The 55,993-nt window shown below is 62.5% G+C and carries 52 protein-coding genes, 3 tRNA genes, 1 rRNA gene and 1 pseudogene (1 of these 57 cut by a window edge); 42 read left to right on the top strand and 15 right to left on the bottom strand.

The annotated features are described in order from the left end of the window. The 5 genes from ilvN to OKW35_RS03535 form a co-directional block, all read left to right on the top strand. Window positions 1-216 carry the end of an acetolactate synthase small subunit gene (gene ilvN / locus OKW35_RS03555; protein ID WP_018420000.1) on the top strand. Its footprint begins 276 nt before the window's first position, so the window shows 216 of its 492 coding nt (coding positions 277-492); its start codon lies beyond the left edge, outside the window; the stop codon is at window positions 214-216. Window positions 217-322: 106 nt separating this feature from the next. Next, window positions 323-1,339: a ketol-acid reductoisomerase gene (ilvC, locus tag OKW35_RS03550; protein ID WP_008920617.1), complete on the top strand. Its 1,017-nt coding sequence runs from the start codon at window positions 323-325 to the stop codon at window positions 1,337-1,339. A 132-nt stretch (window positions 1,340-1,471) separates the two neighbouring features. Then, the gene (locus OKW35_RS03545) at window positions 1,472-2,110 is read left to right on the top strand and encodes a phosphatidylserine decarboxylase (protein WP_184059342.1); all 639 of its coding nucleotides are present in this window, start codon (window positions 1,472-1,474) and stop codon (window positions 2,108-2,110) included. A gap of 24 nt (window positions 2,111-2,134) precedes the next feature. After that, window positions 2,135-3,007 (top strand): CDP-diacylglycerol--serine O-phosphatidyltransferase, encoded by an 873-nt coding sequence (gene pssA / locus OKW35_RS03540; RefSeq protein ID WP_018420002.1) that lies wholly within the window; start codon window positions 2,135-2,137, stop codon window positions 3,005-3,007. A gap of 368 nt (window positions 3,008-3,375) precedes the next feature. Beyond that, window positions 3,376-4,923, top strand: coding sequence for a 2-isopropylmalate synthase (locus OKW35_RS03535; RefSeq protein WP_184010172.1), 1,548 nt, complete (start codon window positions 3,376-3,378; stop codon window positions 4,921-4,923). 126 nt (window positions 4,924-5,049) lie between these two features. On the opposite strand, the gene OKW35_RS03530 is transcribed toward OKW35_RS03535, so the two are convergent. The 3 genes from OKW35_RS03530 to OKW35_RS03520 all read right to left on the bottom strand — a co-directional run bounded on the left by OKW35_RS03530 (window position 5,050) and on the right by OKW35_RS03520 (window position 8,135). Continuing rightward, on the bottom strand, window positions 5,050-6,612 hold the full coding sequence (locus tag OKW35_RS03530) for a SulP family inorganic anion transporter (RefSeq protein WP_429551255.1): 1,563 nt from the start codon (window positions 6,610-6,612) through the stop codon (window positions 5,050-5,052). A gap of 109 nt (window positions 6,613-6,721) precedes the next feature. Further along, window positions 6,722-7,357, bottom strand: a complete 636-nt coding sequence (locus OKW35_RS03525) for a carbonic anhydrase (RefSeq protein ID WP_018420005.1) — start codon at window positions 7,355-7,357, stop codon at window positions 6,722-6,724. 226 nt (window positions 7,358-7,583) lie between these two features. After that, complete coding sequence (locus OKW35_RS03520; RefSeq protein ID WP_184059334.1) at window positions 7,584-8,135, bottom strand: hypothetical protein; 552 nt, start codon at window positions 8,133-8,135, stop codon at window positions 7,584-7,586. Between the two features lie 187 nt (window positions 8,136-8,322). Here OKW35_RS03520 and OKW35_RS03515 point away from each other — a divergent pair, with 187 nt between their 5' ends. The 30 genes and pseudogenes from OKW35_RS03515 to OKW35_RS03370 all read left to right on the top strand — a co-directional run bounded on the left by OKW35_RS03515 (window position 8,323) and on the right by OKW35_RS03370 (window position 36,762). Continuing rightward, on the top strand, window positions 8,323-9,747 hold the full coding sequence (locus OKW35_RS03515) for a branched-chain amino acid ABC transporter substrate-binding protein (protein ID WP_429551254.1): 1,425 nt from the start codon (window positions 8,323-8,325) through the stop codon (window positions 9,745-9,747). A gap of 204 nt (window positions 9,748-9,951) precedes the next feature. Further along, window positions 9,952-10,224 carry a 30S ribosomal protein S15 gene (gene rpsO, locus OKW35_RS03510; RefSeq protein WP_008920609.1) on the top strand — a complete coding sequence of 91 codons (273 nt, stop codon included), beginning with the start codon at window positions 9,952-9,954 and terminating at the stop codon, window positions 10,222-10,224. Between the two features lie 351 nt (window positions 10,225-10,575). Beyond that, window positions 10,576-12,711, top strand: coding sequence for a polyribonucleotide nucleotidyltransferase (gene pnp / locus OKW35_RS03505; RefSeq protein ID WP_429356883.1), 2,136 nt, complete (start codon window positions 10,576-10,578; stop codon window positions 12,709-12,711). A gap of 150 nt (window positions 12,712-12,861) precedes the next feature. Then, a complete protein-coding gene (locus OKW35_RS03500) occupies window positions 12,862-13,878 on the top strand; it encodes an NAD(P)H-quinone oxidoreductase (RefSeq protein WP_429551253.1) in 1,017 nt (338 codons plus the stop codon). Window positions 13,879-14,043: 165 nt separating this feature from the next. Then, window positions 14,044-14,820, top strand: coding sequence for a triose-phosphate isomerase (tpiA, locus tag OKW35_RS03495; protein ID WP_184059330.1), 777 nt, complete (start codon window positions 14,044-14,046; stop codon window positions 14,818-14,820). 82 nt (window positions 14,821-14,902) lie between these two features. Next, complete coding sequence (gene secG / locus OKW35_RS03490) at window positions 14,903-15,280, top strand: preprotein translocase subunit SecG (RefSeq protein ID WP_184059328.1); 378 nt, start codon at window positions 14,903-14,905, stop codon at window positions 15,278-15,280. Between the two features lie 112 nt (window positions 15,281-15,392). Continuing rightward, window positions 15,393-15,477 (top strand) — tRNA-Leu (locus tag OKW35_RS03485). Window positions 15,478-15,635: 158 nt separating this feature from the next. Next, window positions 15,636-15,995: an NADH-quinone oxidoreductase subunit A gene (locus OKW35_RS03480; protein WP_184059326.1), complete on the top strand. Its 360-nt coding sequence runs from the start codon at window positions 15,636-15,638 to the stop codon at window positions 15,993-15,995. Window positions 15,996-16,057: 62 nt separating this feature from the next. Next, window positions 16,058-16,537 (top strand): NuoB/complex I 20 kDa subunit family protein, encoded by a 480-nt coding sequence (locus OKW35_RS03475; RefSeq protein WP_006052903.1) that lies wholly within the window; start codon window positions 16,058-16,060, stop codon window positions 16,535-16,537. A 20-nt stretch (window positions 16,538-16,557) separates the two neighbouring features. Next, window positions 16,558-17,160, top strand: coding sequence for an NADH-quinone oxidoreductase subunit C (locus OKW35_RS03470; RefSeq protein ID WP_090803764.1), 603 nt, complete (start codon window positions 16,558-16,560; stop codon window positions 17,158-17,160). 9 nt (window positions 17,161-17,169) lie between these two features. Beyond that, a complete protein-coding gene (locus OKW35_RS03465) occupies window positions 17,170-18,423 on the top strand; it encodes an NADH-quinone oxidoreductase subunit D (RefSeq protein ID WP_184059324.1) in 1,254 nt (417 codons plus the stop codon). Between the two features lie 133 nt (window positions 18,424-18,556). Next, window positions 18,557-19,042 (top strand): NADH-quinone oxidoreductase subunit NuoE, encoded by a 486-nt coding sequence (gene nuoE, locus OKW35_RS03460; RefSeq protein WP_184059322.1) that lies wholly within the window; start codon window positions 18,557-18,559, stop codon window positions 19,040-19,042. Further along, on the top strand, window positions 19,039-20,367 hold the full coding sequence (gene nuoF, locus OKW35_RS03455; RefSeq protein WP_090803768.1) for an NADH-quinone oxidoreductase subunit NuoF: 1,329 nt from the start codon (window positions 19,039-19,041) through the stop codon (window positions 20,365-20,367). The genes nuoE and nuoF overlap by 4 nt, the downstream gene beginning before the upstream one ends. 128 nt (window positions 20,368-20,495) lie before the next feature. After that, a complete protein-coding gene (nuoG, locus tag OKW35_RS03450; protein ID WP_429406814.1) occupies window positions 20,496-22,829 on the top strand; it encodes an NADH-quinone oxidoreductase subunit NuoG in 2,334 nt (777 codons plus the stop codon). Beyond that, entirely contained in the window at window positions 22,830-23,894 is a 1,065-nt protein-coding gene (gene nuoH / locus OKW35_RS03445; protein WP_184059318.1) for an NADH-quinone oxidoreductase subunit NuoH, read from the top strand. 15 nt (window positions 23,895-23,909) lie between these two features. After that, the gene (gene nuoI / locus OKW35_RS03440) at window positions 23,910-24,398 is read left to right on the top strand and encodes an NADH-quinone oxidoreductase subunit NuoI (RefSeq protein ID WP_090803773.1); all 489 of its coding nucleotides are present in this window, start codon (window positions 23,910-23,912) and stop codon (window positions 24,396-24,398) included. Window positions 24,399-24,588: 190 nt separating this feature from the next. Beyond that, complete coding sequence (locus OKW35_RS03435) at window positions 24,589-25,281, top strand: NADH-quinone oxidoreductase subunit J (RefSeq protein ID WP_090803774.1); 693 nt, start codon at window positions 24,589-24,591, stop codon at window positions 25,279-25,281. Window positions 25,282-25,301: 20 nt separating this feature from the next. Further along, window positions 25,302-25,607 (top strand): NADH-quinone oxidoreductase subunit NuoK, encoded by a 306-nt coding sequence (gene nuoK, locus OKW35_RS03430; protein WP_187610965.1) that lies wholly within the window; start codon window positions 25,302-25,304, stop codon window positions 25,605-25,607. A 17-nt stretch (window positions 25,608-25,624) separates the two neighbouring features. Beyond that, a pseudogene (gene nuoL / locus OKW35_RS03425) lies at window positions 25,625-27,677 on the top strand (NADH-quinone oxidoreductase subunit L). A 14-nt stretch (window positions 27,678-27,691) separates the two neighbouring features. Then, window positions 27,692-29,182 carry an NADH-quinone oxidoreductase subunit M gene (locus OKW35_RS03420; protein ID WP_429551252.1) on the top strand — a complete coding sequence of 497 codons (1,491 nt, stop codon included), beginning with the start codon at window positions 27,692-27,694 and terminating at the stop codon, window positions 29,180-29,182. Between the two features lie 24 nt (window positions 29,183-29,206). Then, on the top strand, window positions 29,207-30,679 hold the full coding sequence (gene nuoN / locus OKW35_RS03415; protein WP_184028613.1) for an NADH-quinone oxidoreductase subunit NuoN: 1,473 nt from the start codon (window positions 29,207-29,209) through the stop codon (window positions 30,677-30,679). Beyond that, a complete protein-coding gene (locus OKW35_RS03410) occupies window positions 30,679-30,975 on the top strand; it encodes a DUF2818 family protein (RefSeq protein ID WP_018420024.1) in 297 nt (98 codons plus the stop codon). The genes nuoN and OKW35_RS03410 overlap by 1 nt, the downstream gene beginning before the upstream one ends. A gap of 45 nt (window positions 30,976-31,020) precedes the next feature. Beyond that, window positions 31,021-31,611, top strand: coding sequence for an NUDIX domain-containing protein (locus tag OKW35_RS03405; RefSeq protein WP_090803782.1), 591 nt, complete (start codon window positions 31,021-31,023; stop codon window positions 31,609-31,611). Window positions 31,612-31,916: 305 nt separating this feature from the next. Further along, entirely contained in the window at window positions 31,917-32,162 is a 246-nt protein-coding gene (locus tag OKW35_RS03400) for a hypothetical protein (RefSeq protein WP_090805657.1), read from the top strand. Window positions 32,163-32,247: 85 nt separating this feature from the next. Next, window positions 32,248-32,772, top strand: coding sequence for a helix-turn-helix transcriptional regulator (locus tag OKW35_RS03395; RefSeq protein ID WP_090803783.1), 525 nt, complete (start codon window positions 32,248-32,250; stop codon window positions 32,770-32,772). A gap of 216 nt (window positions 32,773-32,988) precedes the next feature. After that, window positions 32,989-33,414: a DUF1178 family protein gene (locus OKW35_RS03390; RefSeq protein WP_429491494.1), complete on the top strand. Its 426-nt coding sequence runs from the start codon at window positions 32,989-32,991 to the stop codon at window positions 33,412-33,414. 48 nt (window positions 33,415-33,462) lie between these two features. Beyond that, window positions 33,463-34,659 carry an acyl-CoA dehydrogenase family protein gene (locus tag OKW35_RS03385; protein ID WP_090803787.1) on the top strand — a complete coding sequence of 399 codons (1,197 nt, stop codon included), beginning with the start codon at window positions 33,463-33,465 and terminating at the stop codon, window positions 34,657-34,659. 10 nt (window positions 34,660-34,669) lie between these two features. Further along, window positions 34,670-35,797 carry an acyl-CoA dehydrogenase family protein gene (locus tag OKW35_RS03380; RefSeq protein WP_429551251.1) on the top strand — a complete coding sequence of 376 codons (1,128 nt, stop codon included), beginning with the start codon at window positions 34,670-34,672 and terminating at the stop codon, window positions 35,795-35,797. 33 nt (window positions 35,798-35,830) lie between these two features. Next, window positions 35,831-36,289 carry a MaoC family dehydratase gene (locus tag OKW35_RS03375; RefSeq protein ID WP_090803790.1) on the top strand — a complete coding sequence of 153 codons (459 nt, stop codon included), beginning with the start codon at window positions 35,831-35,833 and terminating at the stop codon, window positions 36,287-36,289. Then, window positions 36,286-36,762: a MaoC family dehydratase gene (locus tag OKW35_RS03370; protein ID WP_090803792.1), complete on the top strand. Its 477-nt coding sequence runs from the start codon at window positions 36,286-36,288 to the stop codon at window positions 36,760-36,762. Before OKW35_RS03375 ends, OKW35_RS03370 begins: the two co-directional genes overlap by 4 nt. A gap of 98 nt (window positions 36,763-36,860) precedes the next feature. On the opposite strand, the gene OKW35_RS03365 is transcribed toward OKW35_RS03370, so the two are convergent. From OKW35_RS03365 to OKW35_RS03340, 6 genes are all read right to left on the bottom strand, one after another. Then, window positions 36,861-37,562 carry a glutathione binding-like protein gene (locus OKW35_RS03365; RefSeq protein ID WP_429452056.1) on the bottom strand — a complete coding sequence of 234 codons (702 nt, stop codon included), beginning with the start codon at window positions 37,560-37,562 and terminating at the stop codon, window positions 36,861-36,863. A 127-nt stretch (window positions 37,563-37,689) separates the two neighbouring features. Next, window positions 37,690-38,949, bottom strand: a complete 1,260-nt coding sequence (locus tag OKW35_RS03360; protein WP_429406804.1) for an acyl-CoA dehydrogenase family protein — start codon at window positions 38,947-38,949, stop codon at window positions 37,690-37,692. A 57-nt stretch (window positions 38,950-39,006) separates the two neighbouring features. Next, complete coding sequence (locus OKW35_RS03355) at window positions 39,007-40,113, bottom strand: phosphotransferase (RefSeq protein ID WP_429551250.1); 1,107 nt, start codon at window positions 40,111-40,113, stop codon at window positions 39,007-39,009. Between the two features lie 20 nt (window positions 40,114-40,133). Beyond that, the gene (locus tag OKW35_RS03350) at window positions 40,134-40,850 is read right to left on the bottom strand and encodes a histidine phosphatase family protein (RefSeq protein WP_184059297.1); all 717 of its coding nucleotides are present in this window, start codon (window positions 40,848-40,850) and stop codon (window positions 40,134-40,136) included. Window positions 40,851-40,871: 21 nt separating this feature from the next. Then, on the bottom strand, window positions 40,872-41,660 hold the full coding sequence (locus OKW35_RS03345; RefSeq protein ID WP_090803799.1) for an oxepin-CoA hydrolase, alternative type: 789 nt from the start codon (window positions 41,658-41,660) through the stop codon (window positions 40,872-40,874). Further along, window positions 41,657-43,213, bottom strand: coding sequence for a 3-hydroxyacyl-CoA dehydrogenase (locus tag OKW35_RS03340; RefSeq protein WP_429551249.1), 1,557 nt, complete (start codon window positions 43,211-43,213; stop codon window positions 41,657-41,659). The genes OKW35_RS03345 and OKW35_RS03340 overlap by 4 nt, the downstream gene beginning before the upstream one ends. Window positions 43,214-43,340: 127 nt before the next feature. Here OKW35_RS03340 and OKW35_RS03335 point away from each other — a divergent pair, with 127 nt between their 5' ends. Continuing rightward, window positions 43,341-43,988, top strand: coding sequence for a glutathione S-transferase (locus tag OKW35_RS03335; protein ID WP_429491502.1), 648 nt, complete (start codon window positions 43,341-43,343; stop codon window positions 43,986-43,988). Window positions 43,989-44,097: 109 nt separating this feature from the next. On the opposite strand, the gene OKW35_RS03330 is transcribed toward OKW35_RS03335, so the two are convergent. Together OKW35_RS03330 and OKW35_RS03325 are read right to left on the bottom strand one after the other, a co-directional pair. Next, entirely contained in the window at window positions 44,098-45,270 is a 1,173-nt protein-coding gene (locus OKW35_RS03330) for a pyridoxal phosphate-dependent aminotransferase (protein WP_429551248.1), read from the bottom strand. A 186-nt stretch (window positions 45,271-45,456) separates the two neighbouring features. After that, window positions 45,457-45,963 (bottom strand): putative toxin-antitoxin system toxin component, PIN family, encoded by a 507-nt coding sequence (locus OKW35_RS03325; protein WP_429551247.1) that lies wholly within the window; start codon window positions 45,961-45,963, stop codon window positions 45,457-45,459. A 57-nt stretch (window positions 45,964-46,020) separates the two neighbouring features. Here OKW35_RS03325 and yaaA point away from each other — a divergent pair, with 57 nt between their 5' ends. Both yaaA and OKW35_RS03315 read left to right on the top strand, forming a co-directional pair. Further along, window positions 46,021-46,803, top strand: a complete 783-nt coding sequence (yaaA, locus tag OKW35_RS03320; protein ID WP_184059287.1) for a peroxide stress protein YaaA — start codon at window positions 46,021-46,023, stop codon at window positions 46,801-46,803. A gap of 51 nt (window positions 46,804-46,854) precedes the next feature. Then, window positions 46,855-48,021, top strand: a complete 1,167-nt coding sequence (locus OKW35_RS03315; RefSeq protein ID WP_429491504.1) for a M14 family metallopeptidase — start codon at window positions 46,855-46,857, stop codon at window positions 48,019-48,021. Between the two features lie 111 nt (window positions 48,022-48,132). Here the strand turns inward: OKW35_RS03315 and OKW35_RS03310 are convergent, their stop codons facing one another. The 4 genes from OKW35_RS03310 to OKW35_RS03295 form a co-directional block, all read right to left on the bottom strand. Further along, on the bottom strand, window positions 48,133-48,750 hold the full coding sequence (locus OKW35_RS03310; protein WP_429551246.1) for a BspC domain-containing protein: 618 nt from the start codon (window positions 48,748-48,750) through the stop codon (window positions 48,133-48,135). Between the two features lie 174 nt (window positions 48,751-48,924). Further along, a complete protein-coding gene (locus tag OKW35_RS03305; RefSeq protein WP_184028785.1) occupies window positions 48,925-49,599 on the bottom strand; it encodes an energy-coupling factor ABC transporter permease in 675 nt (224 codons plus the stop codon). Between the two features lie 120 nt (window positions 49,600-49,719). Beyond that, window positions 49,720-50,601, bottom strand: coding sequence for a LuxR C-terminal-related transcriptional regulator (locus OKW35_RS03300; RefSeq protein ID WP_429551245.1), 882 nt, complete (start codon window positions 50,599-50,601; stop codon window positions 49,720-49,722). 213 nt (window positions 50,602-50,814) lie between these two features. After that, entirely contained in the window at window positions 50,815-52,029 is a 1,215-nt protein-coding gene (locus OKW35_RS03295; RefSeq protein ID WP_184028728.1) for a DUF2863 family protein, read from the bottom strand. A 272-nt stretch (window positions 52,030-52,301) separates the two neighbouring features. Between OKW35_RS03295 and OKW35_RS03290 the strand changes: the two genes are divergently transcribed. The 4 genes from OKW35_RS03290 to OKW35_RS03275 all read left to right on the top strand — a co-directional run bounded on the left by OKW35_RS03290 (window position 52,302) and on the right by OKW35_RS03275 (window position 55,700). Further along, window positions 52,302-53,417 (top strand): AI-2E family transporter, encoded by a 1,116-nt coding sequence (locus OKW35_RS03290; protein WP_090803817.1) that lies wholly within the window; start codon window positions 52,302-52,304, stop codon window positions 53,415-53,417. Window positions 53,418-53,886: 469 nt separating this feature from the next. Beyond that, window positions 53,887-55,419: ribosomal RNA gene (locus OKW35_RS03285) — 16S ribosomal RNA — on the top strand. Window positions 55,420-55,494: 75 nt separating this feature from the next. Continuing rightward, a tRNA-Ile gene (locus OKW35_RS03280) sits at window positions 55,495-55,571 on the top strand. Between the two features lie 53 nt (window positions 55,572-55,624). After that, window positions 55,625-55,700, top strand: a tRNA-Ala gene (locus OKW35_RS03275). Window positions 55,701-55,993 lie beyond the last annotated feature (293 nt).

Genomic DNA, 55,993 nt, shown 5'->3' with positions numbered 1-55,993 from the left:
GCGGTCGGCAAGGAACGTGAGGAGATGAAGCGGATGGCGGACATTTTCCGCGGCCGCATCATCGACGTCACCGAAAAGACCTACACGATCGAATTGACGGGGGCGAGCGACAAGCTCGACGCCTTCATCGAGGGGCTCGATTCCACGGCGATTCTCGAGACGGTCCGCACGGGCAGCTCGGGCATCGGTCGCGGCGAGCGCATTCTGAAGGTCTGACGTCGCGTTTCGCAAGGCCGGGCAACGCGGTATCGCCCGGCTGGCAATAACAACATTCGCAATACCTGAATTTCTCTGAATCATCGAATCTAGCCAAGGAACCGACATGAAAGTTTTCTACGACAAGGACGCCGATCTCTCCCTCATCAAGGGCAAGCAGGTCACCATCATCGGCTATGGCTCGCAAGGCCATGCGCACGCGCTGAACCTGAAGGAAAGCGGCGTGAACATCACGGTCGGTCTGCGCAAGGGCGGCGCATCGTGGAGCAAGGCTGAAAACGCCGGCCTGCAAGTCAAGGAAGTCGCGGAAGCGGTGAAGGGCGCGGACGTCGTCATGATGCTGCTGCCGGACGAGCAGATCGCCGACGTGTACGCGAAGGAAGTCCACGCGAACATCAAGCAGGGCGCAGCGCTCGCGTTCGCGCACGGCTTCAACGTTCACTACGGCCAGGTGATCCCGCGTGCCGACCTCGACGTCATCATGATCGCGCCGAAGGCGCCGGGCCACACGGTTCGCGGCACCTACTCCCAAGGTGGCGGCGTGCCGCATCTGATCGCGGTTGCGCAGGACAAGTCGGGCGCGGCGCGCGACATCGCGCTGTCGTACGCAGCGGCTAACGGCGGCGGCCGGGCCGGCATCATCGAAACGAACTTCCGCGAAGAAACCGAAACCGACCTGTTCGGCGAGCAGGCTGTGCTGTGCGGCGGTACCGTCGACCTGATCAAGGCCGGCTTCGAAACGCTGGTCGAAGCGGGTTACGCGCCGGAAATGGCGTACTTCGAGTGCCTGCACGAACTGAAGCTGATCGTCGACCTGATCTACGAAGGCGGCATCGCGAACATGAACTACTCGATCTCGAACAACGCCGAGTACGGCGAGTACGTGACGGGGCCGCGCATCGTGACCGCTGAAACGAAGAAGGCGATGAAGGCCGTGCTGACCGACATCCAGACCGGCGAATACGCGAAGAGCTTCATCATCGAGAACAAGGCTGGCGCACCGACGCTGCAATCGCGTCGCCGTCTGACGGCCGAGCACCAGATCGAGCAGGTTGGCTCGAAGCTGCGCGCGATGATGCCGTGGATCGCGAAGAACAAGCTCGTCGACCAGTCGAAGAACTAAGCGTCTCGATATAACGAGGTCCGGCGCGGTGCTTCGGCGCGGCGGCCGGAACAGTCAAAAAGCCGTCCAAGGGTGCTGAACCCTGGGCGGCTTTTGCTATCCTACGGTTTTACAAAAACACAGAAGCCATCCATGAATTACCCTCATCCGATCATCGCGCGAGAAGGCTGGCCGTTCATCGCCATCGCGGCCGTCGTTGCTTTACTGGTTCACGCCTTCGGGGGGTTCGGCTTTGCGTGGCTCTTCTGGCTGATCCTGATCTTCATCGTGCAGTTTTTCCGCGACCCGGCGCGTCCGATTCCGACGCAGGCCAACGCGGTGCTGTGTCCTGCCGACGGTCGTATCGTCGCGGTAGAAACCGCGCATGATCCTTATGCGAATCGCGAAGCGCTGAAGATCAGCGTGTTCATGAACGTGTTCAACGTGCACTCGCAGCGCTCGCCCGTCGACGGTGCGATCTCGAAAGTCGAATACTTTCCTGGCGCCTATCTGAACGCGGCGGTCGATAAAGCCTCGCTCGAAAACGAGCGCAACGCGGTCGTGATCGAAATGGCCGGCGGCCAGACGGTCACGTCGGTGCAGATTGCCGGGCTGATCGCGCGGCGGATTCTTTGCTACGTCCGTGCAGGCGAGCCGCTGACCCGCGGCCAGCGTTACGGATTCATCCGCTTCGGTTCGCGCGTCGACGTGTATTTGCCGGTGGGCAGCCGTCCGCGCGTGTCGATCGGCGAGAAGGTGTCGGCGTCGTCCACGATCCTCGCCGAGCTGTAAAGCGGCATACAGGAGGTTGTCCGAATGGCCGCATTCAAACCGCGTCGACCCCGCAGCAGTGGACCGCTGCCGCGGCCGTTTCGTCGCAACAAGCCGCCGGTGGTCACGGAGTCGCCGGTCGCCGACAGCCGGCGCGCGCAGCGTCAGCAGTTCCTCAGAAAACGCGGCATCTACCTGCTGCCGAACGCATTCACCACGGCCGCGCTGTTCTGCGGCTTCTTCGCCGTCGTGCAGGCGATGAACGTGCGCTTCGAGATCGCCGCGATCGCGATCTTCGTCGCGATGGTGCTCGATGGCATGGACGGTCGCGTCGCGCGCATGACGCATACGCAAAGCGCGTTCGGCGAGCAGTTCGACAGCCTGTCGGACATGGTGTCGTTCGGTGTTGCGCCCGCGCTCGTGATGTACGAGTGGATCCTGAAGGACCTCGGCCGGTGGGGCTGGCTCGCGGCGTTCGTCTATTGTTCCGGCGCGGCGCTACGGCTCGCGCGTTTCAACACGAATATCGGCGTGGTCGACAAGCGTTTTTTCCAGGGCATGCCGAGCCCGGCCGCGGCGGCACTGATCGCCGGTTTCGTGTGGCTCGCCACCGACAACCGCGTGCCGCTGAAGCTCGTCTGGCTGCCGTGGGTCGCCTTCGTGCTGACCATCTACGCGGGCGTGACGATGGTGTCGAACGCGCCGTTCTATAGCGGCAAGGCGCTCGACGTACGGCATCGCGTGCCGTTCGGCGTGATCCTGCTGGTGGTGGTCGCCTTCGTGCTCGTGTCGTCCGATCCGCCGTTGATGCTGTTCGGTCTGTTCGTGCTGTACGGTCTGTCCGGCTACGTGTTCTGGGCGTATCAGGCGGTGCGCGGCCGGGCCAATCCGGCGCGTTCGATGTCGCACGACCGTTGAGGATTTGAACCGCGCTGCATCGCAGCGACGTACGAAAAACGGCAGCCTGCAGGCTGCCGTTTTTCGTTGGTTAGTGCCGTTACGCGGTCGCTTCGGACAGCGCCGCAGGCCGCCCCGGCGCGCATTGCGCGGTGGCTGGAATGCCGCTATAGTCGTCGGATCAGTGCGTGGGCGTGGCCGATTTTGCCGGGTCGGCGAGGCCGTTCGCTGCGCCGCGCCATCATGCTTCGTTCACGCCCTTATGCGTTTTTGCGTTCCGTCCGCACCGGCCGCGATCATCGTGATCGCCCTACCTTGCCAGCGGCGGCGCTCATCGTCCCATTCCAAAACCAAGTCTCACATCTGAACGACTCCCGAGGAGGCCCGACATGTCCGACAAACTGATCATTTTCGACACCACGCTGCGTGACGGCGAGCAATCGCCCGGCGCGTCGATGACGAAGGAAGAGAAGATCCGCATCGCCAGGCAACTCGAACGGATGAAAGTCGACGTGATCGAAGCGGGCTTCGCGGCCAGCTCGAACGGCGACTTCGACGCGATCCATACGATCGCCGGCCTCGTGAAGGACAGCACGATCTGCTCGCTTGCGCGCGCGAACGACAAGGACATACAGAAGGCCGCCGACGCACTGAAGCCGGCCGATCATTTCCGCATCCACACGTTCATCGCAACGTCGCCACTGCACATGGAGAAGAAGCTGCGGATGACGCCCGAGCAGGTATTCGAGCAGGCCAAGCTTGCGGTGCGTTTCGCGCGCAAGTTCACCGACGACGTCGAATTCTCGCCGGAAGACGGCAGCCGCTCGGATTTGGACTTCCTGTGCCGTGTGCTGGAAGCGGTGATCGCCGAAGGCGCGACCACGATCAACATCGCGGACACCGTCGGCTACGGCGTGCCGGAACTCTATGGCCAACTCGTGAAGACGCTGCGCGAGCGCATTCCCAACTCGCACAAGGCGGTGTTCTCCGTGCATTGCCACAATGACCTCGGCATGGCGGTCGCGAATTCGCTCGCCGGCGTGCAGATTGGCGGCGCGCGCCAGGTCGAATGCACGATCAACGGGCTCGGCGAGCGCGCGGGCAATACGTCGCTCGAAGAAATCGTAATGGCGGTGAAGACCCGCAAGGATTACTTCGGACTCGACGTCGGCCTCGACACGACTCAGATCGTGCCGGCCTCGAAGCTCGTGTCGCAGATCACTGGCTTCGTCGTGCAGCCGAACAAGGCCGTGGTCGGCGCGAACGCTTTCGCGCACGCGTCGGGCATCCATCAGGATGGCGTGCTGAAGGCGCGCGATACTTACGAAATCATGCGCGCGGAAGACGTGGGTTGGGCCGCGAACAAGATCGTGCTCGGCAAGCTGTCGGGCCGCAATGCGTTCAAACAGCGTCTGCAGGAGCTTGGCATCGCGCTCGACAGCGAAGCCGAACTGAACACCGCGTTCGCGCGCTTCAAGGAACTCGCCGATCGCAAGGCGGAGATCTTCGACGAAGACATCATCGCCATCGTCAACGAGGAATCGGCGGAAGCGCACGAGAAGGAGCACTACAAGTTTCTCTCGATGTCGCAGCATTCCGAAACCGGCGAGCAGCCGCACGCGAAGGTCGTGTTCTCGGTAGAGGGTAAAGAGATCACCGGCGAAGCGCGCGGCAACGGACCGGTCGACGCCACCCTCAACGCGATCGAAACGGAAGTGGGCAGCGGCTCCGAACTGCTGCTGTACTCGGTCAACGCGATCACGACCGGCACGCAGGCGCAGGGCGAAGTGACCGTGCGCTTGTCGAAGAGCGGGCGCATCGTCAACGGCACGGGCACTGATCCGGATATCGTCGCGGCATCCGCGAAGGCATATTTTTCGGCGCTCAACAAGCTGTATTCGAATGCGGACAAGGTGAATCCGCAGCGCTCGGAGTAGCGCGAGCATGGCGCGCCGGTAGTGCGCGATCGCTTGTGTGGATCGGAGGAGAAGCCCCGTGGTGCTCGGCACACGGGGCTTTTTTCTGCCGTCATCGCGCAGCTGCGGCGGCGCGATATGACGAAACTACTCCGCCGTCGTGCGCCGCAGCGACCAGCCGCGCGTTGCGCGGGCCTGCTCGCGGACTTGAAATCTGACGTCGACGGTAATCCCACGGCGAGGCGCATCGGCGACGAACCCGTCCAGCAGTTCGCGCACGTCGTGATCGACGAAATCGGCGCGTGTCGCATCGACGATAACGGTGGCGCCATCCGGAATCTGCTGCAGATAGTGCTTGAGCGGCACCTTACCGAGAAACGACACGTCCTTGCGAAACGACAGCAGGTAGTGATCGCCATGCTGCGCGAGCACGATCGGGCCGCGCAGGTTTGCGTACAGCGCAAACAGCATGCTGCACAGGATGCCGAGCACGATACCGATCAGTAGATCGGTGACGAGCACACCGACGACTGTGACGATAAATGGTGCGAACGGCGCGAATCCCTGCCGCGCGAGCCCGGCGAACAACGACGGCTTGGCGAGTTTGAACCCGGTGAAGATCAGGATCGCGGCAAGGCAGGCGAGCGGGATCAGGTTGATCACGCTCGTGAGCGCGAACACGCTGACGAGAAGCAACACGCCGTGAACGATCGCCGAGAGTCGGCTTTTTGCACCGGCATGGACGTTCGCGGAGCTACGCACGATCACCGCGGTGATCGGCAGGCCGCCGATCGCACCCGCGATCAGATTGCCCACGCCCTGCGCCTTCAGCTCGCGATCGGGAGGCGCGCGGCGGCGCTCCGGATCGATCTGTTCGACCGCTTCGAGGCTCAGTAGCGTTTCGAGACTTGCGAGGATGGCGATCGTGATCGCAACGCGCCATATGTCGGGATTGACGAGCTGGGCGAACCGTGGGCCGAAGTCGGCCGACGCGAGCACGGCCTGCAGTGCCGCGAACGATTCCAGCGACGGCAACGCGACCCGCCCTTCGGCGGGCGGTGCCAACGATGGCGCGACGAGATTGAGGGCGAGCGTCGCGCCGATGCCGAGCAGCACCACCGCGAGCGGCGCGGGCATGATGCGCACGACGGCGAAGCGGCGCAGCGCGCGCGTTTCCCAGCCGGCGAGGATCGCGAGCGACAGCAGTGTGATCAGCACGGCGGTCGGTGAGATTGGGCCGAGCGGCGTTGCGACCGCCGCCGCCGAGTGGACGGAGTCGGCGGTGCCGGACAGCCCCAGCGCAACGGGGAGCTGCTTGAGGATCAACAGCACGCCGATGGCCGCGAGCATCCCCTTGATCACCGGCGACGGCACGTAGGCGGCGAACCGGCCGGCCTTGAGCATGCCGAAGCCGAACTGGATGACGCCCGACAGCAGTACGGCCAGCAGGAAAGCGGAAAAGCCGCCAAGCCGTGCGATGCCGTCGACGACGATCACGACGAGGCCCGCGGCCGGGCCGCTCACGCTCAGACGCGAGCCGCTCAGCGCGGCAACCACCAGCCCGCCAATGATGCCGGACACCAGTCCGGCAAACGGGTCGACGCCCGATGCGTGAGCAATGCCGAGGCAAAGCGGCAGGGCCACCAGAAAAACGGCCGTTCCGGCGAGCAAGTCGCTCTGGAGCGCGGAGAAAGAGGTTTGATTATCCATGGTGTCGAAGAGCGAGAGGTGGGACGATGGGCGACGAACAGGTATGGCCCGATGACGATTCCGCTGTCGGCTCCGTCCGCGGTTCGAATGGGACGGGCGACGCACTTCGCTAGGCCGCGCTGTGCGCCGCGGTCGTGCAGGTCATCGCGTCGTCGGCGGTATAGCCGGAGGTGAGAACCTTGATGCGCCCGTCGTCGAGCGCAAAGATCCAGCCGTGCACGAGCGGCGCCGGCTCAGCCTCGTGCACGATCGGGCTCGCCCGTAGCTGCCGCACCTGTTCGAGCACGTTCAGCTCGGCGAGGCGATTGACGCGATCCGGCTCGGTCGCCGCGCCGTCCAGCTCCGAGTGATGCGTTTTGGCGAGCGCGCAGAGCGGCGCGATACGGCGGTTCACATGGGGCAGCGCGGGGTCCGGCGGCAGCAGCGCGGCGCGCACGCCGCCGCAGCCATAGTGGCCGCAGACGATCACATGACCGACCTTGAGCACCCGCACCGCGTATTCAAGGACGCTCGCGACGTTGTCGTCGCCGGGATGAAACAGGTTGGCGATGTTGCGATGGACGAACAGATCGCCGGGCTCGCAATGCGTGATCGTTTCGGCGGGCACGCGGCTGTCCGCGCAGCCGATCCAAAGAATGTGTGGATTCTGTCCGCGCATCAGGTCGCGAAAAAATGCCGGATTACGCGTCGCGGTTTCATGGGCCCACGCGACGTTGGCGACCAGCAGGTGTTTGGGTCGGTTCATCGTAGCAACTCCGTATGAGAGGCAATTGACCTGGCACCGGACCGAAACCGCGTCTGCACGTGATTGCGAGCCGGTGCCCGAACGGCGTTTACAATAACCTTTCTTTCGCAAAATTGTGGACGTAAACAGGATAAAATTCTGTTTTATGCTTAAACAATAAAAAAGCCGCCTATCGAAGGCGGCTTTTTTGAGATTTGGTGCTTCTTCCGAAGAGGGTGCTCAGTGCTCAGAACAGGTTGCGGCGGTCGGGGTCGTGCAGCGGGTCGGGGGTCTTCTGCGTGAGGCGCAAGATGCCCTGGTCATCGAAGTAGAAGTTGTACATCATGTACCAGACGTTGTCTTCGAGATAGCGATAGGTCCAGACTTCGCGCCTCATCAGCGGGAAGTACGACGTTTCGACCGGGCGGCCGAAGTTCACCAGCACGTCGCCGCGTGTCCATTTGCCGATCTCGGCGCGGTAGAACTCGTTGGGTTGCAGCACCTGGCGCATGTTGATGATCTTGCCGGCTGCGTTGATGTCGGCGGCGGTGGTGGTTTCGCCCATCGGTTGGGTCGGCCACATCAGACGCTTGCCGCCGTCGGGCAGATCATAGGTTTCGCGCGGCGGACCGAGACGCGCGATGACCGTCGATGCGTCCGCTCCCTGTTGATACTGCTGCCACGGCTGGGCGCAGCCGGCGAGCGCGAGCACGCTCAGGCAAACGAGCGCGGCGCGGCGCAGACTGGCGCCGGCCGGGGCTGTGATAGCAGCCGCCGTGGGGTGGTGGCGGTTCGGCATGTATTCCTCCGATGGCGTTTGAATAGCGGTTCTTATCATCGAAACGCACTATTTTGACACGCGCTGTGGCGAAAGAACGGCGTTGCTTGAACGTGCGTCGCCACCAAACAGTAACGGATGCGCCGGCTTGCCTATTCCGTGCGCGTCATCCTATGATCCGCGCTTCGAAGATTCAGAGCGGACGACCATGACGGCGATGTGGCGAGGGGCGGCGGCGGTTGCGCTGACGGCGATTTCGATGGCAGTGGCGGGAGTTGGCGTGGCTGAGGCGGCGAATCCGGCCTCGACGGGCGCGAGTCAGGCGTCCGCGCAGGGGACCGTTCCGCCCACCGGCAAGCCGGGGAGCCGCGCGGCCACGCTGGCGGCAAGCCCGGCCGGTAATCACGCAAGCAAGTCCGCCAGCCTGCCGGCCGGCAAACTCACCGGCACGCCAATCCAGCTCGCGCTGATCGAAGGCATGTCCGGCCCGTTCGCGAACGCGGGCGCGGCAGTCGAGCGCAATCTGCGTTTCGGTGTCGAGCAGGTCAACACGCACGGCGGCGTGGAACTCGCGGACGGCGCGCATCCGTTCGAACTCGTCGTGCTCGACAGCAAGGGCAGCACGGAGGAAGCGCTGACGCAATTGCGCGCGGCCGCGGATCGCCATATCGGCTACATCCTGCAGGGCAATAGCTCGGCGGTCGCCGCGGCGCTGATCGGCGCGATCGAGAAGCAGCACAGCCGCGAGCCGGACAACCGCGAACTGTTCCTCAACTACTCCGCCGACGACCCCGCGCTCACCAACGCGGACTGCAGCTTCTGGCACTTCCGCTTCGACGCGCACGCCGGCATGCGGATGGCCGCGCTCGCCGAGGTGATCGAGCGCGACAAGGCGGTGAAAAAGGTGTACCTGCTGAACCAGGATTACAGCTTCGGACACGACGTGAGCAGCCTCGCGCGTTCGACGCTCGCGGCGAAGCGTCCCGACATCGCGGTGGTCGGCGACGAATTTCACCCGATCGGCCGCGTGAAGGATTTCGCGCCGTACATCGCGAAGATCCGCGCGAGCGGCGCGGACGCCGTGATCACCGGCAACTGGGGCAACGACCTGACGCTGCTCGTGAAGGCGGCGCGCGAGCAGGGCCTCGACACGAAGTTCTACACGTTCTACGGCAACAGCCTCGGCGCGCCGGCCGCGCTTGGCGACGCAGGCGTGGGTCACGTGATCGCGGTGGCCGAGTGGCATCCGAATGTCGGTGGCGCGGCCTCCGACGCGTGGTACGCGGCGTTCCGCGCGCGCTTTCCGGCCGCCCAGGACGACTATCCGGTGCTGCGCATGCCACTGATGATCGAAACGCTCGCCGCCGCGATGAGCCGCGCCGGCAGCGCCGCTCCGACGGCGGTCGCGAAAGCGCTCGAGGGCATCCGCTTCGACAACGGTATTCACGCATCGTGGATGCGCGCCGATGACCATCAGCTGATCCAGCCCCTCTACGTGATGCAGATGGACAAAGCCGGCACACCCGGCGTGCATTTCGATAACGAAGGGTCGGGCTATGGCTTTCGCACGGTGCTGGCGATACCAGCCGAACGCACCCTATTGCCGACGGTCTGCCGGATGCGGCGCCCCTGAGCGCCCGCGAGCGACACTCAATCCGCCTTGCCGGCCCGGGGTTCGCGGCCGGAATCGGCTGTGCTACAATACGCGTCCCGTTGTTGGGCTGGGTTCTGATTCAGTTAATTCAGCCACGAACGGGACTCAGTAAATTGTGAAACGGGTATCCCACGGCACGGCCTTTCTTCCGTGACCGCCTGTCCAGTTATCAAGGAAATTGACATGTCCGCAGTTGAAGCAAGCAAGAAGTCCGAAGTCGTCGCGCAATTCGCACGCGCAGCCAACGACACCGGCTCCCCCGAAGTTCAGGTCGCGCTGCTCACGACCCGTATCAACGAACTGACCTCCCACTTCAAGGAGCACACGAAGGATCACCACAGCCGCCGCGGTCTGCTGCGCATGGTGAGCCGCCGTCGCAAGTTGCTCGACTACCTGAAGGGTAAGGACGCGGATCGTTACCGCAGCCTGATCGAGAAGCTGGGTCTGCGTAAGTAATCGGCCAGTCGTTCAGCAAGATGCCTGTGTCAGTTTCGCTGATACAGGCATTTTGTTTTTGCGCGGCGCGCTTCGTGTAACGCGCACCGCCTGTGATCCGCGGCGTATGCCGGTTCGCGCGGCGTCTACGGGCAAGCGCAGTAGCAGTAGCAGTAGCAGAACAGCAGTAGAAGAAGCAGTAACAGGAAACAAGGCCGGGCTTCAGGGCGGAGTTTTGTGTCATTCCAGCGGTTCGCGCGCAGTCGCAGCACGTGGCTCTCTGGAATGGCATAGCACGACTCTTCCCATGCGGCGCCGGCCTGGCGTTGCCGCGCCGCTCCGGTCCGCGCGGCATTACGATGAGGAAAAGCAATGACTATGTTCAATAAGATCGTCAAAGAGTTTAAGTGGGGGCAGCACAACGTTCGCCTCGAAACCGGTGAAATCGCTCGCCAGGCGGGCGGCGCGGTGATCGTCGACGTCGAAGATACCGTGGTGCTCGCCACCGTGGTCGGCGCGAAGACCGCGAAGCCGGGCCAGGACTTCTTCCCCCTCACCGTCGATTACATCGAAAAGACTTACGCCGCCGGCAAGATCCCGGGTGGCTTCTTCCGTCGCGAAGGCCGTCCGTCGGAAGGCGAGACGCTGATCTCGCGCCTGATCGACCGTCCGCTGCGTCCGCTCTTCCCGGAAGGCTTCTACAACGAAGTGCAGGTCGTGATTCACGTGCTGTCGCTGAATCCGGAAATCCCCGCCGACATCCCTGCGCTGATCGGCGCCTCGGCGGCGCTCGCGGTGTCCGGTCTGCCGTTCAACGGCCCGGTCGGCGCGGCGCGCGTGGCCTACATCAACAACGAATACGTGCTGAACCCGACGCGTCCGCAGATGAAGGAATCGGCACTCGACCTCGTCGTCGCCGGCACGGAACGCGCGGTGCTGATGGTCGAATCGGAAGCGCAGCAATTGAGCGAAGAAGTGATGCTCGGCGCCGTCGTGTTCGGTCATGAACAGATGCAGACCGCGATCGACGCGATCCACGAACTCGTCCGCGAAGGCGGCAAGCCCGAGTGGGACTGGCAGCCGGCCGCGAAGAACGAAGCGCTGATCGCACGCGTGACCGAATTTGCGCAAGCCGAACTGCTCGCCGCGTACCAGATCCGCGACAAGCAGGCTCGCTCGACCAAGCTGAAGGAAGTCTACGCGGCGACCTCGGCGAAGCTCGAGGAAGAAGCGGCGGCAGCGGGCACCGTGGCGGCCGACAAGGCGTCGGTCGGCAACGTGCTGTTCGACATCGAAGCGAAGATCGTCCGTACGCAGATCCTGAACGGCGAGCCGCGTATCGACGGCCGCGACACGCGCACCGTGCGCCCGATCGAAATCCGCACCGGCGTGCTGCCGCGTACCCACGGCTCGGCGCTGTTCACGCGCGGCGAGACGCAGGCGATGGTGGTCGCGACGCTCGGCACGAAGGGCGACGAGCAAAACATCGACGCGCTCGAAGGCGAGTACCGCGAACGCTTCATGCTCCACTACAACATGCCTCCGTTCGCGACGGGCGAAACGGGCCGCGTCGGTTCGCCGAAGCGCCGTGAAATCGGTCACGGCCGTCTCGCCAAGCGCGCGCTCGTCGCGTGCCTGCCGAGCGCCGACGAGTTCGGCTACTCGATCCGCGTCGTGTCGGAAATCACCGAGTCGAACGGATCGTCGTCGATGGCTTCGGTGTGCGGCGGTTGCCTCGCGCTGATGGACGCCGGCGTGCCGATGAAGGCGCACGTCGCCGGTATCGCGATGGGCCTGATCCTCGAAGGTAATCGCTTCGCGGTGCTGACCGACATTCTCGGCGACGAAGATCACCTCGGCGACATGGACTTCAAGGTCGCGGGTACGGAACAAGGCGTGACCGCGCTGCAGATGGACATCAAGATTCAGGGCATCACGAAGGAAATCATGCAGGTCGCGCTCGCGCAGGCGAAGGAAGGCCGCATGCACATCCTCGGCAAGATGACCTCGGCCGTGGCCGGCGCGAACACCCAACTGTCGGAGTTCGCACCGCGCATGATCACGATCAAGATCAACCCGGAAAAGATTCGCGACGTGATCGGCAAGGGCGGCTCGGTGATCCGCGCGCTCACCGAAGAAACCGGCACGACGATCGACATTTCGGATGACGGCGTCGTCACGATCGCGAGCACGAACAGCGAAGGCATGGCCGAAGCGAAGCGTCGTATCGAAGCGATCACGATGGAAGTCGAAGTGGGCCAGGTGTACGAAGGCACCGTGCTCAAGCTGCTCGACTTCGGCGCGATCGTGAACATCCTGCCGGGTAAGGATGGTCTGCTGCATATCTCCGAGATCGCGAACGAGCGCATCAAGGACATCAACGACTATCTGAAGGATGGCCAGCAGGTGAAGGTCAAGGTCATCCAGACGGACGAGAAGGGTCGTGTGCGTCTGTCGGCGAAGGCATTGCTGAACGACGCGCCGCAAGGCGAGCCGACGCCGCAGTAAGGCGGTAGCGGACAAACGGCCGGCCGTGTCATGCGCGCCGGCCGTTTTTCATGCAGGATGGATTGCGTTGCGCATTCGAATCGCAGCGGTGCGCTACGGCAGACGGCAGCAACGGGTAGGTAACGCAATCCAATCTTGGAGTTGACGCAGATGAAAGCGATCGAAATCACTGAATTCGGTGCGCCGGAAGTCCTCAAGCTGGCGGAGCGTCCGACGCCGCAGCTCAAGGCTGGCGAGGTGCTGATCAAGGTGGCGGCATCCGGCATCAATCGTCCGGACGTGTTTCAGCGCAAGGGCGGCTATGCGCCGCCGCCGGGAGCGTCGGATCTGCCGGGGCTGGAGGTGGCGGGCGAGATCGTCGGCGGCACGATCGACGCGAAGAGCAACCCGTTTGGTCTGAAGATCGGCGATCGCGTGTGCGCGCTGCTCGCGGGCGGCGGCTACGCGGAATATGCGGCCGCGCCGCTGCTGCAATGCCTGCCGGTGCCGACGGGGTTGTCGGATATCGAAGCGGCTTCGCTGCCCGAGACTTTTTTCACGGTGTGGAGCAACGTCTTCAATCGCGCGCAGCTCGGCCAGGGCGAGGGCGGTGCGAATGAAACGCTGCTCGTGCAGGGTGGTTCGAGCGGCATCGGCGTGACGGCGATCCAGATTGCGCACGCGCTCGGCTTCCGTGTGTTCGCGACCGCGGGCTCGGACGAAAAGTGTCGCGCGTGCGAAGCGCTCGGCGCCGAACGCGCGATCAACTACAGGACTGAAGATTTCGTCGAAGTCATCAAGTCGCTGACCAACGATCGTGGCGTCGACGTGATCCTCGACATGGTGGCAGGCAGCTACGTGCCGCGCGAATTGTCGGCTCTCGCCGACGGTGGCCGTATCGTACTAATTGCGCTGCTCGGCGGCGCGAAGGCGGAGCTGAACCTGAACGAAGTGTTGCGTCGCCGTCTGACGGTGACCGGTTCGACGCTGCGACCACGGCCGATCGAGTTCAAGGCGCAGATCGCCGCGCAACTGAAGGAGCGCGTGTGGCCGCATCTCGAAGCTGGGCGCATCAAGCCGGTCGTGCATCGCGTGTTTCCGGCCGCCCAGGCTGCCGACGCGCATGCGCTGATGGAAAGCGGCACGCACGTCGGCAAGATCGTGTTGACGTGGGGTCAGGAGGCTTGACGTCATCGGTTTGACCCGATCCACCCCACGCAGTAAAATTGCGCGTTTTGCGCGCGCCGGATCAATCCGACGGGCGGGCCGCGAGCGCAGGAACGAACTGCAGCGAGGCGCGAGCGAAGTCCGCCGGCAGCAGGCCGGACTGGCAAGACAGGACAATACGAGACGATGTCGAATCAACAACGAGCCAAACTGGTAGTCGGTAACTGGAAGATGCATGGGCGGCTCGCCGCGAACGCCGCGTTGCTGCAGGCAGTGGCACAGGGCGCCAGTGAATTGCCGGCCGACGTGCGCGTCGGTGTGTGCGTGCCGAGCCTCTATCTCGGGCAGACTCAGTCGCTGCTCGAAGGCAGCCCGGTCGTGTGGGGCGTGCAGGACGTGTCCGCGTTCACGCATGGCGCCTATACCGGCGAAGTGGCTGCGCCGATGGTGACGGACTTCGGCGCCACGTTTGCGATCGTCGGGCACTCGGAGCGCCGCGCGTATCACCGCGAAAGCGCCGAACTGGTCGCGGTGAAAGCGCAGCGTGTGCTCGAGGCGGGTTTGACGCCGATCGTGTGCGTCGGCGAAACGCTCGAAGAACGCGAAGCGGATTGCACCGAGCAGGTCGTCGGCGGTCAGCTCGACGAGGTGCTCGCGAAGCTGTCGGCTCAGGAAGCGGCTCGCCTCGTCGTCGCGTATGAGCCGGTGTGGGCAATTGGCACCGGCAAGAGCGCATCGGCGGCACAGGCGCAGGCCGTGCATGGGTTCCTGCGCGCACGTCTCGCGGCCAAGGGTGCGGCGGACGTGCCGTTGCTATACGGCGGCAGCGTTAAGCCGGACAACGCGGAAGAACTGTTCCGTCAGCTCGATATCGACGGCGGCCTGATCGGCGGCGCGTCGTTGAAAGATCAGGATTTCCTGGCGATCTGCAAGGCGGCCGCTGCGACCAGCGTAGCTGGTTAAGCTGGGCGTCTCGGCGAGGATGACTCCATTTCGCGCAACACACAGTGTGCGGCGCGGTTAAATAAAGACTCAGGTGAGTGTGATGCTGTATTTGAAAACATTGATTATCGTCGTTCAGTTGTTGTCGGCGTTCGGGGTCATCGGACTTGTGTTGCTGCAGCACGGCAAAGGTGCCGATATGGGCGCGGCTTTCGGCAGCGGCGCGTCGGGTAGCCTGTTCGGTGCGACGGGTTCGGCGAACTTCCTGTCGCGTACCACGGCAGTGCTCGCAGCGCTGTTCTTTGCCACGACACTGGCACTCACTTACCTTGGTGCGTATCACGTGAAGCCGTCGGCAGGCGTGCTGGGCGCGGCAGCTACTGCGCCGGTCGCGGCTTCGGCGCCGGCTGCGGGCTCGGCCCCGGTGGCGGCAGCGCCGGCTTCGCCTGCGTCGGTTCCGGCGACGGGCGTGCCGAAATAAATTTTCGGCGGACGTGGTCTTGTGCGTTGAACAATCTGCTTAAGCAAGTTACAATTCAAGTCTTGAAGCGATTCGCGGGTTTTGCAAGTTGTTTTCCCGGATTGCATATAGTGCCGACGTGGTGAAATTGGTAGACACGCTATCTTGAGGGGGTAGTGGCGAAAGCTGTGCGAGTTCGAGTCTCGCCGTCGGCACCAAATGTTATCTAAATGCCAGCCGTTTGCTTCGCTTCGGCTGGCATTTTCACTTCTGGCGTATCGCTGTACAGCTTACGTCATGCGCGTTGAGGAAGTGATTTCGCGTCAGGGGTGCTATGCTCCTGACGGCACTCAGAACCAACCGATTGAGGATTGTCTTGAACCTCGCAGCCTATTTCCCCGTTTTGCTGTTCCTTATTGTGGGCACCGGTTTAGGCGTAGCACTGGTCAGTATTGGCAAGCTCCTCGGTCCCAACAAGCCCGACACCGAGAAAAACGCACCGTACGAGTGCGGCTTCGAAGCATTCGAAGATGCGCGCATGAAATTCGACGTGCGCTACTACCTCGTCGCCATTCTCTTCATCATTTTCGACCTTGAGACCGCATTCCTGTTCCCGTGGGGCGTGGCGTTGCGTGACATCGGCTGGACTGGGTTCACGGCAATGATGATTTTCCTGCTCGAGTTCCTGCTTGGCTTTGCCTACATCTGGAAGAAGGGCGGCCTCGACTGGGAATGATGGATTAATCGCCGGTTTGCGTGGGTGGCCAGGCTTGCCGCCCCGTCTGGAGTGGAAAGCAAATGAGTATCGAAGGGGTCTTGAAGGAAGGGTTTGTCACCACTACGGCGGACAAACTGATCAACTGGACGCGCACCGGCTCGCTGTGGCCGATGACGTTCGGTCTTGCGTGCTGCGCGGTCGAGATGATGCATGCGGGCGCTGCCCGTTATGATCTCGACCGTTTCGGCGTGGTGTTTCGTCCGAGTCCGCGTCAGTCGGACGTGATGATCGTCGCCGGCACGCTGTGCAACAAGATGGCGCCCGCTCTGCGCAAGGTTTACGACCAGATGGCGGAGCCGCGGTGGGTGATCTCGATGGGCTCATGCGCGAACGGCGGTGGCTATTACCACTACTCGTACTCGGTGGTGCGCGGCTGCGACCGGATCGTCCCGGTCGATGTGTACGTGCCGGGTTGTCCGCCCACGGCGGAAGCGCTGGTATACGGCGTGATCCAGCTGCAAGCCAAGATTCGCCGCACTAACACCATCGCCCGTCAATAAGGCCAACGCCTCCCCACAATATGGCAAGCAAACTCGAGACCCTGAAAGCGAACCTCGAGGCGGCCTTTGGCGGCCTCCTGTTGAGCGTGACCGAGTCGGTCGGTGAATTGACGATCGTCGTCAAGGCCGGCGACTATCTCAACGTGGCAAAGCGTCTGCGCGACGATCGCTCGCTCGGATTCGAGCAGTGTGTCGACCTGTGCGGCGTCGATTATCAGACCTATGCCGAAGGCGCTTACGACGGCCCGCGTTTTGCGGCAGTGCTGCATCTGCTGTCGGTACAAAATAACTGGCGTCTGCGGCTGCGCGTGTTCGCGCCGGACGACGACATGCCGATCCTGCCGTCCGTCGTCGATATCTGGAATTCGGTCAACTGGTACGAGCGCGAAGCGTTCGACCTGTACGGCATCGTCTTCGAAGGCCACCCGGACCTGCGCCGCATTCTGACCGACTACGGTTTCATCGGTCATCCGTTCCGCAAGGATTTCCCGGTCTCCGGCTACGTCGAGATGCGTTACGACCCGGAAGAGAAGCGCGTCGTTTATCAGCCGGTGACGATCGAGCCGCGGGAAATCACGCCGCGCGTGATCCGCGAGGATCGCTATGGCGGTCTGAAACACTAAGAGAACGTCATGGCAGAGATCAAGAACTACACGCTCAACTTTGGTCCGCAGCACCCGGCAGCGCACGGTGTGTTGCGTCTCGTGCTCGAACTCGACGGCGAAGTGATCCAACGCGCCGATCCGCACATCGGTCTGCTGCATCGCGCGACTGAAAAGCTCGCCGAAAGCAAGACGTTCATCCAGTCGGTGCCGTACATGGACCGTCTCGACTACGTGTCGATGATGGCCAACGAGCACGGCTACGTGCTCGCCATTGAAAAGCTGCTCGGCATCGACGTGCCGCTGCGCGCGCAATACATTCGTGTGCTGTTCGACGAAGTCACGCGCGTGTTGAATCACCTGATGTGGATTGGCTCGCACGCGCTCGACGTCGGTGCGATGGCGGTGTTCCTGTATGCGTTCCGCGAGCGCGAAGACCTGATGGACGTGTACGAGGCGGTGTCGGGCGCGCGCATGCACGCGGCCTACTATCGCCCGGGCGGCGTCTATCGCGATCTGCCTGACGCAATGCCGCAATACAAGGCGTCGAAGATTCGCAATGCGAAGGCGTTGTCGAAGATGAACGAAAACCGTCAGGGTTCGCTGCTCGACTTCATCGACGACTTCTTTATGCGCTTCCCGAAGTGTGTCGACGAATACGAAACGCTGCTCACCGACAACCGGATCTGGAAGCAGCGTCTGGTTGGTATCGGCGTGGTCAGCCCGGAGCGCGCGCTGCAGCTCGGCATGACCGGCGCGATGCTGCGTGGCTCGGGGATCGAGTGGGATCTGCGCAAGAAGCAGCCGTATGAGGTTTATGACAAGCTCGACTTCGACATTCCGGTCGGCGTGAATGGCGACTGCTATGACCGCTATCTGGTGCGCGTCGAAGAAATGCGCCAGTCCACGCGTATCGCGAAACAGTGCATTGAGTGGCTGCGCAAAAATCCGGGCCCGGTAATGACGGACAATCACAAGGTTGCGCCGCCGTCGCGCGTCGGCATGAAGTCGAACATGGAAGATCTGATCCACCACTTCAAGCTGTTCACCGAAGGCTTCCATGTGCCCGAAGGCGAGGCGTATGCCGCAGTCGAACATCCGAAGGGCGAGTTCGGCATCTATCTGATCTCGGACGGCGCCAACAAGCCGTATCGTTTGAAGATCCGCGCCCCGGGCTATGCGCACCTGTCCGCGCTCGACGAAATGGCGCGCGGCCACATGATCGCCGACGCCGTGACGATCATCGGCACGCAGGACATCGTGTTCGGCGAAGTGGATCGCTAGGACGTATTCATCGACGCGCGTCTGCGGTCGTCGCACCGCCACGCGGGTCAAGCAAAGGAACGCCGGGTCTGTCGCAGTTTGACGTGAGCGACAGGTTTTCGTTCGGTAGGAATTGAAAGAGTCGTGTCTGAAAATGATCTCAGCTGAAGGCCTGAAAGAAATCGATCGTGCGGTCGCAAAGTACCCCGCGGATCAGAAACAGTCCGCCGTGATGTCGGCGTTGGCCATTGCTCAAACGGAGCATGGCTGGCTGTCGCCCGAACTCATGCAGTTCGTCGCGGATTATCTCGGCATGCCGGCAATCGCCGTGCAGGAGGTAGCGACCTTCTACACGATGTATGAGACCTCGCCGGTCGGCAAGTTCAAGATCACGCTCTGTACGAACCTGCCGTGCCAGCTCGGCCCGGACGGCGGTTCCGAAAGCGCCGCTGAATACCTGAAGCAGAAGCTCGGCATCGACTTCGGCGAAACCACGCACGATGGCAAATTCACGCTGAAAGAGGGTGAGTGCATGGGTTCGTGCGGCGACGCGCCCGTGATGCTGGTGAACAACCAACGCATGTGCAGCTTCATGAGCCGCGAGAAGATCGACCAGCTGCTCGAGGAACTTTCGAAATGACGTCTTTACACGATCGTCACATCAAACCGCTGATTCTCGCCGGCCTGAACGGCGACAACTGGCATCTCGAAGATTACGTGGCGCGCGGCGGTTACGCCCAGCTGCGCCGTATCCTGGAAGAAAAGATCGCGCCCGAGCAGGTGATCGCCGACGTCAAGGCGTCGGGTCTGCGCGGCCGCGGCGGCGCGGGCTTCCCGACCGGTCTGAAGTGGAGCTTCATGCCGCGTCAGTTCCCGGGCCAGAAGTACCTCGTCTGTAATTCGGACGAGGGCGAGCCGGGTACGTTCAAGGACCGCGACATTCTGCGCTTCAATCCGCATTCGCTGATCGAAGGTATGGCGATCGGCGCGTACGCGATGGGCATCACGGTCGGCTACAACTATATTCACGGCGAAATCTGGGAAGTCTATAAGCGCTTCGAAGAAGCGTTGGAAGAAGCTCGCCGCGCCGGGTTCCTCGGCGACAACATCATGGGCTCTGGCTTTTCGTTTGAGCTGCATGCGCATCACGGTTACGGCGCGTACATCTGTGGCGAAGAAACCGCGCTGCTCGAATCGATCGAGGGCAAGAAGGGGCAGCCGCGCTTCAAGCCGCCGTTCCCGGCGAGCTTTGGCGTGTACGGCAAGCCGACCACGATCAACAACACCGAAACGTTCGCGGCGGTGCCGTTCCTGCTCGCCATCGGCCCGCAGAATTACCTTGAAATCGGCAAGCCGAACAACGGCGGCACGAAGATTTTCTCGGTGTCGGGCGACGTCGAGCGTCCGGGCAATTACGAAATTCCGCTCGGCACGCCGTTCGCGACGCTGATGGAACTCGCCGGCGGCATGCGCGGCGGCAAGAAGATCAAGGCTGTGATTCCTGGTGGTTCGTCGGCGCCGGTGATACCGGGCGAGATGATGATGCAGACCGACATGGATTACGACTCGATCGCGAAGGCCGGCTCGATGCTCGGCTCGGGCGCAGTGATCGTGATGGACGAGACGCGCTGCATGGTGCGCTCGCTGCTGCGCCTGTCGTACTTCTATTACGAAGAGTCGTGCGGTCAATGCACGCCTTGCCGTGAAGGCACGGGCTGGCTGTATCGCGTCGTGCATCGTATCGAGCATGGTCTCGGCCGCCAGGAAGATCTGGATCTGCTGAACTCCGTCGCGGAAAACATCATGGGCCGCACGATCTGCGCGCTCGGCGACGCGGCCGCGATGCCGGTCCGGGGCATGCTCAAGCACTACTGGGACGAATTCGAATATCACGTCGCCCACAAGCATTGCCTCGTCGGCGGTCATGCCGGCATGGCGGCGGCGCCCGAAACCGTGGCTGCCTGAGTCGGGCCGACAGGTTTGGCTGACGGATAACTACCAGACGAACACCTCAACCGCAGGATTCATCGCCCGAAGCGGGCGATGAACACGCGAACGATTGAGCGGTAACAGGTTAAGGAAGATTGACCATCATGGTTGAACTGGAAATAGACGGCAAGAAAGTCGAGGTGCCTGAAGGCAGCATGGTGATCCAGGCTGCGCATAAGGTCGACACCTACATTCCTCACTTCTGCTATCACAAGAAGCTGTCGATTGCGGCCAATTGCCGGATGTGTCTGGTCGATGTCGAGAAGATGCCGAAGGCCGTGCCCGCGTGCGCGACGCCGGTGTCGGCCGGCATGATCGTGCGCACCAGGTCGGACAAGGCGGTGAAGGGCCAGCAAGCCGTGATGGAATTCCTGCTGATCAACCATCCGCTCGACTGCCCGATCTGCGATCAGGGTGGCGAATGCCAGTTGCAGGATCTGGCCGTTGGTTACGGCAAGTCGTCGTCACGCTATAGCGAAGAAAAGCGCGTGGTGTTCCACAAGAACGTGGGTCCGCTGATCTCGATGGAAGAGATGTCGCGCTGCATTCACTGCACGCGTTGCGTTCGCTTCGGCCAGGAAATCGCCGGGGTGATGGAACTCGGCATGCTGGGCCGCGGCGAGCATGCGGAAATCACGTCGTTCGTCGGCAAGACGGTCGACTCCGAGCTGTCGGGCAACATGATCGACCTGTGCCCGGTCGGCGCGCTCACGAGCAAGCCGTTCCGCTACAGCGCCCGTACGTGGGAGCTGTCACGCCGCAAGTCGGTGAGCCCGCACGATTCCGTCGGTGCGAACCTCATCGTGCAGGTGAAGAACAATCGCGTGATGCGCGTTCTGCCGTTCGAAAACGAGGCGATCAACGAGTGCTGGATCTCGGACAAGGACCGCTTCTCGTACGAAGGCCTGAACAGCCCCGAGCGTCTGACCAAACCGATGCTCAAGCAAGGCGGCCAGTGGGTCGAAACCGACTGGCAGACCGCGCTCGAATACGTGGTCAAGGGTCTGAAGGGCATCAAGAGTGACCACGGCGCGAACGCGCTTGCCGCACTGTCGAGCGCGCACAGCACCGTCGAAGAACTGTTCCTGTTGAAGCAGATCGCTCAAGCGGTCGGCACGCCGAACGTCGACTTCCGTCTGCGTCAGTCTGATTTCTCGGCGCCCGTTACCGGCGCGCCGTGGCTCGGCAGCACGATCGCCGATCTGTCGAACGTCGATGCGGCGCTCGTGATCGGTTCGGATCTGCGCCGTGACCATCCGCTGTTCGCCGCGCGTTTGCGCCAGGTCGCACGAGGCGGTTCGGCACTTACGCTGCTCCAGGCCACCAACGACGACGCGATGATCCCTCAGGCGCAACGCGTGGTCGCGGCGCCGTCGGCATGGCTCGAGGTGTTGGCAGGCATCGCCGGTGCGGTGGGCGAAGCGAAGGGCGTCGCATTGCCGGAAGCATTCGCCGGCACACAGCCGACGGACGCGCACAAGCAGATCGCGAAATCGCTGACCACCGGCGAGCATCGCGTCGTGCTGCTCGGTAACGAAGCGGTTCGTCATCCGGACTTCGCGGCGATCCACGCCGCGGCGCAATGGATTGCCGAAGTAACCGGCGCAACGCTCGGTTTCCTTACCGAAGCGGCCAACACGGTCGGGGCGCACCTCGTGAATGCGCTGCCGGGCGAAGGCGGCCTGAGCGCGCGTGAAGTGTTCGAGCAGCCGCGCAAGGGCTATCTGCTGCTGAATCTCGAGCCGGAATTCGATACCGCCAACCCGGCGCAGGCGCTTGCCGCGCTGAAGCAGGCCGAGATGGTCGTCGTGATGTCGCCGTTCCAGACCGGCGCCGACTATGCCGACGTGCTGCTGCCGATCGCGCCGTTCACCGAAACGGGCGGTACGTTCGTCAACGCTGAAGGCACGGTGCAGGCGTTCAACGGCGTCGTGCGTCCGCTCGGCGACACGCGTCCGGCCTGGAAGGTGTTGCGTGTGCTGGGCAGCCTGCTCGGCGCGCCGGGCTTCGAATACGACACGGTCGAAGAAGTGCGTGCGGCCGCGCTCGGCGACGGCGAGCTGAAGTCGCGTCTATCGAACCGCACCAGCGTCGCGGTGACGCGCGGCCAGGCCGCGAAGGCGGCGGAAGGCAAGTTCGAACGTCTCGCGAACGTGCCGATCTATCATGCCGATGCGCTCGTGCGTCGCGCGGAGTCGCTGCATCTGACCGCGGCGGCCCGTACGGCGAATTCGGTCGGCCTGCCGGCTGCGCTGTTCGACAAACTGGGTTTGAAAGAGGGCGACGCGGTGCGCGTTCGTCAGGGCGAGCAAGCGGTGCAGTTGCCGGCCGTGCGCGATGCGAATCTTGCGGAGACGGTCGTCCGCGTATCGGCGGCTACGCCTGCCGGTGCAGCGCTGGGCAGCCTGTTCGGTGAACTGGTGGTGGAGAAGGCGTAAATGAGCTTGTTCGATACGATCAACTCGGGCGGCGCCCAACTTCTCGGTGTGGCATGGCCCACGGTGTGGGCGCTCGTGCGCATCCTGGTGGTGGCCGTCGCGATCCTGCTGTGCGTGGCTTACCTGATCCTGTGGGAGCGCAAGCTGATCGGCTGGATGCATGTGCGTCTCGGTCCGAACCGCGTCGGCCCCGCCGGGCTCTTGCAGCCGATCGCCGACGTGCTGAAACTGCTGCTCAAGGAAGTGATCCAGCCCGCTCAAGCAAGCCGCTGGATCTACGTGATCGCGCCGATCATGGTGGTGGTGCCGGCCTTCGCGGTCTGGGCGGTGATTCCTTTCCAGGCGGGCGCGGTGCTCGGTGACATCAACGCGGGTCTGCTATACGCGATGGCGATCTCGTCGATCGGCGTGTATGGCGTGATTCTGGCCGGCTGGGCGTCGAACTCGAAGTACGCGTTCCTCGGCGCGATGCGCGCCGCCGCGCAGATGGTCTCGTACGAAATCTCGATGGGCTTCGCGCTGGTGGTCGTGCTGATGACGGCCGGCACGCTGAACCTGTCGGGCATCGTCGGCTCGCAGGAACAGGGCTTCTTCGCCTCGCACGGCCTGAACTTCCTGTCGTGGAACTGGCTGCCGCTCCTGCCGATGTTCGTCGTCTACTTCATCTCGGGCATCGCGGAAACGAACCGTCACCCGTTCGACGTGGTGGAAGGCGAATCGGAAATCGTCGCGGGCCACATGATCGATTACTCGGGTATGGCGTTCGCGCTGTTCTTCCTCGCCGAGTACATCAACATGATCGTGATCTCGGCATTGGCTGCAACACTGTTCCTCGGCGGCTGGAGCGCCCCGTTCGGGTTCCTGTCGTTCATCCCGGGCATCGTCTGGCTCGTCGCCAAGGTTTTCTTCCTGTTGTCGGTGTTCATCTGGGCGCGTGCCACGTTCCCGCGCTACCGCTATGACCAGATCATGCGTCTCGGCTGGAAGATTTTCATTCCGGTCTGCGTGGTGTGGCTCGTGGTGGTCGGCTTCTGGATCATGTCGCCGTTGAACATCTGGAAATAAAGGGCGGACGAACCTATGACCGCAATCCAAAACTTCTTCAAGACTTTCTTCCTCACGGAACTCCTGAAAGGCCTCGCGCTGACCGGACGCTACGCGTTCCAGCGCAAGATCACCGTGCAGTTCCCGGAAGAGAAGACCCCGATCTCGCCGCGTTTCCGCGGTCTGCATGCGCTGCGACGCTATGAAAACGGCGAAGAGCGCTGCATCGCGTGCAAGCTGTGCGAAGCAGTGTGCCCGGCGCTCGCGATCACAATCGAATCGGAAACGCGCGCGGACAACACGCGCCGCACGACGCGCTACGACATCGACCTGACCAAGTGCATCTTCTGCGGTTTCTGCGAAGAAAGCTGCCCGGTCGATTCGATCGTCGAGACGCACATTCTCGAGTATCACGGCGAGAAGCGCGGCGACCTTTACTTCACGAAGGAAATGCTGCTGGCCGTTGGCGATCGTTACGAAGCAGAAATCGCCGCCAACAAGGCAGCCGACGCACCGTATCGTTGAAGCGTTTTCCCGCTTGCAGCAAATGCGGCAGTAAAAGCAGTAACACGGCCTGCTGTCGGGCCGACCGCCGCGGCCTGAACGCCGCGGCACGGCGCACCTGTGTGGCGGTTCTGGCGGTTTCGTCCGCTTTTGCCAGCCACGGGTGCCAAAGAACAATGCCTGACGATGGCCTAACGATGAACCGGTAATCATGGAATTCACGACCGTACTGTTCTACATCTTCGCGCTGCTCCTGGTGGTTTCAGGGCTGAAGGTGATCACCTCGCGCAACCCGGTGTCATCCGCACTGTTTCTCGTGCTGGCGTTCTTCAACGCAGCGGCGATCTGGATGCTGCTGGAGGCCGAGTTCCTCGCGATCCTGCTGGTGCTGGTCTACGTCGGCGCGGTGATGGTGCTGTTCCTGTTCGTCGTGATGATGCTGGACGTCAATCTCGACGTGCTGCGCAAGGACTTCAAACGCTTCGTGCCGATGGCCTCGGCGGTGGGCGCGATCATCGTGATCGAAACCGCGCTGATCCTGTGGCACGGCTACGGCGCGACCACCACGGCGCTGCACGACACGGCCGCGGCTGCCGCTGGCATGGGCGACTGGTCGAACACGCGCCTGATCGGCAAGGTCATCTATACCGACTACATCTTCGCGTTCGAAATTGCCGGCCTGATCCTGCTGGTTGCCATCATCGCGGCGATCGCGCTGACCACGAGCCACAAGAAGGACAGCAAGCGTCAGAACGTCAGCGCACAGGTCAAGGTGCGCGTGCAGGACCGCGTGCGTGTTGTGAAGATGCCGTCAGAGAAAACCGCGGCGACCCTCGCTGCGGAACAGGCGGCTGCCGCGGCAGCCGCAGCAGCAGCCGACTCGGCGCCGGCCAAGAACAGCTGAGCGGACAGGAGATAGAAATCATGTTGACCCTTGCCCATTACCTTGTCCTCGGCGCGATCCTGTTTGCGATCAGCATCGTCGGCATTTTCCTGAACCGCCGCAACGTCATCATCATCCTGATGGCGATCGAACTGATGCTGCTCGCGGTGAACACCAATTTCATCGCGTTCTCGCACTACCTGGGCGACGTGCATGGCCAGATTTTCGTCTTCTTCGTGCTGACGGTTGCGGCAGCCGAAGCGGCGATCGGTCTCGCAATTCTGGTGACCCTGTTCCGTAGTCTCGACACGATCAATGTCGAGGATCTCGATCAGCTCAAAGGTTAATTTCAGGAAAAGCGGTTATGTCCACGATACTCAATGAAAACCTGCTGTTGGCAATTCCGCTGGCACCGCTCGCTGGTTCCCTGATTGCGGGGCTGTTCGGCAAGGCAATAGGGCGGGCGGGTGCGCATTCGGTCACGATCCTCGGCGTCGCGATTTCGTTCATCCTGTCGGTCATGGTCTTTTTCCAGGTGATGGACGGCGCGAGCTTCAACGCGACCATTTATCAATGGATGTCAATCGGCAAGACCCAGCTCGAAGTCGGTTTCCTGGTCGACTCGCTGACCGCGATGATGATCTGCGTGGTGAACTTCGTGTCGCTGATGGTGCATATCTACACGATCGGCTACATGGCCGACGACGACGGCTACCAGCGCTTCTTCTCGTACATCTCGCTGTTCACGTTCTCGATGCTGATGCTCGTGATGAGCAACAACTTCCTGCAGCTGTTCTTCGGCTGGGAAGCGGTGGGTCTCATGTCGTACCTGCTGATCGGCTTCTACTTCAAGCGTGAGAGTGCGATCTACGCGAACATGAAGGCGTTTATCGTGAACCGCGTCGGCGACTTCGGTTTCCTGCTCGGCATCGGTTTGCTGTTCGCGTTCGCCGGCTCGATGAACTACGGCGAAGTCTTCGCGAAGCGTACCGAACTCGCGGCGCTGAACTTCCCGGGTACCGACTGGGGCCTGCTGACGGTGGCTTGCATCTGCCTGTTCATCGGCGCGATGGGTAAGTCGGCTCAGTTCCCGCTGCACGTGTGGCTGCCGGACTCGATGGAAGGCCCGACGCCGATCTCCGCGCTGATTCACGCGGCGACCATGGTGACGGCCGGTATCTTCATGGTCACGCGCATGTCCCCGCTCTTCGAACTGTCGGATACGGCGCTGTCGTTCGTCATGGTCATCGGTGCGATTACCGCGCTGTTCATGGGTTTCCTCGGGATCGTCCAGAACGACATCAAGCGTGTGGTCGCTTATTCCACGCTGTCGCAGCTCGGTTACATGACGGTCGCGCTCGGCGCGTCGGCATATTCGGTCGCCGTGTTTCACCTGATGACGCACGCGTTCTTCAAGGCGCTGCTGTTCCTCGGCGCGGGTTCGGTGATCATCGGCATGCATCACGATCAGGACATGCGCAACATGGGCGGCCTGCGCAAGTACATGCCGATTACGTGGATCACGTCGCTGATCGGTTCGCTCGCGCTGATCGGCACGCCGTTCTTCTCGGGCTTCTACTCGAAAGACTCGATCATCGACGCGGTGAAACTGTCGCATCTGCCAGGCTCGGGTTTCGCGTACTTCGCCGTGGTCGCAAGCGTGTTCGTGACCGCGTTGTATTCGTTCCGTATGTATTTCATGGTGTTCCACGGTGAGGAGCGCTTCCGCAATCCGAAGCACCCGGAATCGCCGATGGGCGCGGAGGCCGAGTCGCATGGGCATGACGACCATGGTCATGGTCACGACGACCACGCTCACGAGCCGCACGAAACGCCGTGGGTCGTGTGGGTGCCGCTCGTGCTGCTGGCGATTCCGTCGATCGTGATCGGCGCGATCGGCGTCGGTCCGATGCTGTTCGGCGACTTCTTCCAGCACGGCGTCGCGTTCGACAAGGTGATCTACATCAGCGAGAACCATCCGGCGCTGCATGAGATGACCGAAGAATTCCAGGGCTGGGCGTCGATGGGTCTGCACTCGGTGTCGGGCCTGCCTGTTTGGCTCGCGCTCGCAGGCGTGGTGGTCGCATGGTTCCTGTATCTGGTCCGTCCGGATCTGCCCGCTGTCATCAAGCGCGCATTCGGCCCGATCTACACGTTGCTCGATAACAAGTACTACATGGACAAGATCAACGAAGTCGTGTTTGCGCGAGGCGCGGTGGCCATTGGCCGGGGGTCTGTGGAAGGAAGGCGACGTGGTCGTGATCGACGGCATCGTCAACGGCAGCGCACGCTTTATCGGCTGGTTCGCGAGCGTGATCCGCTTCCTCCAATCCGGCTACATCTACCACTACGCGTTCGCCATGATCATCGGCATGCTGGGGCTCCTGACCCTGTTCGTAACGCTCGGCGGCAAATAAGGCGAGGGACACCCATGCACGCTTATCCGATTCTGAGCATCGCGATCTGGTTGCCGATCTTCTTCGGTCTGCTGGTCCTCGCGATCGGCAACGACGAGAACCCCGCCCCCGCGCGCTGGATTTCGCTGATCGGCTCGGTTCTGAGCTTCCTCGTCACGCTGCCACTGATCACCAGCTTCGATTCGAGCACCCCCGAGCTGCAGTTCGTCGAGCAGGCGAACTGGATCGAGCGCTTCCACATCACGTATCACCTCGGCGTGGACGGCATTTCGATGTGGTTCGTTGCGTTGACCGCGTTGATCACGGTGATCGTCGTGATCGCAGCGTGGGAAGTGATCACGAAGAACGTCGGCCAGTACCTCGCGGCCTTCCTGATCCTGTCGGGCATCATGGTCGGCGTGTTCAGCGCGGCCGACGGCCTGTTGTTCTACGTGTTCTTCGAAGCGACGCTGATCCCGATGTACATCATCATCGGCGTGTGGGGCGGGGCGAACCGCGTGTACGCGGCATTCAAGTTCTTCCTGTACACGCTGGCGGGCTCGCTGCTGATGCTGGTTGCGCTGATCTATCTGTACAACCAGACCGGCTCGTTCGACATCGCCACGTGGCAGCACGCGCAGATCGCGATGACGCCGCAGGTGCTACTGTTTATCGCGTTTTTCCTGGCCTTCGCGGTGAAGGTGCCGATGTGGCCGGTGCACACGTGGTTGCCGGACGCGCACGTGGAAGCGCCGACCGGCGGCTCGGTCGTGCTGGCCGCGATCATGCTGAAGCTCGGTGCGTACGGTTTCCTGCGCTTCTCGCTGCCGATCACGCCTGATGCGAGCCATTTCCTCGCACCGGTCGTCATCACGCTGTCGCTGATCGCGGTGATCTACATCGGTCTCGTCGCGATGGTGCAGGCCGACATGAAGAAACTGGTCGCGTATTCGTCGATCGCGCACATGGGCTTTGTCACGCTCGGCTTCTTTATCTTCAATCAGCTCGGCGCGGAAGGCGCGATCGTGCAGATGATCTCGCACGGTTTCGTGTCGGGCGCGATGTTCCTGTGCATCGGCGTACTGTACGACCGCATGCACTCGCGTCAGATCGCCGATTACGGCGGCGTCGTCAACGTGATGCCGAAGTTCGCGGCGTTCGTGATGCTGTTCGCGATGGCGAATTGCGGCTTGCCGGGCACTTCCGGTTTCGTCGGCGAATTCATGGTGATTCTGGCCTCCGTCCAGTACAACTTCTGGATCGCGAGTGGCGCGGCAGTCACGCTGATTCTCGGCGCGGCCTACACGCTGTGGATGTACAAGCGCGTGTACTTCGGCGCGGTCGCGAACGACCACGTGAAGAACCTGCTCGACATCGACCGTCGCGAATTTTTCATGCTGGCTGTGCTCGCCGCACTGACGCTGTTCATGGGCCTGTACCCGAAGCCCTTTACCGATGTGATGCACGTATCCGTGGAAAACCTCCTCTCCCACGTTGCCCAATCGAAGCTGCCGTTGCCTCAGTAACGACGAGCGGAGGAATTTAAGACCATGCAAAACGCCCCTATGACTGCTCTGTTGCCCGACGCACTGGTGATGTTCGCCATTGTCATCGCGTGGCTCAACGACACGTTCGTCGGCCAGGAGGGTCGCCGTACGACGTATTTCATCGCGTTCTACTCGACGCTCGTCGCCGGGATCTGGTTCGCGATCAATGCGTTCGACCCTCAAGTGCATTACTTCTTCGATCACATGTACGTGGTCGATCCGTTCGCCAATGTGATGAAGGCAGTGGTGTCGCTCGGCTATGCGGTGACGATCGTTTATTCGCGTCGCTACCTCGAAGACCGTAGCCTGTTCCGCGGCGACTTCTTCCTGCTCGGCATGTTCTCGCTGCTCGGCCAGATCGTGATGATCTCGGGCAATAACTTCCTGACGCTGTATCTCGGTCTGGAACTGATGTCGCTGTCGCTGTACGCGGTGATCGCGCTGCGTCGCGAAGTGGCGTCGTCGAACGAAGCGGCGATGAAGTACTACGTGCTCGGCGCGCTGGCTTCCGGCTTCCTGCTGTATGGTGTTTCGATGCTGTATGGCGCGACCGGCTCGCTCGACCTGAACGAAGTGTTCAAGGCGATCAGCACGAGCCACTACGATCCGACCGTGCTGCTGTTCGGCGTCATCTTCATCGTGGCGGGCGTGGCGTTCAAGATGGGTGCGGTGCCGTTCCATATGTGGGTGCCTGACGTGTACCAGGGCGCACCGACGGCGATGACGCTCATCGTCGGCGGCGGCCCGAAGGTCGCGGCGTTCGCGTGGGGTCTGCGTTTCCTCGTAATGGGCCTGCTGCCGCTGGCGGTCGAATGGCAGCAGATGCTGGTGATTCTGGCGGCGCTGTCGCTGATCGTCGGCAACATCACCGGGATCGTGCAGCGCAACGTCAAGCGGATGCTCGCGTATTCGGCGATCTCGAACATGGGCTTCGTGCTGCTCGGCCTGCTCGCCGGCGTGGTCGACCAGAAGACCACGGGCGCCGCGAACGCGTACGGCTCGGCGATGTTCTACAGCATCGTCTACCTGATCACGACGCTCGGCACGTTCGGCGTCATCATGCTGCTCGCGCGCCGCGACTTCGAAGCGGACACGCTGGAGGACTTCAAGGGCCTCAATCAGCGCAGCGCGGTATTCGCGTTCGTGATGATGATCATGATGTTCTCGCTCGCGGGTATTCCGCCGGCAGTCGGCTTCTATGCGAAGCTCGCCGTGCTGCAAGCGACGATGAACGCCGGCCTGACCTGGCTCACCGTGCTCGCCGTGATCACGTCGCTGTTCGGCGCGTTCTACTACCTGCGTATCGTCAAGCTGATGTACTTCGACGAGCCGCAAGACAAGTCGCCGATCGTGGCGGACACGAGCACGCGCGCGTTGCTCGCGTTGAACGGCGTCGCCGTGCTGGTGCTCGGTATCGTGCCGGATCCGCTGTTGCGCGCCTGCCTGCAGGCGATCCAGCACACGCTGCTGCTCTGATGTCCGCTGCGGGCTGGTTTATCGTGCTGTTGGCGCTGGTCGGCGCCAACCTGCCGTTCCTGAATCAGCGCCTCTTCGCCGCGGTGCCGTTGAAAGCGGCGAAGAAAAGCGCCTGGCTCCGGATTGCCGAATTGATCGTGCTGTATTTCGTGGTCGGCGCGCTGGGCTTTTTGCTCGAAGCGCGCGCGGGAAATCGCTTCGAGCAGGGCTGGCAGTTCTACGCGATCACGTTCGCGCTGTTCGTCGTGTTCGCTTTCCCCGGCTTTACCTTCCAATATCTCGTCAAACGCCGCTGACGGCGTCTCGCCGTCGCGCGCGCCTGGCTGTTCTGAGGTCCGCACATGGCTGAGCTTCCCAATCACGACGCCGCGCTAACCGAGACTTGTATCGACAGCAAGACGGTCCATCAAGGACCGTTCATGACGGTCAAGTACGATACGGTCCGACTGCCCGACGGCAAACAGGCAACGCGCGAATACGTTCAGCATCCGGGCGCCGTCATGGTGATCCCCTTGTTCGACGACGCTCGCGTGCTGCTCGAAAGTCAGTATCGCTATCCGATGGGCAAGGTGATGGTCGAATATCCGGCCGGCAAGCTCGACCCGAACGAGGGCGCGCTGGCCTGCGCGGTCCGGGAACTGCGCGAGGAAACCGGCTATACCGCGCGCGAGTACGTGTACCTGACTCGGATTCACCCGATCATTTCTTACTCGACCGAATTCATTGATATCTATCTCGCGCGGGGCTTGACCGCGGGCGAGCGCAATCTCGATGAAGGCGAGTTTCTCGAACTTTTCACCGCGACCGTGGAGCAGGTATCCGAGTGGGTGCGCACGGGCAAGATCACCGATGTGAAGACGATCATCGGTACCTTCTGGCTCGAGAAAGTGCTGTCGGGTACGTGGCCGACCGAGGCGCCCGAAACGGTATAAGTTCGGGTCTGCCCGATAGCTGATCCGCGTTGCAGGTGAACGGAGCCCCTGTTGGTCGATGACCGGCAGGGGCTTTTCATTGGCTTCGCGGTTTCTTTCTGGCTCGAAAAATAAGCCGTCTCCTATGCCATCTGGCTGGCTCGTCGTGGCGCCGGCGGCCGGCCAATATGAACCTCTCGATCACCGAATTCGTCGTCGATTCTGTTTTGGATGACTGAAGTTAAAAATCGCAGTGATCTCATTTCTGCTCCAGCACAGGTTGTCAATTGACAACCTGTGCTGGAGCGACTAAATTGGAGGTCTCGATGGTTCGAGCAAGGCACATGAAGAAAGAGATCGAGGCCGCATTGGCATACGCGGAGCAGCACGGCTGGCGCGTTCAGGACGGCGGAAGAGGTCATGCGTGGGGAAAAATCCATTGCCCGTACAGAGACGCCGAATGTCGTTGCGGGGAGTTCTGTATATCGAGCGTCTGGAGTACGCCGAAGAATGCCGGCAATCACGCCAGGCACTTGCGGCGCATCGTCGGCAACTGCACGGCACGGCGCTAGTGGGTTCGTAGGTATCACGCAGGTATCAAGCAGGTATCAAGCAGGAATCGCAACAACCTGGGCTCAACGAAGACAGGAGTAACGTATGGAATATGTGTTCACGTTGAAATATCGCCTCGCCGCGGAAGAATGCGATGCAGACGCAATCGTCGAGCGGTTGGGCGAAGCGGGGTGCGACGACGCCACGATTGGCGTCGGGCAACCCGGCCGCCTCGGGCTGCTTTTCACCCGTGAAGGCGCGAGCGCGCTCGCGGCTGTCACCAGCGCGCTCAAGGACGTGAAAGGTGCGGTGCCGTCCGCGCAGCTGATCGAGGCGGGACCTGACTTCGTAGGGCTGACCGACGTGGCCGAGGTGGCCGGCGTGTCGCGGCAAAACATGCGCAAGCTGATGCTGAACAACGCAATCGACTTCCCGTCACCGATCCACGAAGGCAGTGCATCGGTCTGGCATCTGGCGGACGTGCTCGAATGGCTGACCGCGCGCGGCGGGTACGAGATTGAGGTCGGTGTGGCGGATGTCGCAAAACTCGCGAAGCAGATCAATCTGACGAAGGAGGCCCGTCAGATTGAACCGCGTGTGAGCCGTCAACTGAGCAATCTCGTGGCGTAGCAGTGCGCCGCAAGCGGGCCGTAGAGCGGAGCAGATGTGGCACCGCTTACTAGCCGGGCCGCCTTCGGCAGCACCTGCCGTAAAGCGTTAAAATCGCCCACCCGCGTCATATTCCCTTGCGGCCGCTGGCGGTTGCACGCCGGCTCTAAAGTTTTGCGAACGATCGTTCACAAATTTACATTTTGCGCTAAACTGGCACGCAAGCCCTGATTCCATATGAAGGTCCTCGATTTACAGTGTCCGCATGGCCATCGGTTTGAAGGCTGGTTCGCTTCGACCGATGACTTCGAGTCGCAGCAGTCCCGCAAGCTCGTCGAATGTCCGATCTGCGGTGCGAACGAGGTGAGCCGTTTGCCTTCGGCACCGCGTCTGAATCTGTCGGGCGCGACCGACTCCAAGGCGCCGGCGGGCGCGGAGCAAATGCAGGCGCACATGATGCGCGCGCTGCGCGAGGTACTGGAGAAGACGGAGAACGTGGGCGACCGCTTCGCCGAGGAAGCACGACGCATTCACTACAACGAAGCGCCTGTGCGCAGTATTCGCGGTGTCACGACACCGGAGGATGCGCGTGCCTTGGTCGAGGAAGGCATCGAAGTGATGCCGCTGCCGGTCCCAGCTGCGCTGAAGGAACCATTGCAATAGCGCGGTGGCTCCAGGCGGCCGGGCGGTGGCGGCCAGGAGACACTACGCATGAATCTGGACTATTCCCCCGCTGAAGACGCGTTCCGCGCCGACATCCGCGCCTGGCTCGAAGCGAATCTGCCTCGCGAGCTGAGCGACAAGGTTCTCAATCACAAACGGCTTTCCCGCGAAGACTTCGCAAGCTGGCACAGGCTGCTCGGCACGCGAGGCTGGTCGGCGGTCGCGTGGCCGCGCGAATACGGCGGCCCCGGCTGGGACGCGACGCAACGACATATCTGGGAAGAAGAGTGCGCGCGTATCGGCGCACCTTCCGTGCTGCCTTTCGGTGTGTCGATGGTTGCGCCGGTGCTGATGAAGTACGGTAACGAGGCGCAGAAGCGCCACTATCTGCCGCGTATTCTCGACGGCACGGACTGGTGGTGTCAGGGCTACTCGGAACCGGGATCGGGTTCCGACCTTGCGTCGCTGCGCACCCGCGCGGAGCGCGTCGGTGATCATTACGTGGTCAACGGCCAGAAGACCTGGACCACGCTCGGCCAGCACGCCGACATGATGTTCTGCCTCGTGCGCACCGACAGCGGCGCCAAAAAGCAGGAGGGCATCTCGTTCCTGCTGATCGATATGAAAACCCCGGGCATCACGGTGCGGCCCATCATCACGCTCGACGAAGATCACGAAGTCAACGAGGTGTTCTTCGAGGACGTCAAAGTGCCGGTCGACAATCTCGTCGGCGAAGAAAATCGCGGCTGGACGTATGCGAAATATCTGCTCGGCCACGAGCGTACCGGCATTGCGCGAGTCGGAGCGTCGAAGCGTGAGCTGGCGTTTCTGAAGCGTGTCGCGCTGAATCAGAAAAAGAACGGCAAGCCGCTGCTGCACGATCCGGTGTTTGCGGCGAAGGTAGCGAGTCTCGAAATCGAGTTGATGGCGCTGGAAGTCACCGTGCAACGGGTGGTAGCCAACGAGGCGGGCGGTCGCGGCCCGGGCCCGGAAGCGTCGATGCTGAAGATCAAGGGCACGGAAGTGCAACAGGGGCTCACCGAGCTGATGTTCGAAGCAATCGGCCCGCTGGCCGCGCCGTTCGACGTGCCGTTCCTCGAAGGCGAACGCGAGCACAGTCTTGCCGGCGACGACGATGCCGCGCCGCTTGCCGCGTACTACTTCAACTTCCGCAAGACGTCGATTTACGGCGGCTCGAACGAAATTCAAAAGAACATCATCGCGCAGATGATTCTCGGACTTTGAGGAGCGGCGCATGGACTTCACTTTCAACGACGAACAACAGCAATTTGCCGATGCGCTGCGCCGCTATCTCGACAGGAGCTACGGCTTCGAAGCGCGCCAGCAGATCGTGCGCTCGGAGACGGGCGTATCGGCTGTGCACTGGGCCGCGTTCACCGAACTGGGGCTGATCGCGTTGCCGGTGCCCGAAACGCAGGGCGGCTTCAACGGTGGTCCGATCGACATGCTCGTGGTCATGCAGGAGCTCGGCCGCGCGCTCGTCGTCGAGCCGTTTTGGGCGACCGCGGTCGGCATCGAAGCGCTGCGCCTTGCCGGCGCCGGCGACGGCGAAGATGCCGCGCTGCTCGAACGGGCGGCCCAGGGCGAAGCGAGGCTGGCCGTGGCGTTTCACGAGCCGCATGCGCGCTACGATCTGTTCGACGTCGCGACGACCGCGAGCGGGCAGGGTGCGCAGCACACGCTGAGCGGCACCAAATCGGTCGTGCTGCACGGCGCGCAGGCGGACCACTGGATCGTGCCGGCGCGCCTCGATGGCGAAATCGCACTCTTTGTCGTCGCGCGCGACGCGGCCGGCGTCACGCTCACCGAGTACCGCACGATCGACGGTCAACGCGCGGCGACGCTCGAATTCAATGGCACGCCCGCGCGCCGGCTCGCCGGCAAACACGCGGGGGCGGCAACCCTCGAGCAGATCGCCGACTACGGCACGCTGCTGCTGTGCGCGGAAGCGCTCGGCGCGCTCGACGCGCTCAATCACGCCACCGTCGAGTACACCAAAACGCGCCAGCAGTTCGGCCAGCCGATCGCGCGTTTCCAGGCGTTGCAGCATCGCATGGTCGAGATGCTCATCCACGCGGAGCAGGCGCGCTCGATCACGTATCTGGCCGCGATGCGCTACGCGAGTGAAGACGCGAACGAGCGCCGTCGAGCGATCTCCGCGGCAAAAGTTCGGGTCGGCCAGGCCGCGCGTTTCGTTGGTCAACAGGCGGTGCAGTTGCACGGCGGCATGGGTGTCACGAACGAAGTGGCGGCCGCGCATCTTTTCAAGCGCCTCGCGATCATCGAGACCACGCTCGGCGACGTCGATCATCATCTCGCGCGGTTTGCCACGCTGCCCGGATTTGCGGTCGCCGAAGACTGATCGGGCCGTTCCACCGGACAAAGGAGGTGCACGATGAAAATCAGTTTCGAAGACATGGAAGTGGGCTCGAGCCGCGAAATCGGCAAGCACATGTTCACGCGCGAGGAGATTGTCGAGTTCGCGCAGAAGTTCGATCCGCAGCCGTTTCATCTCGACGAAGCCGCCGCGGCCGAATCGCCGTTCCGCGGCCTCGTCGCGAGTGGTTGGCACACCTGCTCGGTAATGATGGGCATGCTCGTGCGCAAGGTACTGGCGGATTCGACATCGATGGGTTCGCCCGGGATCGACGAGATCCGCTGGCTCAAGCCGGTACGAGTCGGCGACACGATCACGATGATGAACGTCATCGTCGACAAGCGCGTGTCGCAGAGCAAGCCGGATCGCGGCATCGTGTCGACACGCTGGGAGGGCATCAATCAGCACGGCGAAACGGTGATCACCGTGCGCTCGAACGGCATGTTCGGCCTGCGCAATCCGGGAGCGGCGGCATGACGGCGAGCGCGGCGACGCCAGTCGCTTTCGACAATGCGGGTGCTTTGCGCGCGCTCATTGGCGCCGAGCCGCTCGTCAGCGAATGGCTGAGCGTCGATCAGGAGAGGGTCGACCGTTTCGCCGAGGCAACCGGCGATCATCAGTGGATTCACATCGATCCCGAGCGGGCCAAACGCGAATCGCCGTTTGGCGGCCCGGTCGCGCATGGGTTTTTGACGCTGTCGCTGATTCCGGCTTTGCTCGGCAAAACGGTGAAGATCGAGCAGCGCATGGGTGTCAACTATGGCTTGAACCGCGTGCGTTTCGTGTCGCCGGTACTCGTGGGGTCGTCGCTGCGCGGGAAGTTTGCCGTCGAGTCGGTGACCGACGTCGACAACAGCGGCGTGCAACTCGCGTGGAACGTGACGCTGGAGCGTCAGGGCAGCGAACGACCGGTGTGCGTCGCGGAGTTCATCACGCGGCATTATTTCTAGCGTTTTCCCTTTGCAGACGAAATGAAAAAGCGCGAGCCGGCAGGCATGCCGCTCGCGCTTTCGGTTTGTGTCGAGCCGCGTCAGCGAGACGGCCGAAACTAGTGTTTCGCGTACTGCGTCGCGCCAAACAGGATCTCTTTCGCCTTGTCGTCCATCAGCGGCGCGCGCGCCGACGCCAGCACGTCGACGCCGCGCACCACCGCCGGCCGCGCAGCGATCTCTTCATGCCAGCGCTTCACGTTCGGCAAGGTATCGAGCTCGATGCCCTGATTTTTCCACGAACGGGTCCACGGAAACGCGGCGATGTCCGCGATCGTATAGTCGTTGCCGGCCAGGTAACGCGTCTTGCCGAGTTGCGAGTCCATCACGCCGTACAGACGTCGCGCCTCATTGGTGTAGCGATTGACCGCGTATTCGATCTGCTCGGGTGCATACACGCGGAAGTGATGCGTTTGCCCCAGCATCGGACCAAGGCCGCCCATCTGGAACATCAGCCATTGCAGTGCCGCGTAGCGCGCGGCCGGATCGCTCGGTAGAAACTTGCCGGTTTTCTCGGCCAGATAAATCAGGATCGCGCCCGATTCGAATAGCGCGAAGGGCCGGCCGTCGGCGCCTTTCGGACCTTCGGAATCGACGATCGCGGGAATCTTGTTGTTGGGACTGATGGCGAGAAATTCCGGCTTGAACTGGTCGCCGGCACCGATGTTCACGGCATGCACGTTGTAGGGTAGGCCCGTTTCCTCGAGCATGATATGAATCTTGTGGCCGTTCGGGGTCGCCCAGCTATAGACGTCGATCATCCTGGCTCCTTTGTTCGTCGAAGCGGCGCCGCAAAGAGGGCGCCGCCGTTGCCGAAAATTAGAGCATAGATCGCGCGACGCTGCTTGCCGCGGGCTCAGTCCCCACGCTCACACCGAGCCGAAGCACTCAAACGCGTGTGACCGGCATCTCAACGCGAGCCGCCGAGCCCGCATCCATATGACGCGCAAGTTCGAGCTTGGCGATCGCGTTGCGATGCACTTCGTCGGGGCCGTCGGCGAAACGCAGCGTGCGCGCCGACGCATAGGCATACGCGAGCGGAAAATCGTCGCTGACGCCGCCGCCGCCATGCGCCTGAATCGCCCAGTCGATCACCTGACACGCCATGTTCGGCGCGACCACCTTGATCATCGCGATCTCGCCGCGCGCGCCCTTGTTGCCGACGGTATCCATCATGTACGCCGTCTTCAGCGTGAGCAGACGCGCCTGCTCGATCATGCAGCGCGCCTCGGCAAGACGCTCCTGCGTGACCCCTTGCGACGCCACCGGCTTGCCGAACGCGACACGTTGCAGCGAGCGCTTCACCATCAATTCGAGCGCGCGTTCGGCGAGACCGATCAGGCGCATGCAGTGGTGGATGCGTCCCGGGCCGAGACGGCCTTGCGCGATCTCGAAGCCGCGGCCTTCGCCGAGCAGCATGCTGGTAGCGGGCACGCGCACGTTGTCGAGTGTGATCTCCATGTGGCCGTGCGGCGCGTCGTCGTAACCGAACACCGTGAGCGGGCGATGCACGGTGATGCCGGTGGCGTCGGCGGGCACGAGGATCATCGACTGCTGCTGATGGCGCGGCGCGTCGGGATCGGTCTTGCCCATCACGATATAGACCTTGCAGCGCGGATCGCCCGCGCCCGACGACCACCACTTGTGACCGTTGATCACGTAATGGTCACCATCGCGCACGATGCTGGTCTGGATGTTCGTCGCATCCGACGACGCGACCTCGGGCTCCGTCATCAGAAACGCCGAACGGATCTGCCCTTGCAGCAGCGGTTCGAGCCACTCGCGCTTGTTCTCTTCGCTGCCGTAGCGCTCGATCGTCTCCATGTTGCCGGTGTCCGGCGCGTTGCAGTTGAACACTTCCGGCGCCCACGGCACGCGGCCCATGATCTCGCACAGCGGCGCGTATTCGAGATTCGTCAGGCCCGCGCCGCGCTCCGATTGCGGCAGGAACAGATTCCACAGACCGGCCTCGCGCGCCTTCTGCTTGAGTTGCTCGACCAGTTCGGTCGGCACCCATGCGTTGCCGTTCTGGCGGTTGCGCGCGATCTCCGCATAGAACGCCTGTTCGTTCGGGTAAATGTGCTCGTCGAAAAAGGCGAGCAGTTTTTCGCGCAACGCCTGGACCTTCGGGGTGTAATCGAAATTCATCTTGGACCTCGCGGGTAACGGACTGCGAATGATGGGGAGCAGGGCGCGCCCTTGTGTCTAGAGAACCTTCTGCGCATAGTGCCAGGCGAGTTCGGCCATCGGCTTCGCGCGCCGGCCGGCGTCGAGCGCCTGCGCGTTCGATGCGGTACCGTCGACGACGCGCTTCATGATCCCTTGCAGGATCGCTGCGATGCGGAACATGTTGTAGGCCAGATAGAAATTCCAGTCGCCACGAATCTCGAAACCGGTGCGTTGGCAATAGCGCTCGACGTACCGCGCTTCATCGGGAATGCCGAGCGCGGCCCAATCGAGTCCCGCGATGCCGCGGAACTGCGTCGGGTCGACATGCCACGCCATGCAGTGGTAAGCAAAGTCGGCGAGCGGATCGCCGAGCGTCGACAGTTCCCAGTCGAGCACCGCGAGCACGCGCGGCTCGTTGCGATCGAAAATCAGATTGTCGAGCCGGTAGTCGCCATGCACGACCGACACGCGCTCGTTCGTTTCGGCCGGCATATGCTGCGGCAGCCATTCGATCAGCCGGTGCATCGCGTCGATCGGCTCGGTCTCGGACGCCAGATACTGCTTGCTCCAGCGGCCGATCTGGCGCGCGAAGTAATTGCCTGGCTTACCGTAGTCGGCGAGGCCGGCGGTGGCGGCGTCGACACTGTGCAACGCCGCGATCACGCGATTCATTTCGTCGTAGATCGCCGCGCGCTCGGTGGGCGTCATGCCGGGCAGCGATTGATCCCACAGCACGCGACCTTCCACGAACTCCATCACGTAGAACGCGCGACCGATCACGCTTTCGTCCTCGCACAGCGCGAGCATCTGTGCGACCGGCACGTCGGTGTCGGCGAGCGCGTGCATCACGCGATATTCGCGTTCGATCGCATGCGCGGACGGCAGCAGCTTCGCCGCGGGCCCGGGCTTCGCGCGCATCACGTACGCGCGCGACGGCGTGATCAGCTTGAACGTGGGATTGGATTGTCCGCCCGCGAATTGCTCGAGCGTGAGCGGCCCCTCGAATCCGTCGACATGTCCGGCCAGCCACGCGGCGAGCGCGTCGTTGTCGAAGCGTTGCCGCTCGTTGACCGGGCGGGTGCCCTCGAAAGCCGAGTAGTCCTGTCTGCGTGCCGGTTCGCCGGTCTGCGTGGCTTGCGCCATGTGTCTCCTCCAGTTCGGTGTCAGCTACGCTGGTATCGGATGAACTGTGCGTAGAGCATTTCCATCGTGGTGTTGCGAACGTCGCGATGCAACGGCGACGGCGGTGAATAGTTGAGCATGCGCAGCACCCAGTCGCGCGGCGCGGCGCCGACGTCGAGCGCATTGATGCAGCCGGTCGCCTGCGCCAGATGACCGAAGAACGTGCGGCCGCCGGCCGTCAGCGCGTGCGACAGGATCGCGCGATTGACGCCGCCGTGCAGCACCAGCAACGCGGTGTCCCACGACGTGTCTTCGCGCAGCGCCGTGACGGCCGGCAGCACGCGATCGAACAGCTCGCCGATCGTTTCGCCGTCGAGAAAGCGCATGCTCTCCGGCACGATGCCGTCGAACACGCCGAGAAACGCGGCCTCGATATCGCTCGGCGGAATGCCGCCGAGCCGTCCGCCGCGAATTTCTCGCCACGCGGGCTCGATTTCGGGCTCGATCTGCTGACCCGTTTCGGCAAGCACGCACCGCGCGGTTTCTATCGTGCGCGGCAAGCCGCTGACGATCACGCGGTCAAAGCGCACCTGCTGTTCGGCGAACACGCGGCCCGCCGCGCTCGCCTGCTCGCGGCCGTTCGCGTTCAGCGGCACGGTTTCAGGATCGATCGCGCGGCCGGAGTCGTCGAAGTAGGTGACGTCGCCGTGACGCATCAGGAAGATGCGGCGCCGTTTCGGCAGTTGGTAGTCGGGCATGTCGGGCGGCTCTCTCGTCGTTCATTTGTAGATGGGTGCGCGTTTTTCGAGGAACGCGGTGATGCCTTCGAGACCGTCGCGATGATGCAGCGACGCGACGAAGTTATCGCGCTCGGCGACCAGATGATCAGCGAGCGGCTGCGTACCGGCCGCGGCGATCAGCCCCTTGATGCGCGCGACCGAATTGGGCGAAATCGCGCCGAGCTCGTCGGCCCAGGCGAGCGCGTTATCGAGCGCGGTGCCGGCTTTCGTGAGCCGGTTGACGACGCCGAGTTCGTGCAGACGCGCGGCGCCGATCGGCTTGGCTTCGATCAGTACCTCGGTGGCCAGCTGGCGCGGCAGCGCCTCGGCGAGAAACCACGAGCCGCCGCCGTCGGGCGTCAGGCCGACGCGCGCGTAGGACATCGCGAATTTGGCGTTGTCCGCGGCGACGATCAGATCGCAGGCGAGCGCGAGCGAAAATCCGGCGCCGGCCGCCGCGCCTTCCACCGCGGCAATGACCGGCTTCGACGATAGCCGCAGTGCCGAAATCCATTGAGCGAGCATGTCGATGCTATCGGCTTGCACGGAGGGATCTTTCGCGCGATTTTCGAGCAGGCGGTTCAGGTTGCCGCCCGCGCAAAAGAAGTTATCGGCGCCGGTGATCACGACGGCGCGAATCGACGGATCGCGCTCGACGGTATCGAATGCCTCGATGCCCGCGGCGTACATGTCCGGATGCAGCGCGTTGCGCGCACCGGGGTTCGACAGCGTGAGGACCAGCGTGGATTCGCTGCTGGCCGGGCGTGAAGCGAGCAGGGCGGCGCTCATGATCGGGTCTCCGTTGGGATGTCGGTGGCGTCGCGCTGGGTGAGCGCAAGGCCGAGTTGCGCGCGTCTTGCGAGCCACGGCGACGGACGGTAGCGCGGTTCGCCGAGCACGCTGTGCATGTTGCGCAGGATCGTGAGAATGGTGGTGGCGCCGAGCGCGTCGCCGAGCGCGAGCGGTCCGCGCGGGTAGCCGAGGCCGAGCATGACGGCGAGGTCGATGTCCTCCGGCGTCGCGATCTGCTTCTGCGCGATGTCGCAGCCGATGTTGACGATCGTCGCGACCACCCGCTGCGCGACGAAGCCGGTCGAATCGCGGATCACGGTGACGGGGATGCCGTCGGCGGCGAACAGCGCATGCGCGCTATCGCGTGCGGCGCGTGTCGTGGCCGGCGTGGTCATCAGCGTGCGGCGTTGCGCGCCGACGAGCGGGAACAGGGCATCGACGGCGACGACGCGGCTCGCGTCGAGCGCTTCGTCGACCGCGGCCGTGGTCGCGTCGTGGCCGAACGGCGTGACGAGGATCAGCGAACCGGCGGCGGGCGTCGCGCCTTCGTCGAGCTTTACGCCCGCTTTGCCGACCAGTTGCACGACGGCCTCATACGCGTCGCGGTAGCGTTGGCTGACCCACACGCTTTGCGGCAGCGTGGTCGGAGCGGGCGCTTCGGCGGCAACCTGCTGCTTGTCGTCCACGTAGCGATAGAAACCTTCGCCGCTCTTGCGGCCGAGCAGTCCGCCCGATAGCCGCGTGCCCGTGATCGGCGACGGCGTGTAACGCGGTTCTTCGTAGAACTGGTGATAGATCGACTCCATCACCGGATGCGACACGTCGAGCGCGGTCAGGTCCAGCAGCTCGAACGGCCCGAGGCGAAAGCCGGCCTGCTCGCGCATGATGCGGTCGATGTCCGCAAAGCTCGCGACGCCTTCGCCCGCCACGCGCAAGCCCTCGGTATTCATGCCGCGGCCCGCGTGATTGACGATGAAGCCCGGCATGTCCTTCGCGCGCACCGGCGTGTGGCCCATGCGGCGGGCGAGATCCATCAGCGCGTCGCCGGCTTCGGGGTCGCTGCGCAGGCCGTCGATCACTTCGACGACCTTCATCAGTGGCACCGGATTGAAGAAGTGATAGCCGACCACGCGCGACGGATCGGTGCAGCCCGCGGCAATCGCGGTGATCGACAGCGACGACGTATTCGACGCGAGGATGCAGCGGCCGCTGACCACGGTTTCGAGCTCGCGAAACAGCGCCTGCTTCACCTCGAGCTTTTCGACGATCGCCTCGACGACGAGATCGCAGCCGACCAGTTCGCTGATCGCCTGCACGCCGCTCACGTTGGCGAGCGCGGCGAGCGAGCGCGACTGCTCCAGCTTGCCTTTGGCCGTCAATTTGGCGAAAGTCTCCGCGAGATAGTCGCGCGCGGCGCCGACGGCGGCCGCGTGGGTGTCGTAGAGCCGCACGCGCAGGCCAGCGAGCGCCGCGATTTGCGCGATACCGCGGCCCATCGCGCCGGTGCCGACGATGCCGATGGTCGCGATGCTGAAATTGCGAGAGTTCATTGTGATGCCCGACTCCATGGTTATTTTAGAATAGCACGATCGTGCAATTTCTTGGATGATTCGATGGAAAGCCGCTGCTTCAACCTCGACGCGCGGTCTCACACACCGTGACATAAGGAGACACCCCATGATCAAGCTGTGCGGTTTTGCGCTGTCCAACTACTACAACAAGGTCAAGTTCGTGCTGCTCGAACATGGCATCGAGTTCGAGGAGCAGTTCGTGAAGCCGAGTCAGGAAGAAGCGCTGCTCGAGCATTCGCCGCTCGGCAAGGTGCCATATCTGCAGACCGAGCACGGCGACCTCTGCGAGTCGCAGTGCATCGTCGAATATCTGGCTGCGCGTTTTCCCGACAAGCGGATCTTCTGCGCCGATCCGTGGCAGGCCGCCAAGGAACGCGAAATGATCTTTTTCGTCGATGTACATCTCGAGCTGACAGCGCGCAATCTGTACAAGGAAGCGTTTTTCGGCGGCACGGTCAGCGACGCGACGAAAGGGCGCGTCGAGAAGCTGCTCACGCATCACATCGCCGGTTTCAAACGGATCGCGAAGTTCTCGCCGTATCTGTGCGGCGAGCAATTCAGCGTGGCGGATACCGCCGGCTACGTGAGCCTGCCGCTCGTCGGTATGGCGACACAGACCATTTACGGCCGCGATCTTCTGCTCGAAGCGGGGATCGACTGGAAGCGCTACGTAAAGACGATCAACCCGCGGCCGGCTGCGCAGCGCGTGACGGAGGATCGCAAGGCCTGTGTCGCGGCGTCGCGTGCGTCCTGAGGGAATGAGCGCAGTGCCATGAAGCGCGCATGGTTGCGAAGCGCACACCCGTGCCGCGCAGCGCGATGGCAAGTAACGTGGGTTCGTTCGTGGCATCGCGCAAGGCATCCTAGAGCCGCGCGAGCCGTTCGAGCGCGGTAGCGAGCGTGCCTTCCTGCTTGGCGAAGCAGAAGCGCACCACGCCCGACTCGTGCGCCTCGTGATAGAACGCCGAGACCGGAATCGCCGCGACGCCGATTTCGCCGGTCAGCCATTGCGCGAATTCGGCTTCGGGCAGGTCGCTGATCGCCGAATAGTCGACGCATTGAAAATACGTGCCCGTGCACGGCAGCAGCCTGAAGCGCGAATTCGCGAGGCCCGCGCGGAAGAAATCGCGCTTGCGCTGATAGAACGCCGGTAGCTCCACGTACGGCGCCGGGTCCTTCATGTAATTGGCGAGGCCGATCTGCATCGGTGTGTTGACGGTGAACACGTTGAACTGGTGCACCTTGCGGAACTCGGCGCTCAGCGCGGCGGGCGCGGCCACATAGCCGACCTTCCAGCCCGTCACGTGGTAGGTCTTGCCGAAGCTCGACACGACGAAGCTGCGCTGCGCGAGTTGCGGATAACGCGCGACGCTTTCATGCGGCGCGCCGTCGTAGACCATGTGCTCGTACACCTCGTCGGACAGGATCAGCACGTTGGTGCCGCGCACGATCTCCTCGAGCTTGCGCATGTCCTGTTCGCGCCACACGGTTCCGGTCGGATTGTGCGGCGTATTGATCATGATGAGCCGCGTCTTCGGCGTGATCGCGGCGGCGAGCTTGTCGAACGGGATGGCGTAATCGGGTGCGTCGAGTGTGACGAAAACCGGCTTGCCGCCCGCGAGTTCGATCGACGGCAGATAGCTGTCGTAGGTCGGTTCGATCACGATCACTTCGTCGCCGGGATGGACAGTGCAAAGAATCGCGGTCAGCAACGCCTGTGTGGCGCCCGCGGTCACGGTGATTTCGCTATTGGCGTCGTAGTGGCGGCCGTACAGATTCGCGATCTTGTCCGAAATCGCCTGACGCAGCGGCAGCACACCGGCCATCGGCGGATACTGGTTGTGACCGTCGCGCATCGCGTTCGCGACCGCGTCGACGATGCGCGGATCGCAGGCGAAGTCGGGAAAGCCCTGACCCAGATTCACCGCGCCTTTTTCCGCGGCGAGCGCGCTCATCAAGGTGAAAATCGTCGTGCCGACGTTCGGCAGGCGAGACGGAAACGTGGGGCTCGTGGGCGTGTCGTGCGGTGCGTTCATGGCGTCGTGGGTAGCAGGGCGATAAGGTGGGCCGGTTCTCGAACTGTCGTTGCGAAGGGCGAAGCCTGATTGTAGGGAATCGCGACACGCTGTGCGCGCCGCGGGTGTCACGTTGATCGTCAGAAGCCGCCTGACGATGAACCTTCAACATGCGCTCGGATCAACGCGCCGCACGGACGGTCGGATTCACGCGTTGACGGGCTCGCCCCCAGCATTCTGCGCGATGCCGATTGCCGCGACGAACGGTGCCGGTTGCGCGATCCTGAAGCCGAAGTCGCGCGCGATCCGTTTCGCGAGCTTCAGCACCGCACGGTCTTTCGACACGAGCCAGTCGGCCTGCGCCGCATGCGCAAGCTCGAGAAACTTCTGATCGTCGCGATCCTTGCATTGGGGCAGCGGCCGCGCGTCGGCGGCGGACTCGGTCGGCTCACACGGCTCGACCAGTTGCGCCAGCCGCGCGACGACCGCGAGCGCAGCGGCTTTGTCGACATTGCGGTGCGCGAACTGCGGATAGTCGAGCACGTAGGCGAGCTCGGCGAGGCAGCGCGCGTCGATCAGCGCGGCGAGCGCGCCGCTTTCGAGCGCGGCGGCGATCGGCCGCGTGTGAGGGTCGTCGAATACGAGTATGTCGATCCAGACATTGGAATCGAGTACGACGCGCAACGCGCCGCTTGAGGCGAGGGAACCGGGCATTCGTTACAATCGGGCTTTCGTCTTTGACCGCCAGGCACGGCGTGCCTGCAAGCCTCTATGATAATCGTTCTGTCGCCGGCGAAATCGCTCGACTACGACACCCCGCCGCACGTCAAAAAGCACACGATCCCCGATTTCGTCGATGACGCCGCCGAACTGATCAGCGGCCTGCGCCGTTTGTCGCCGCAACAGATCGCTTCGCTGATGAGCATTTCCGATCAGCTCGCGCACCTCAATTTTCAGCGTTACGCGGACTGGTCGCCGCAATTCGGCACGCACAACGCCAAGCAGGCGGTGCTCGCTTTCAACGGCGACGTGTACGAAGGTTTCGATGCGAAGACGTTGTCGTCGGCCGATCTCGACTATGCGCAGAATCACGTGCGGGTGCTGTCGGGCCTCTACGGCCTGCTGCGTCCGCTCGATCTGCTGCAGCCGTACCGGCTCGAAATGGGCACGCGCTTCGTCAACCCGCGCGGCAAGGATCTGTACGCGTTCTGGGGCGAGCGGATCACGCATGCGTTGAACGCGCAGTTGAAGAAGAATGCGGCCACCTCGCGCGTGCTGGTCAATTGCGCATCGGGCGAATATTTCAAGTCGGTCAAGCCGAAGCTGCTCGACGCGCCGGTCGTCACGCCGGTGTTCGAAGACTGGAAGGGCGGCCGCTACAAAATCATCAGCTTCCATGCAAAACGCGCGCGCGGCTTGATGGCGCGCTTCGCGGTGGAAAATCGCCTCGATCGTCCCGAGCAGTTGAAGGACTTCGAGACCGAAGGCTACGCGTTCAGTGCCGAAGCCTCGAACGACTCCACTTTCGTATTTCGCCGCCGCGTTGCGGAATAAGCGTGCCGCTGCGCTAAAAAGGCAGCTTGAATTCAGGCAGGGAAGACTCCGATGACGTTATCGATTACGAGCAATTTCGACGCAGGCGCAGTTGATGTGTTGTCCTGCGAGGACGCCGGCAATATTCGCCTGCGCGTACGGCCCGACAGCCACGCCGAGTTTGCGCAGTGGTTCTATTTCCGCCTGTCGGGCGCGGCGGGCGAGCGCTGCGTGATGACCTTCGAGAACGCTGCCGCGTGCGCGTTCGCGGAGGGCTGGCGCGACTATCGGGCGGTCGCGAGCTACGACCGCGTGAACTGGTTTCGCGTGCCGACGTCGTACGACGGCCGCGTGCTGACGATCGACCATACGCCCGATTTCGACAGCATCTACTACGCGTACTTCGAACCGTACAGCGAGGAGCGTCATGCCGAGTTTCTCGGCGCCGTGCAGCAGATGCCGCACGCGTCGCTGACCGAACTCGGCAAGACGGTCGAAGGCCGGCCGATTTCGCTGCTCACGCTCGGCACGCCGCCCGCCAACGATGCCGCCAACGCCGCGCCCAAAAAGAACATCTGGCTGATTGCCCGGCAGCATCCGGGCGAGACGATGGCCGAATGGTTCATCGAGGGGTTCGTGAAGCGCCTCGTCGGTTGGGGCGATTGGGCGGGCGACCCGGTCGCGCGCAAGCTGTACGATCATGCAGTGTTTCGCATCGTGCCGAACATGAATCCGGACGGCAGCGTGCGCGGCAATCTGCGCACCAACGCGGCCGGCGCGAACCTGAATCGCGAATGGATGGAGCCGGATGCCGCGCGCAGTCCCGAGGTGCTGGTGGTGCGCGACGCGATTCATGCGATAGGCTGCGACCTGTTCTTCGATATTCATGGCGACGAGGCATTGCCGTATGTGTTCGTCGCGGGCTCCGAAATGTTGCCGGGCTTCACCGAGCGGCAGGGCCGCGAGCAGACGGCGTTCATCGAGGCGTTCAAGCACGCGAGTCCGGATTTTCAGGACCAGTATGGCTATGCGGCGAGCAAGTATCGCGAGGATGCGTTGAAGCTCGCGTCGAAGTACATCGGCAACGAATTCGGCTGTCTGTCGTTGACGTTGGAAATGCCGTTCAAGGACAACGCAAATCTGCCCGACGAGCGGGCCGGCTGGAACGGCGAGCGCAGCGCATCGCTTGGCGCCGCAATGTTGCAAGCGATCCTGCGACACGTGGAGACGTTCGCCTGAAGAAGCGGACGAATGGACACAAAAAACGAGGCACGCACGGCAAAAGTGCGTGCCTCGTTTTTTATTGGGGCGACTGATCGGACGTTGGCGCGGCTCGATCAGCGCCAGATGTCATTGGCTCTTCTTCTTCGAGCTCTTGTTTGCCGATTTGCTCGACGTCGTGCGCGACGATTGGCCCGAGCCTGTCTTCGACGACTTCTTCGACGTCTTGCCGCCGACCGCGTGCTTGCCTTTGCCGCCTTTGTGCTTGCCCGATCCCGCGCTATGCGCGCGGTTTGGCGGTACCGGATCGTTCCAGCTGAACGCGAGCATCTGCGAGCCGACGTAGCCGCAGCGGAATTTCAGATCGGCCGGCTCGCCCGAGTTATCCTGGCGCACGCCGACGCCCTCGACGGTGACGATGCTGTCCACCTTGACGCGCTGCTTGCCTTCGTCGAACGAGTCGTTCCATGGCGTGACCGACGAGTGCGCACTGTCGAACGAACTGGACGGGAATTCGACGTGGTCGAAAGCGATTGACGTGCTCGCGACGAAGTCGCCATGCGCGGCGCAGTCCGCGACGAGCGGATCCGCATGCATTTCGGTGATAAATCTTTTGACGAGGTCGTTGTGCTGTTCGAGCTGATCAGCGAATGCGGGAGCCGCGCAGATGAGCGAGAGACTCGCTGCGCAGGCTGCCAACCGGCCGATCACCCGCAGCAACCGGCTCGGTACATTGGTGCGATCCATCTAGTTCTTTAGACGCAAATGGGAGATGAGGCAAATAAGATGCCGCGCGCAAGGGTTGAGTTCAATGTTGCTGCAAATATTCTGCCTTGTCCTGGCGGGGACGCCCGGAAAGTCTCCAGTGACGAGGCGCTGATTATCACAGATGCGCCGCACTCGACGTCAAAGCGCGCATTCTCAGGTGCGCGGGCCGCCCAGACGATAGCGCCGCACGTCGTAGGTGGTCACCCATGCGGGACGGTAGACCGCGATCAGCGCGGTCGCCATGCCAGTGAACCATGCTTCGCCGGTGGCGAGCAGCAGCACGCTGAGCGCGTAGCCGATTGGCACCACGGTCATCGAACCGCCGGACACGACGATATGGATGCCGAGCGCTGCCGCGGCCGTCAACGACACGGCAATGGCGGGCGAAACGAAGCCCTGGCCGAAGATGAACATGAAAAGATTGCGCGGTAGCCACGCGGTGCAGATGCGCTGGAGCAAGGTCGAGATGGCGACGGGCAGGGCTCCGTACACGAGGAACGTCAGCGCGATGCCCTGCCACGGCGCATCGAAGACGACGGCGGCCAGACCCGCGACCACCGCCATCGCGATCAGGGCGAGCCCCCAGTCGAACAGCGTGACGACGAGCGTGGCGCCGAGCAGGTGCATCACGGTGCCGTCGTCGAGCCAGGCGTTGCTCGACCACAGCACCGACACCGCGACGATTATCGCGAGCCAGACATGCTGGAGCGTGCCGTCCTGAAGTCTTTTGAAAGGTTTTTTCCACAGCGCGAGCGCGATCACCATCGCAGTGGCAATCCAGCCACCGACAGCGACCCAAAACGGAAGCGGTGTGTAGAGGAAACCCATGTGTCTCATATTACTCGTTGGACGACAAAAGGTGTGAGCGGATTCCATGCCAGCCCACCCTCGACGCCGCGCGCATGCGGACGTTCCAACCCATGCGCGCGGCGTGCCCCGCGCCCCGCGTCATGCGGAACCCGGCCCGACCGACTTCCGCGCGGGCCGGCCGGGTGGGGCCTCACCGTACGACGTGGCGGGCTCCGCGGCCATCGGTAGCGCGCTGCTGGTGTCGCTGCCCGGCAACGGATACTGGAAGCGCGCACGTGTGCGGCGCCGGAGCGGAACCGGGCCAGGCTGCCCGCGGATGACCGGCTGCGCGCTGTGCTCGCCGTTGTTGCGCAGCACTTGCAAATGATTCGTGAGCCATCCGTTGTAAAGCGCGACCGCGGCGGCGCGATTGGGCGCACCAAGTTGCTGGAATATGCTCGTCAGGTGGATCTTGACCGTACCTTCGCTAATGCCGAGCGTGCGCGCGATCATCTTGTTGGTGCTGCCCATGTGCACGCAGCGCATGATCTGCTCCTGCCGCGGTGACAGCCCGCCCGAGAGTTTGTTGCGGCGGGGCGGCGGACTTTCTTCGTCGAACGTACGGATCGCGGTGTCGGTCGGCAGCGGCGGATCGATCGCCAGCGCGCCGGGCGGCACGTAGTGACCGCCGAGCAGCACCATTTCCAATGCGCGCACGATCAGGCAGGGATCGGTGTCGCGTGGAACAACGCCGAGCACACCTTCGTCCATCAGCGCGCGCACGAGCGCGGGCAAAGTCCCGTCGGTGAGCACGCTGATGCGCAGGTCCGGAAAGTGGCTGAGCAACGCCCGCACCTGCGCAACCGACATCCAGTCCTCCCAGTCGATCACGACGAGATCAGGCCGATAACGCTTGAACGGACGTTCGAGCAGACGCCATTCATCGGCTTCTGTGAAGCGTGCCAGCCGGTCGATCTGCCGCAGCAAGGCCTTGAGTCCATCACGTCGTTCTGCGTTTGAATTGAGAATCGCGAAGCGCATGCATGTCTCCAGATGTATCGGGCGAAATGGCGCGACGCATCTGTGGGACTCGTGGAGCTGACTCGATCACGGCGATGCGTCACCGTGCCTATGATGACAAATTCCCTTCGTTTTGACGGCTGTCCAAAAGGCATAAGAAATGCGGACAATCAACAAAAAAGCCCCGTGTATTCGGGGCTTTTTTGCGATAAGGCAGGGATGTCGACTTCGGTGTCAATGGAAATGGGGTTGCGCGGGCTCGGCGTCTTCGGGCATTTCCGCGTGGACGATTTCGCCGAGCGGGTCCGCATACAGCGGCACGCCGCAGTCGTCGCAATATTCCGGCTCGAAGCGGCCCGCGTGGCGGCGCACATCCGTGATGCCGGTTTCCTTGAGCAGCGCGACGATTTCCTCGAGCGGTTCGTCGGAGCCGGTGATTTCCTCCGGCTCCTCGTCGATGCCCGCCTCGCCGTTTTCGCGGCCGTAGAGTGGCCACACGACACCGTAGATCACGTCGTTGCTGCCCTTGCGCGTGAAGCCGACGCGGTACTCGTCGATGCGCCGCTCGCCGAAGCCGGCGACCACCGCGCGCAGATCCTGCGGCGCCGCGCCAATAGTGTCGAAAAGATAACGCACGGCGGTACGCACGGTGTGCGGACGGACACTTTCATCGGCGTCGCGGCACGCCGAGTAGTACGCATCCGGCAGCAGACATTCGAATTCGCAGCCCGGCAGCACGACCGACAGATTCGCGCCGCCTTGGGTGGCCCATTGCTCGAGACATTGGCCGCGTTCGATGCGAGTGCCGTGCTCTTCTTCCTGCCAGCGGAACGTCGCGTCGCCGACGGGAGCGGCGACTACGGCGAGCAGAAAGCGCGGGTCCGCCAGAATCGGCGAGGTCTCCGGCAGTTCGCCGAAATTGAGCTTCGCGTTGCCGCCGCTGACCGCGGCTTGCGCAAGTTGCTGGGCGATGCGCCACGTTTCGACGTGATGGCGCGGCAACTGGTCGATGCTGAACAGGAATGGAGCCATTGCCACGCGCGTGTTGGCAGCGAGCACGTGCGCTTGCAGGTGTGCGCGCAGGGCGTCGGCGGCGTCGGACTTGAGCGGGCCGGACGGAATCACGTAGCGGGTCCAGGCGAGCACAGGCGCGGCGATCAGCAGCGCTTCATAAGACACGCCTTCATGTTCGATCACGAACGATTCGCTGTGCGTTTCCGCCATGTCGGCCAGCGCGCCGTAGGCATCCGGATGGTTTTGCTGCAGATGGTCGAGCGCGGCGTCCAGCGTAGTCTGGTTGGCGTTGCGCACGACTTTGGCCAGCAGCGCGTCGAGCTTCGCTTCCCAGAAGCGATCTTCGGTACGGCTGCCCGACGCGAAAAGCGCGAGCGAGAGACCGACGAGCTTGTCGGCGTCGGGAGGGAGACGTTTGGTGATTCGCGAGCGCATAAATCCAGAAAAATTGGGGGCACGGAACCTTATATTCTAGTCTTTTCCAGGCAGCTATATGGATTGGCCAGCAATCTCCGGGCAATTTGGGCGCTTTCATCTCAAAAAATGCGGTCGCCACCGGCACAGTCGCAAGCGACTCGCAACACCCTGGCGGGATGGTATAAGACACCCCGGACGCCCAACTCGCTTCTATACTGACGGCGTTCAGCGGGCGCCTGACGGGCGTGTGTCATGTCATTGCCACGGTCTGGCGCAATAGGAGATTCATCGTGAAATCTGACCAACTGATCGAGCGACTTGCCGCGGTATTCGCATTGATTGTGCTCGTGGGTGGGTCGTTGCTGGTGCTGGCGCCATTTACGACCGCGCTGCTGTGGGGCGCCATCCTCAGCTACAGTTCCTGGGGACTCTACCGGCGACTCACTGGCGTGGTCGGCGGGCGGCGCAAGCTGGCCGCGACCTTGATCGTGCTGATTATTCTGGTCGTGGTGCTCGGGCCGTTCGTCTATGCGGGTTTCGCGTTCGGCGCGCATGTTCACGACATCGTTGCGCTGGTGCAAAGACTTTTCGAGTCGGGGTTGCCCGATCTGCCGCCGTGGGTGCAGCGGATCCCGCTGGTTGGTTCGAGCATCGAGGCCTTTTGGGAGCGCTTGACCAGCAGCAATTCCGAGTTGATCGCGCAATTGCACACGCTCGCCGCGCCGGCTGGGAAGTGGATTCTGGCGGCGGCGCTTGCGGTGACGCATGGGCTGGGGCTGCTGGCGTTGAGCATCGTGCTCGCGTTCTTCTTTTATACCGGTGGCGAGGGGGCGGCCGCCTGGCTGAACGCCGGCATGCGTCGAGTAGCCGGTGAGCGCGCCGAGTATCTGCTGGCGCTGGCGGGCAGCACGGTGAAGGGGGTGGTCTACGGGATTCTTGGTACGGCCCTCGTACAGGCGGTTCTCGCGGGATTCGGTTTCTGGATGGCGGGCGTACCGGCGCCGGCGTTGCTCGGGCTCGTGACGTTTTTTCTGTCGGTGGTGCCGGGCGGTCCGGTCATTGTCTGGTTGCCGGCAGCGATCTGGCTGTATCAGGGCGGGTCGACTGGATGGGCGATTTTTGTGGTCATATGGGGCCTGCTGGTAGTCGGCATGGCCGATAACGTCATCAAGCCGATCCTGATCGGCAAAAACAGTGACATGCCGTTGATTCTGGTGATGCTCGGCATCCTCGGCGGCGCGTTTGCGTTTGGTTTTCTTGGTGTTTTCATCGGCCCGACGTTGCTGGCGGTCGCTTATACCGTGCTGCATGATTGGACGATCGGCGCATCCGCTGCCCAGACGCTGGCGCCCGAAGTGAAAACCCCATCGATAGACGATCCGGGCCGTATGGGAAAGATCCCCTAAGGAAAACCCCAGGATTTCGCTTGCAAGTTCTGGCTGCGGCGACTAGAATTCCGCTCTTTCGCGCTCCGGACGCCGGGGTGCGGAGAAGCGGGAAGCCTTTGATGGCGTGGGCTTCGGCGGCGTGGGCAGGTTAGGCGAGTGATAAAAACCTGTTGACGATCCGACGGAAGTTCTCCATAATCTCCCTTCTCTGCTGCAGACGCAGCGACGCAAACGAAGCAGTGCCGGGTAGTGGTGGTTCAGGCGCGGCGGGTTTGGCGGACCGATCTTTAAAAACTAACAGTCGATAAGTGTGGGCGCTTGATGCGGGATGCGGCAGCGGATTCTCCGGAATCTGCTGTCAGGCAGAAGTATCAGAAGCCTCACACAGTATTAGAGGAAGGTTTGTCTGTCGAAAGACGGATCAATCATCGTCAGTACGTTGAGTGAGCGACCGGGTTCGAGAGAGCCCGAACACAGTAACAGGTTTGAACTGAAGAGTTTGATCCTGGCTCAGATTGAACGCTGGCGGCATGCCTTACACATGCAAGTCGAACGGCAGCACGGACTTTGGTCTGGTGGCGAGTGGCGAACGGGTGAGTAATACATCGGAACGTGTCCTGGAGTGGGGGATAGCCCGGCGAAAGCCGGATTAATACCGCATACGCTCGGGAGAGGAAAGCGGGGGATCTTTCGGGACCTCGCGCTGCAGGGGCGGCCGATGGCAGATTAGGTAGTTGGTGGGGTAAAGGCCTACCAAGCCGACGATCTGTAGCTGGTCTGAGAGGACGACCAGCCACACTGGGACTGAGACACGGCCCAGACTCCTACGGGAGGCAGCAGTGGGGAATTTTGGACAATGGGCGCAAGCCTGATCCAGCAATGCCGCGTGTGTGAAGAAGGCCTTCGGGTTGTAAAGCACTTTTGTCCGGAAAGAAAACCTCGTGGCTAATATCCGTGAGGGATGACGGTACCGGAAGAATAAGCACCGGCTAACTACGTGCCAGCAGCCGCGGTAATACGTAGGGTGCGAGCGTTAATCGGAATTACTGGGCGTAAAGCGTGCGCAGGCGGTGCTGTAAGACCGATGTGAAATCCCCGGGCTTAACCTGGGAACTGCATTGGTGACTGCAGCGCTGGAGTATGGCAGAGGGGGGTGGAATTCCACGTGTAGCAGTGAAATGCGTAGAGATGTGGAGGAACACCGATGGCGAAGGCAGCCCCCTGGGCCAATACTGACGCTCATGCACGAAAGCGTGGGGAGCAAACAGGATTAGATACCCTGGTAGTCCACGCCCTAAACGATGTCAACTGGTTGTCGGGCCTTCATTGGCTTGGTAACGTAGCTAACGCGTGAAGTTGACCGCCTGGGGAGTACGGTCGCAAGATTAAAACTCAAAGGAATTGACGGGGACCCGCACAAGCGGTGGATGATGTGGATTAATTCGATGCAACGCGAAAAACCTTACCTACCCTTGACATGTATGGAATCCTGCCGAGAGGCGGGAGTGCCCGAAAGGGAGCCATAACACAGGTGCTGCATGGCTGTCGTCAGCTCGTGTCGTGAGATGTTGGGTTAAGTCCCGCAACGAGCGCAACCCTTGTCCCTAGTTGCTACGCAAGAGCACTCCAGGGAGACTGCCGGTGACAAACCGGAGGAAGGTGGGGATGACGTCAAGTCCTCATGGCCCTTATGGGTAGGGCTTCACACGTCATACAATGGTCGGAACAGAGGGTTGCCAAGCCGCGAGGTGGAGCCAATCCCAGAAAACCGATCGTAGTCCGGATCGCACTCTGCAACTCGGGTGCGTGAAGCTGGAATCGCTAGTAATCGCGGATCAGCATGCCGCGGTGAATACGTTCCCGGGTCTTGTACACACCGCCCGTCACACCATGGGAGTGGGTTTTACCAGAAGTGGCTAGTCTAACCGCAAGGAGGACGGTCACCACGGTAGGATTCATGACTGGGGTGAAGTCGTAACAAGGTAGCCGTATCGGAAGGTGCGGCTGGATCACCTCCTTTCCAGAGCTGTGCATTCATTGCACTCAAGTGCTCACGCTTATCGGCTGTGGTTAGAAGCAACGCAGGCAGGCTCAGGGGTCTGTAGCTCAGCCGGTTAGAGCACCGTCTTGATAAGGCGGGGGTCGATGGTTCGAATCCATCCAGACCCACCAGTGTCTTGTCTGGTGAGCTGAAGGGCTGGGGCCGCTGGAGTATCTGTGGGACTGGGGGATTAGCTCAGCTGGGAGAGCACCTGCTTTGCAAGCAGGGGGTCGTCGGTTCGATCCCGTCATCCTCCACCAATCCTCAATGCGCAGGGTTCTGCATGAAGGCAGAGCGTTGCGCATTGGCGATTGAGCCAGTCAGAGCGGTATGAGGCACAGGCTTCATACCGGCTGCCGTTCTTTAACAATCAGGAAGAAGTAGTAAAGAGATTCACGAAAGCATACCTGGAGATGGGTGTGTGAGTAGGTGAATCAGGGTTGTGATTGTATCGATGTATTTTAAAGGTGATCGAAAGATTGCTTTGGAATACGGCGCAACACGAATACTCAACCTGTAGCGAGTGCGTCTATCCCCTCCGGGGATGGGACCC

The sequence above is a fragment of the Paraburkholderia sp. MM5477-R1 genome (genome assembly GCF_050436385.1).
Lineage (GTDB): Bacteria > Pseudomonadota > Gammaproteobacteria > Burkholderiales > Burkholderiaceae > Paraburkholderia > Paraburkholderia tuberum.
The sequence above is the reverse complement of the archived record's forward strand: the minus strand, read 5'-3'. Positions and strand labels throughout refer to the sequence as shown.

Excerpts from the sequence above, each read along its gene's own strand:
- ilvC (WP_008920617.1), top strand. The coding sequence starts at position 323 with ATGAAAGTTTTCTACGACAAGGACGCCGATCTCTCCCTCATCAAGGGC.
- OKW35_RS03545 (WP_184059342.1), top strand. The coding sequence starts at position 1,472 with ATGAATTACCCTCATCCGATCATCGCGCGAGAAGGCTGGCCGTTCATC.
- pssA (WP_018420002.1), top strand. The coding sequence starts at position 2,135 with ATGGCCGCATTCAAACCGCGTCGACCCCGCAGCAGTGGACCGCTGCCG.
- OKW35_RS03535 (WP_184010172.1), top strand. The coding sequence starts at position 3,376 with ATGTCCGACAAACTGATCATTTTCGACACCACGCTGCGTGACGGCGAG.
- OKW35_RS03530 (WP_429551255.1), bottom strand. The coding sequence starts at position 6,612 with ATGGATAATCAAACCTCTTTCTCCGCGCTCCAGAGCGACTTGCTCGCC.
- OKW35_RS03525 (WP_018420005.1), bottom strand. The coding sequence starts at position 7,357 with ATGAACCGACCCAAACACCTGCTGGTCGCCAACGTCGCGTGGGCCCAT.
- OKW35_RS03520 (WP_184059334.1), bottom strand. The coding sequence starts at position 8,135 with ATGCCGAACCGCCACCACCCCACGGCGGCTGCTATCACAGCCCCGGCC.
- OKW35_RS03515 (WP_429551254.1), top strand. The coding sequence starts at position 8,323 with ATGACGGCGATGTGGCGAGGGGCGGCGGCGGTTGCGCTGACGGCGATT.
- rpsO (WP_008920609.1), top strand. The coding sequence starts at position 9,952 with ATGTCCGCAGTTGAAGCAAGCAAGAAGTCCGAAGTCGTCGCGCAATTC.
- pnp (WP_429356883.1), top strand. The coding sequence starts at position 10,576 with ATGACTATGTTCAATAAGATCGTCAAAGAGTTTAAGTGGGGGCAGCAC.
- OKW35_RS03500 (WP_429551253.1), top strand. The coding sequence starts at position 12,862 with ATGAAAGCGATCGAAATCACTGAATTCGGTGCGCCGGAAGTCCTCAAG.
- tpiA (WP_184059330.1), top strand. The coding sequence starts at position 14,044 with ATGTCGAATCAACAACGAGCCAAACTGGTAGTCGGTAACTGGAAGATG.
- secG (WP_184059328.1), top strand. The coding sequence starts at position 14,903 with ATGCTGTATTTGAAAACATTGATTATCGTCGTTCAGTTGTTGTCGGCG.
- OKW35_RS03475 (WP_006052903.1), top strand. The coding sequence starts at position 16,058 with ATGAGTATCGAAGGGGTCTTGAAGGAAGGGTTTGTCACCACTACGGCG.
- OKW35_RS03470 (WP_090803764.1), top strand. The coding sequence starts at position 16,558 with ATGGCAAGCAAACTCGAGACCCTGAAAGCGAACCTCGAGGCGGCCTTT.
- OKW35_RS03465 (WP_184059324.1), top strand. The coding sequence starts at position 17,170 with ATGGCAGAGATCAAGAACTACACGCTCAACTTTGGTCCGCAGCACCCG.
- nuoE (WP_184059322.1), top strand. The coding sequence starts at position 18,557 with ATGATCTCAGCTGAAGGCCTGAAAGAAATCGATCGTGCGGTCGCAAAG.
- nuoF (WP_090803768.1), top strand. The coding sequence starts at position 19,039 with ATGACGTCTTTACACGATCGTCACATCAAACCGCTGATTCTCGCCGGC.
- nuoG (WP_429406814.1), top strand. The coding sequence starts at position 20,496 with ATGGTTGAACTGGAAATAGACGGCAAGAAAGTCGAGGTGCCTGAAGGC.
- nuoH (WP_184059318.1), top strand. The coding sequence starts at position 22,830 with ATGAGCTTGTTCGATACGATCAACTCGGGCGGCGCCCAACTTCTCGGT.
- nuoI (WP_090803773.1), top strand. The coding sequence starts at position 23,910 with ATGACCGCAATCCAAAACTTCTTCAAGACTTTCTTCCTCACGGAACTC.
- OKW35_RS03435 (WP_090803774.1), top strand. The coding sequence starts at position 24,589 with ATGGAATTCACGACCGTACTGTTCTACATCTTCGCGCTGCTCCTGGTG.
- nuoK (WP_187610965.1), top strand. The coding sequence starts at position 25,302 with ATGTTGACCCTTGCCCATTACCTTGTCCTCGGCGCGATCCTGTTTGCG.
- OKW35_RS03420 (WP_429551252.1), top strand. The coding sequence starts at position 27,692 with ATGCACGCTTATCCGATTCTGAGCATCGCGATCTGGTTGCCGATCTTC.
- nuoN (WP_184028613.1), top strand. The coding sequence starts at position 29,207 with ATGCAAAACGCCCCTATGACTGCTCTGTTGCCCGACGCACTGGTGATG.
- OKW35_RS03410 (WP_018420024.1), top strand. The coding sequence starts at position 30,679 with ATGTCCGCTGCGGGCTGGTTTATCGTGCTGTTGGCGCTGGTCGGCGCC.
- OKW35_RS03405 (WP_090803782.1), top strand. The coding sequence starts at position 31,021 with ATGGCTGAGCTTCCCAATCACGACGCCGCGCTAACCGAGACTTGTATC.
- OKW35_RS03400 (WP_090805657.1), top strand. The coding sequence starts at position 31,917 with ATGGTTCGAGCAAGGCACATGAAGAAAGAGATCGAGGCCGCATTGGCA.
- OKW35_RS03395 (WP_090803783.1), top strand. The coding sequence starts at position 32,248 with ATGGAATATGTGTTCACGTTGAAATATCGCCTCGCCGCGGAAGAATGC.
- OKW35_RS03390 (WP_429491494.1), top strand. The coding sequence starts at position 32,989 with ATGAAGGTCCTCGATTTACAGTGTCCGCATGGCCATCGGTTTGAAGGC.
- OKW35_RS03385 (WP_090803787.1), top strand. The coding sequence starts at position 33,463 with ATGAATCTGGACTATTCCCCCGCTGAAGACGCGTTCCGCGCCGACATC.
- OKW35_RS03380 (WP_429551251.1), top strand. The coding sequence starts at position 34,670 with ATGGACTTCACTTTCAACGACGAACAACAGCAATTTGCCGATGCGCTG.
- OKW35_RS03375 (WP_090803790.1), top strand. The coding sequence starts at position 35,831 with ATGAAAATCAGTTTCGAAGACATGGAAGTGGGCTCGAGCCGCGAAATC.
- OKW35_RS03370 (WP_090803792.1), top strand. The coding sequence starts at position 36,286 with ATGACGGCGAGCGCGGCGACGCCAGTCGCTTTCGACAATGCGGGTGCT.
- OKW35_RS03365 (WP_429452056.1), bottom strand. The coding sequence starts at position 37,562 with ATGATCGACGTCTATAGCTGGGCGACCCCGAACGGCCACAAGATTCAT.
- OKW35_RS03360 (WP_429406804.1), bottom strand. The coding sequence starts at position 38,949 with ATGAATTTCGATTACACCCCGAAGGTCCAGGCGTTGCGCGAAAAACTG.
- OKW35_RS03355 (WP_429551250.1), bottom strand. The coding sequence starts at position 40,113 with ATGGCGCAAGCCACGCAGACCGGCGAACCGGCACGCAGACAGGACTAC.
- OKW35_RS03350 (WP_184059297.1), bottom strand. The coding sequence starts at position 40,850 with ATGCCCGACTACCAACTGCCGAAACGGCGCCGCATCTTCCTGATGCGT.
- OKW35_RS03345 (WP_090803799.1), bottom strand. The coding sequence starts at position 41,660 with ATGAGCGCCGCCCTGCTCGCTTCACGCCCGGCCAGCAGCGAATCCACG.
- OKW35_RS03340 (WP_429551249.1), bottom strand. The coding sequence starts at position 43,213 with ATGAACTCTCGCAATTTCAGCATCGCGACCATCGGCATCGTCGGCACC.
- OKW35_RS03335 (WP_429491502.1), top strand. The coding sequence starts at position 43,341 with ATGATCAAGCTGTGCGGTTTTGCGCTGTCCAACTACTACAACAAGGTC.
- OKW35_RS03330 (WP_429551248.1), bottom strand. The coding sequence starts at position 45,270 with ATGAACGCACCGCACGACACGCCCACGAGCCCCACGTTTCCGTCTCGC.
- OKW35_RS03325 (WP_429551247.1), bottom strand. The coding sequence starts at position 45,963 with ATGCCCGGTTCCCTCGCCTCAAGCGGCGCGTTGCGCGTCGTACTCGAT.
- yaaA (WP_184059287.1), top strand. The coding sequence starts at position 46,021 with ATGATAATCGTTCTGTCGCCGGCGAAATCGCTCGACTACGACACCCCG.
- OKW35_RS03315 (WP_429491504.1), top strand. The coding sequence starts at position 46,855 with ATGACGTTATCGATTACGAGCAATTTCGACGCAGGCGCAGTTGATGTG.
- OKW35_RS03310 (WP_429551246.1), bottom strand. The coding sequence starts at position 48,750 with ATGGATCGCACCAATGTACCGAGCCGGTTGCTGCGGGTGATCGGCCGG.
- OKW35_RS03305 (WP_184028785.1), bottom strand. The coding sequence starts at position 49,599 with ATGGGTTTCCTCTACACACCGCTTCCGTTTTGGGTCGCTGTCGGTGGC.
- OKW35_RS03300 (WP_429551245.1), bottom strand. The coding sequence starts at position 50,601 with ATGCGCTTCGCGATTCTCAATTCAAACGCAGAACGACGTGATGGACTC.
- OKW35_RS03295 (WP_184028728.1), bottom strand. The coding sequence starts at position 52,029 with ATGCGCTCGCGAATCACCAAACGTCTCCCTCCCGACGCCGACAAGCTC.